The sequence below is a fragment of the Phaeodactylibacter luteus genome, from assembly GCF_007993045.1.
GTDB lineage: Bacteria > Bacteroidota > Bacteroidia > Chitinophagales > Saprospiraceae > Phaeodactylibacter > Phaeodactylibacter luteus.
Window position 1 is genome coordinate 1 of sequence record NZ_VOOR01000033.1, and the last position, 57671, is coordinate 57671.

Annotated in this window: 50 protein-coding genes (1 of these 50 running past the window's edge); 24 read left to right on the forward strand and 26 right to left on the reverse strand. The window is 54.4% G+C overall.

Translation table 11 applies throughout. The features are described 5' to 3' along the window. Positions 1 to 299: 299 nt before the first annotated feature. From FRY97_RS14880 to FRY97_RS14890, 3 genes are all read right to left on the reverse strand, one after another. Positions 300 to 1760, reverse strand: coding sequence for a Fic family protein (locus FRY97_RS14880; protein ID WP_147168349.1), 1461 nt, complete (start codon positions 1758 to 1760; stop codon positions 300 to 302). 811 nt (positions 1761 to 2571) lie between these two features. Further along, complete coding sequence (locus tag FRY97_RS14885; RefSeq protein ID WP_147168350.1) at positions 2572 to 3033, reverse strand: GreA/GreB family elongation factor; 462 nt, start codon at positions 3031 to 3033, stop codon at positions 2572 to 2574. Positions 3034 to 3087: 54 nt separating this feature from the next. Beyond that, positions 3088 to 3687 carry an acyltransferase gene (locus FRY97_RS14890; RefSeq protein WP_147168351.1) on the reverse strand — a complete coding sequence of 200 codons (600 nt, stop codon included), beginning with the start codon at positions 3685 to 3687 and terminating at the stop codon, positions 3088 to 3090. Positions 3688 to 3878: 191 nt separating this feature from the next. Between FRY97_RS14890 and FRY97_RS14895 the strand changes: the two genes are divergently transcribed. The 4 genes from FRY97_RS14895 (at position 3879) to FRY97_RS14910 (ending at position 7304) form a co-directional block, all read left to right on the forward strand. After that, the gene (locus tag FRY97_RS14895) at positions 3879 to 4778 is read left to right on the forward strand and encodes a hypothetical protein (RefSeq protein ID WP_147168352.1); all 900 of its coding nucleotides are present in this window, start codon (positions 3879 to 3881) and stop codon (positions 4776 to 4778) included. Between the two features lie 275 nt (positions 4779 to 5053). Next, positions 5054 to 5662 (forward strand): SMC-Scp complex subunit ScpB, encoded by a 609-nt coding sequence (gene scpB, locus FRY97_RS14900; protein ID WP_147168353.1) that lies wholly within the window; start codon positions 5054 to 5056, stop codon positions 5660 to 5662. A gap of 58 nt (positions 5663 to 5720) precedes the next feature. After that, complete coding sequence (locus FRY97_RS14905) at positions 5721 to 6257, forward strand: DUF2480 family protein (RefSeq protein ID WP_147168354.1); 537 nt, start codon at positions 5721 to 5723, stop codon at positions 6255 to 6257. Between the two features lie 141 nt (positions 6258 to 6398). Beyond that, entirely contained in the window at positions 6399 to 7304 is a 906-nt protein-coding gene (locus FRY97_RS14910; RefSeq protein ID WP_147168355.1) for a lytic transglycosylase domain-containing protein, read from the forward strand. 82 nt (positions 7305 to 7386) lie between these two features. On the opposite strand, the gene FRY97_RS14915 is transcribed toward FRY97_RS14910, so the two are convergent. The 6 genes from FRY97_RS14915 to trxA all read right to left on the reverse strand — a co-directional run bounded on the left by FRY97_RS14915 (position 7387) and on the right by trxA (position 16218). Next, on the reverse strand, positions 7387 to 8970 hold the full coding sequence (locus FRY97_RS14915) for a T9SS type A sorting domain-containing protein (RefSeq protein ID WP_147168356.1): 1584 nt from the start codon (positions 8968 to 8970) through the stop codon (positions 7387 to 7389). A 288-nt stretch (positions 8971 to 9258) separates the two neighbouring features. After that, on the reverse strand, positions 9259 to 12516 hold the full coding sequence (locus tag FRY97_RS14920) for a proprotein convertase P-domain-containing protein (protein WP_147168357.1): 3258 nt from the start codon (positions 12514 to 12516) through the stop codon (positions 9259 to 9261). Between the two features lie 341 nt (positions 12517 to 12857). Next, the gene (locus tag FRY97_RS14925; RefSeq protein ID WP_147168358.1) at positions 12858 to 14396 is read right to left on the reverse strand and encodes a bifunctional metallophosphatase/5'-nucleotidase; all 1539 of its coding nucleotides are present in this window, start codon (positions 14394 to 14396) and stop codon (positions 12858 to 12860) included. 374 nt (positions 14397 to 14770) lie between these two features. Continuing rightward, entirely contained in the window at positions 14771 to 15184 is a 414-nt protein-coding gene (locus tag FRY97_RS14930) for a DUF6691 family protein (RefSeq protein ID WP_147168359.1), read from the reverse strand. Between the two features lie 53 nt (positions 15185 to 15237). Beyond that, on the reverse strand, positions 15238 to 15837 hold the full coding sequence (locus tag FRY97_RS14935; protein ID WP_147168360.1) for a YeeE/YedE family protein: 600 nt from the start codon (positions 15835 to 15837) through the stop codon (positions 15238 to 15240). A 66-nt stretch (positions 15838 to 15903) separates the two neighbouring features. Beyond that, a complete protein-coding gene (gene trxA, locus FRY97_RS14940; RefSeq protein ID WP_147168361.1) occupies positions 15904 to 16218 on the reverse strand; it encodes a thioredoxin in 315 nt (104 codons plus the stop codon). Positions 16219 to 16495: 277 nt separating this feature from the next. On the opposite strand from trxA, the gene FRY97_RS22405 reads away from it, so the two are divergent. Next, positions 16496 to 18154: a methyltransferase domain-containing protein gene (locus FRY97_RS22405; protein WP_170254670.1), complete on the forward strand. Its 1659-nt coding sequence runs from the start codon at positions 16496 to 16498 to the stop codon at positions 18152 to 18154. Between the two features lie 120 nt (positions 18155 to 18274). Here FRY97_RS22405 and FRY97_RS14950 read toward each other — a convergent pair whose 3' ends face one another. From FRY97_RS14950 to FRY97_RS14975, 6 genes are all read right to left on the reverse strand, one after another. After that, positions 18275 to 19009, reverse strand: coding sequence for a head GIN domain-containing protein (locus FRY97_RS14950; protein WP_147168362.1), 735 nt, complete (start codon positions 19007 to 19009; stop codon positions 18275 to 18277). Between the two features lie 61 nt (positions 19010 to 19070). After that, complete coding sequence (locus FRY97_RS14955; RefSeq protein ID WP_147168363.1) at positions 19071 to 19667, reverse strand: hypothetical protein; 597 nt, start codon at positions 19665 to 19667, stop codon at positions 19071 to 19073. A gap of 133 nt (positions 19668 to 19800) precedes the next feature. Further along, positions 19801 to 21429 carry a hypothetical protein gene (locus tag FRY97_RS14960; RefSeq protein WP_147168364.1) on the reverse strand — a complete coding sequence of 543 codons (1629 nt, stop codon included), beginning with the start codon at positions 21427 to 21429 and terminating at the stop codon, positions 19801 to 19803. Between the two features lie 27 nt (positions 21430 to 21456). Then, positions 21457 to 22449 (reverse strand): FecR domain-containing protein, encoded by a 993-nt coding sequence (locus FRY97_RS14965; RefSeq protein ID WP_170254671.1) that lies wholly within the window; start codon positions 22447 to 22449, stop codon positions 21457 to 21459. 99 nt (positions 22450 to 22548) lie between these two features. After that, on the reverse strand, positions 22549 to 23103 hold the full coding sequence (locus tag FRY97_RS14970; protein ID WP_147168366.1) for an RNA polymerase sigma factor: 555 nt from the start codon (positions 23101 to 23103) through the stop codon (positions 22549 to 22551). Between the two features lie 504 nt (positions 23104 to 23607). Then, complete coding sequence (locus FRY97_RS14975) at positions 23608 to 25344, reverse strand: hypothetical protein (RefSeq protein WP_147168367.1); 1737 nt, start codon at positions 25342 to 25344, stop codon at positions 23608 to 23610. Between the two features lie 346 nt (positions 25345 to 25690). On the opposite strand from FRY97_RS14975, the gene FRY97_RS14980 reads away from it, so the two are divergent. From FRY97_RS14980 to FRY97_RS15000, 5 genes are all read left to right on the forward strand, one after another. After that, positions 25691 to 26215 carry a tetratricopeptide repeat protein gene (locus FRY97_RS14980; protein ID WP_147168368.1) on the forward strand — a complete coding sequence of 175 codons (525 nt, stop codon included), beginning with the start codon at positions 25691 to 25693 and terminating at the stop codon, positions 26213 to 26215. A gap of 76 nt (positions 26216 to 26291) precedes the next feature. Further along, positions 26292 to 26888, forward strand: a complete 597-nt coding sequence (locus tag FRY97_RS14985; protein WP_147168369.1) for a tetratricopeptide repeat protein — start codon at positions 26292 to 26294, stop codon at positions 26886 to 26888. A 167-nt stretch (positions 26889 to 27055) separates the two neighbouring features. Then, positions 27056 to 27745 carry a response regulator transcription factor gene (locus FRY97_RS14990; protein ID WP_147168370.1) on the forward strand — a complete coding sequence of 230 codons (690 nt, stop codon included), beginning with the start codon at positions 27056 to 27058 and terminating at the stop codon, positions 27743 to 27745. A gap of 50 nt (positions 27746 to 27795) precedes the next feature. After that, a complete protein-coding gene (locus tag FRY97_RS14995; protein WP_147168371.1) occupies positions 27796 to 29181 on the forward strand; it encodes a HAMP domain-containing sensor histidine kinase in 1386 nt (461 codons plus the stop codon). Positions 29182 to 29541: 360 nt separating this feature from the next. Further along, a complete protein-coding gene (locus tag FRY97_RS15000) occupies positions 29542 to 31116 on the forward strand; it encodes a SulP family inorganic anion transporter (protein WP_147168372.1) in 1575 nt (524 codons plus the stop codon). A gap of 326 nt (positions 31117 to 31442) precedes the next feature. Here the strand turns inward: FRY97_RS15000 and lnt are convergent, their stop codons facing one another. Beyond that, entirely contained in the window at positions 31443 to 33218 is a 1776-nt protein-coding gene (gene lnt / locus FRY97_RS15005) for an apolipoprotein N-acyltransferase (protein WP_147168373.1), read from the reverse strand. 25 nt (positions 33219 to 33243) lie between these two features. Then, positions 33244 to 34251: a GSCFA domain-containing protein gene (locus FRY97_RS15010; RefSeq protein WP_147168374.1), complete on the reverse strand. Its 1008-nt coding sequence runs from the start codon at positions 34249 to 34251 to the stop codon at positions 33244 to 33246. Positions 34252 to 34340: 89 nt separating this feature from the next. Here FRY97_RS15010 and FRY97_RS15015 point away from each other — a divergent pair, with 89 nt between their 5' ends. The 8 genes from FRY97_RS15015 (at position 34341) to FRY97_RS15050 (ending at position 43655) form a co-directional block, all read left to right on the forward strand. Further along, entirely contained in the window at positions 34341 to 35669 is a 1329-nt protein-coding gene (locus FRY97_RS15015) for a YbjN domain-containing protein (RefSeq protein WP_147168375.1), read from the forward strand. 364 nt (positions 35670 to 36033) lie between these two features. Next, entirely contained in the window at positions 36034 to 38394 is a 2361-nt protein-coding gene (locus FRY97_RS15020) for an outer membrane beta-barrel family protein (RefSeq protein ID WP_147168376.1), read from the forward strand. 74 nt (positions 38395 to 38468) lie between these two features. Further along, positions 38469 to 38963, forward strand: a complete 495-nt coding sequence (paaD, locus tag FRY97_RS15025; protein WP_147168377.1) for a 1,2-phenylacetyl-CoA epoxidase subunit PaaD — start codon at positions 38469 to 38471, stop codon at positions 38961 to 38963. Positions 38964 to 39039: 76 nt separating this feature from the next. Continuing rightward, the gene (locus tag FRY97_RS15030) at positions 39040 to 39816 is read left to right on the forward strand and encodes an enoyl-CoA hydratase-related protein (RefSeq protein ID WP_147168378.1); all 777 of its coding nucleotides are present in this window, start codon (positions 39040 to 39042) and stop codon (positions 39814 to 39816) included. A gap of 638 nt (positions 39817 to 40454) precedes the next feature. Beyond that, positions 40455 to 41537 (forward strand): methylmalonyl Co-A mutase-associated GTPase MeaB, encoded by a 1083-nt coding sequence (meaB, locus tag FRY97_RS15035; RefSeq protein ID WP_147168379.1) that lies wholly within the window; start codon positions 40455 to 40457, stop codon positions 41535 to 41537. A 165-nt stretch (positions 41538 to 41702) separates the two neighbouring features. Then, on the forward strand, positions 41703 to 42290 hold the full coding sequence (locus FRY97_RS15040) for a LemA family protein (protein WP_147168380.1): 588 nt from the start codon (positions 41703 to 41705) through the stop codon (positions 42288 to 42290). Between the two features lie 80 nt (positions 42291 to 42370). Continuing rightward, positions 42371 to 42799: a TPM domain-containing protein gene (locus FRY97_RS15045; RefSeq protein ID WP_147168381.1), complete on the forward strand. Its 429-nt coding sequence runs from the start codon at positions 42371 to 42373 to the stop codon at positions 42797 to 42799. After that, positions 42780 to 43655: a TPM domain-containing protein gene (locus FRY97_RS15050; RefSeq protein ID WP_170254672.1), complete on the forward strand. Its 876-nt coding sequence runs from the start codon at positions 42780 to 42782 to the stop codon at positions 43653 to 43655. Before FRY97_RS15045 ends, FRY97_RS15050 begins: the two co-directional genes overlap by 20 nt. 7 nt (positions 43656 to 43662) lie before the next feature. Here the strand turns inward: FRY97_RS15050 and FRY97_RS15055 are convergent, their stop codons facing one another. Further along, positions 43663 to 45507 carry a tetratricopeptide repeat protein gene (locus FRY97_RS15055; protein WP_147168383.1) on the reverse strand — a complete coding sequence of 615 codons (1845 nt, stop codon included), beginning with the start codon at positions 45505 to 45507 and terminating at the stop codon, positions 43663 to 43665. 392 nt (positions 45508 to 45899) lie between these two features. On the opposite strand from FRY97_RS15055, the gene FRY97_RS15060 reads away from it, so the two are divergent. The 3 genes from FRY97_RS15060 (at position 45900) to FRY97_RS15070 (ending at position 49485) form a co-directional block, all read left to right on the forward strand. Next, positions 45900 to 47201, forward strand: coding sequence for a hypothetical protein (locus tag FRY97_RS15060; RefSeq protein ID WP_147168384.1), 1302 nt, complete (start codon positions 45900 to 45902; stop codon positions 47199 to 47201). 25 nt (positions 47202 to 47226) lie between these two features. Then, positions 47227 to 47430 (forward strand): hypothetical protein, encoded by a 204-nt coding sequence (locus FRY97_RS15065; RefSeq protein ID WP_147168385.1) that lies wholly within the window; start codon positions 47227 to 47229, stop codon positions 47428 to 47430. Between the two features lie 447 nt (positions 47431 to 47877). Beyond that, complete coding sequence (locus FRY97_RS15070) at positions 47878 to 49485, forward strand: hypothetical protein (protein WP_147168386.1); 1608 nt, start codon at positions 47878 to 47880, stop codon at positions 49483 to 49485. On the opposite strand, the gene FRY97_RS15075 is transcribed toward FRY97_RS15070, so the two are convergent. From FRY97_RS15075 to FRY97_RS15085, 4 genes are all read right to left on the reverse strand, one after another. After that, on the reverse strand, positions 49388 to 49942 hold the full coding sequence (locus FRY97_RS15075) for a glycoside hydrolase family 15 protein (RefSeq protein ID WP_170254673.1): 555 nt from the start codon (positions 49940 to 49942) through the stop codon (positions 49388 to 49390). The genes FRY97_RS15070 and FRY97_RS15075 overlap by 98 nt on opposite strands. A gap of 81 nt (positions 49943 to 50023) precedes the next feature. Beyond that, entirely contained in the window at positions 50024 to 50332 is a 309-nt protein-coding gene (locus tag FRY97_RS15080; protein ID WP_170254674.1) for a hypothetical protein, read from the reverse strand. Next, positions 50293 to 50562 carry a trehalase-like domain-containing protein gene (locus tag FRY97_RS22410; RefSeq protein ID WP_170254675.1) on the reverse strand — a complete coding sequence of 90 codons (270 nt, stop codon included), beginning with the start codon at positions 50560 to 50562 and terminating at the stop codon, positions 50293 to 50295. Before FRY97_RS22410 ends, FRY97_RS15080 begins: the two co-directional genes overlap by 40 nt. A 42-nt stretch (positions 50563 to 50604) precedes the next feature. After that, complete coding sequence (locus FRY97_RS15085) at positions 50605 to 51879, reverse strand: cystathionine gamma-synthase family protein (RefSeq protein WP_147168389.1); 1275 nt, start codon at positions 51877 to 51879, stop codon at positions 50605 to 50607. A 206-nt stretch (positions 51880 to 52085) separates the two neighbouring features. On the opposite strand from FRY97_RS15085, the gene FRY97_RS15090 reads away from it, so the two are divergent. The 3 genes from FRY97_RS15090 to FRY97_RS15100 are packed head-to-tail and all read left to right on the forward strand — an operon-like array spanning position 52086 to position 53696. Continuing rightward, positions 52086 to 52550, forward strand: a complete 465-nt coding sequence (locus tag FRY97_RS15090; protein ID WP_147168390.1) for an Lrp/AsnC family transcriptional regulator — start codon at positions 52086 to 52088, stop codon at positions 52548 to 52550. Positions 52551 to 52592: 42 nt separating this feature from the next. Beyond that, positions 52593 to 53159, forward strand: a complete 567-nt coding sequence (locus tag FRY97_RS15095) for a PepSY-associated TM helix domain-containing protein (protein WP_147168391.1) — start codon at positions 52593 to 52595, stop codon at positions 53157 to 53159. A 15-nt stretch (positions 53160 to 53174) separates the two neighbouring features. Next, entirely contained in the window at positions 53175 to 53696 is a 522-nt protein-coding gene (locus FRY97_RS15100) for a hypothetical protein (protein WP_147168392.1), read from the forward strand. 41 nt (positions 53697 to 53737) lie between these two features. Here FRY97_RS15100 and FRY97_RS15105 read toward each other — a convergent pair whose 3' ends face one another. The 4 genes in view from FRY97_RS15105 to FRY97_RS15120 are tightly spaced (at most 35 nt apart) and all read right to left on the reverse strand, a layout consistent with a single transcriptional unit that may run on beyond the window. Continuing rightward, complete coding sequence (locus FRY97_RS15105) at positions 53738 to 54829, reverse strand: bifunctional 3-deoxy-7-phosphoheptulonate synthase/chorismate mutase type II (protein WP_147168393.1); 1092 nt, start codon at positions 54827 to 54829, stop codon at positions 53738 to 53740. 27 nt (positions 54830 to 54856) lie between these two features. Further along, positions 54857 to 55711 carry a prephenate dehydrogenase gene (locus FRY97_RS15110; RefSeq protein WP_246141747.1) on the reverse strand — a complete coding sequence of 285 codons (855 nt, stop codon included), beginning with the start codon at positions 55709 to 55711 and terminating at the stop codon, positions 54857 to 54859. Beyond that, positions 55708 to 56907 (reverse strand): pyridoxal phosphate-dependent aminotransferase, encoded by a 1200-nt coding sequence (locus FRY97_RS15115; RefSeq protein ID WP_211356879.1) that lies wholly within the window; start codon positions 56905 to 56907, stop codon positions 55708 to 55710. Before FRY97_RS15115 ends, FRY97_RS15110 begins: the two co-directional genes overlap by 4 nt. Positions 56908 to 56942: 35 nt before the next feature. Further along, positions 56943 to 57671, reverse strand: the 3' portion of a protein-coding gene (locus FRY97_RS15120) for a prephenate dehydratase (RefSeq protein WP_246141748.1). Its footprint extends 159 nt past the window's final position; only the last 729 of its 888 coding nucleotides appear in the window; its start codon lies beyond the right edge, outside the window — the gene reads right to left on this strand; the stop codon is at positions 56943 to 56945.

Here is a 57671-nt window from a genome sequence, read left to right on the forward strand (position 1 = left end):
CACTCTATTTCTTTTTCTTAATTGAGGGGAAGGTTTATCTAAATATAGAGCTTTTGCTTCACCCAATCGCTCAGATATTTGCGTTACTAATCTAAAAATTGTGGGTGTAAGATTATATGGAGGTTTCACTGATACTATCATTTGATACTATCAAATATACTGACTTTCTTATAGAATTGGAAAATTTAATCGATAATTAGCTCATTGGCCCCAACGGCCCGGCTAGCCGCAGTACGGAGCATCGCGGAGTATTGTCGGCTAGCCATTGTTGCATGACGTACCATTTAAAACAGATTCAACTAAATTTCACTAGCTATCTGAGCCATAGTAATTGTAAGAATATTTTCTAAATGCTTATTAATATTTCTTTCTTTTGAGTCAATATCGTCGGAAACTGAAATAATATGTGGCTTAAGGTTTAAAGGGATTGTCGAATTGGAATCATCTTCTATATTAACTCCTTTATATTCTAGGAATGCTCCTATCGCAATTGCAGAATCATCATATCCGTAGTGATGAATAGAAATACCTAATTCATATTTTTTGCCATCTTTCAAATCTATACCAAAGATGAAATACGACTTAGGTAACTGTCTGTTGAAAAAATAATTATGCTGAGAAGCATATGCTACAATCTGGTGATAATAATAATGCTGTTTAGATGTATCATCAGGTTTACCGCTACCGATATAAAAATCGACAGAATTATCAAATTCCTGTTCTAAACGTAATTTATAATCATTCAAAAAGTCAGAACAAATCGAGAAAATTTGCATTCTTTTTCCAGCCAACATTGATTGATATGCAAGGCGCTCTTTTTCTCTTTTGTCCTTAATCTTTCTCTTGAATATATTTGTAACTTCCTCTAATGAAGTAGAAGCAACTTCTCTTAGATTTAATGCTTCTTCTATATTCCTTCTTTGGATTTCTCCAAAATATGTTACTAAATCTTGAGGCTCACCTGTGTCTGCTTTTTCTAATGCTTTAATATATTTTTCTTTTGCCTCCTCCCGAAGAACTGTAATGGGGAAATAGTTATATTTAATAAGAATTAGGCTTGCTATGAGTCTTACAACTCTTCCATTACCATCTTGAAAAGGATGAATTGTTGTAAAAGCATGATGAAACCATGTTGCAATAATCAAAGGATGTACTCCTTTTTCTACTAATTCTTCATAAAGAATCATTAAGCGATCCATTTCGGCTTCAACATGCTCCGGTGGACAGTATAATATTTTAGTCCCGTCATTGCGTGTTGGATTGTTTTCTCGCTCTTTGAACTTACCTTTTAATAGCGGGATTTTGGTTTTGTTTCCGAATTGATCCCTTCCTTCAGCAAATTCTTGATTGCGAGTTGTCAATTGATGTAATTCAAGAATAAAACCTTTTGTCAAAGGTCTATTTTCTTTGACTACATCGAATACAAAGTCAACAGCTTCTAAATGATCAGTTAAGTGACCAAACAGTTTGCTTTTATCAATATTCGAATCTCCATGGCTTACTAATGAGGAGACGAAACCTTCCTTAATTAATGTTTCGGTCACTCCTTTATCTAAATCATACATCCTTTCTACAATACCCGTCTCAATAGCATGCCTTCTTTTTAGTCTGGACATAAACTCCTCATACTCTTTGGAGTTTTCAGCTAACACCTTTCTTCTTGAAAACCAAGATTGGGATATATCATCGACTATAGAAGTGTCAAGGTTTCCCCATTCTTGACCAAAAGAAATATAGTTCCAAATACGATTGACTTTCATTATTCTTCAGATTAGCTTCATTTAAAAACGGAAATTCAAGATAAGAGTTTCATGTTAGATATTTATATTTATGTCATGCAACTCGCTAATACACGCACTTTCCCCCCAATTTGTTACCCTTTCCCCACTTTTCCCTAGTGGTCTGTCAAGTGTTAATTTATGGGTTGAGTGGGAGCGGATTTTGAGGCTAAATCAAGGCGGATGTTCCCGCGCATAGCAGCGCTACGTAAGGGGTTGTCCAACGAAGAGTAGCCTCAAAATCCGCCGCAGGCAACCCCTAGTTTTAGCCTTGACAGACCACTATGCTGAGCCTAACCTACTTGCAGCGCCCGGCACGCCACGCTACAGCCCAGACAATGCTACCTACCTGCCAACAGGAAAACCTAGCCCGGCGGTGGGCTCATAAGGCTATCCGGCGGTAACATGCGGAAGCCCTGACGCCGGACTAGCGCTGCGCAGGGGTGGCAAGCCCGATAGGGCCGAGCGGACAGCGAGCCCCGGAGCATAGCGACCCCCTGCCTACCGGCAGGGGGAGGCCCCAACCTGACAGCCGGCGGCTACAATCCGAACCTTGCCCCTTCCTGGCTTATCCTTAGCCCGGCCTCTTCTACTGCCCGCTGCGCAGGGCTGCCCGGCGCTCCGGTAGGCACTGAGCGCTCACAACTGACAGACATCAGCAAGAAAAAGGGGCACAAAATGCACAGCAAACACAGTTTTTGTTTTTTGGCACAGTTGTTGTAATTGATTAATTGGTTAAAAAAGTCTGAATTACGATTTGTTTGAAAGTAGCCTGCACCTGTTGCAGGCTTTTTTATGCCACCTCAAGGATAGCCTCCTCCTGCCCATTGAAGGCCACTTTATCCCCTGCCGATTTCCCAAGCAATTGCTGCGCCAAGGGGGCCTGAGTAGAGATGCAATAAACGGGCTCCCCCTCCAGCAGCACTTTGCCGAGGCTGGCCGACAGAAAGTAACGCCTATGCTGAGTGCGCACGAGGCTGCCGGAACGGATGTTGGGCCCGCTGTAGTCCGGCAAGGCCTTGAGCTGCTGCAGCTGAAGCCTTGCCTGATCGAGCTGCGACATGATTTTGTCCTCTTCCATCTGCATCATGGCACGGCCGGTCTCGTACTTATCGCCTGCACTGCTCTTGGTCTCGTTATTGCGGGCCGATTGTATGGACTCCACCGCCCGCTGCAGCTCCTCCGCCCGTTTTTGCAAAGCTGCCAGGCATTGTGCCTTTAGCCGCCCCTTCATCGTATGCCCCCATTTTTCCATGGCTCTTGATCATTGATTTTACAAAACTGCCCGCCGCCTTTCGTGGCGCGCAGGTTACTTCGCCCGCCTGATAGCTTCCCAAGTTTCATACAACGCCTCCTGCCGTGGGCGGTCGGCAGGCACCGCCCTCAGGGGCTCGCAAGGCTTGAGGTGGCTGTGGCAATCTGCAGGCAAGGATTGGTACAACTGCGTGCCCTTGGTTTTCCAAGCGATCATCTCATCGCTGACCCGCTTGATGACCTTGGCAGGGTTGCCCAACACGAGGCTGCGGGGCGGTATGACTTCCCTCGCTTTTATGAAAGAAAGGGCGCCGACAATGGACTCCGCGCCTAAAATGACGTTGTCCATCACCACACTGTTCATCCCGACCATACAGTTGGGGCCTATGTGCGCCCCATGTATGATGGCCCCGTGCCCGATGTGCGCAGCGGCTTCTAAGCGTACCGTGACGCCCGGGAACATGTGAATAGTGCAGTTCTCCTGTACGTTGCAGCCATCTTCGATGACGATGCCGCCCCAGTCCCCGCGGATAGCAGCCCCAGGGCCGATGTAAACGTCTTTGCCAATAATCACATTCCCGGTAACGGCGGCTTGCGGATGTATGAAAGCCGACTCGTGCACGACTGGGATGAAGCCTTTAAATTCGTAAGTCATATTTTTTGGTTAGGTTATTCGCAAGCTTGCGTAACAAAAAGGCAAATTAGCCATTATAAAGTGGACGGACCAAAAGCAGGGCACATTCTTGCAGCGGTGCGCCCCGACCGTTGCCTCCGCTCCTTTGGGCAAGGCTAGCGCGGGCGGCACCTCCCCTGCCCTTTTGCTGAAAAGGCTTTACACTAAAAAGCATGCCACCACACCAAATGACTTGGACCTACGTGAGCGACAGCGGACAGCAGTACGTTGTCGGCCTTTTCCACAGTGTGCAGGAAGGCCATTTCATGGTCTATGTCAACCAAAAAGTCGTCCTGATCGATTTTCAGGTCTTCGCCACCAAAACCTATCCCCTATTCTTAGAAGACGAGCTCTTCGAGATAGAAGTGGAACGGCGCAACGGGCAGTACTACTATGGCTTCTCCATGGACCGGGAGGCCGATACCCCGCGCAACCGCGCCCGCAAAGTCATGGAACGGCTGCACTGGAAACAGACCTTGATCTTCATTGGGGCACTGGCCATCGGGGTAGCAGCCATACTGGCGCTGGGGAAACGCCTTGCACCAGAAAAAGGGCCAGACGAGGAAGAGCTCGCCCTGCTGTTGGACCTCGAAGGGCGGGCCGACTCCGGACGTATAGAAGCCGTGTACCAGCACGAAGGCTTTATGGCTATCCGCTATGCTTTTGGGCCCGATGGCCAAACCCGCCAAGGGCGGACCATGGTGGAAGGGGCAGATGCCCCCATTTTGCCCAACGGGCTGAGGCTCAGCCCAGGCGATAGGTTTGAAGTCCGTTACTTGCCCAACAACCCCGGGCTCAATCAATTGGACATTCATTCCCCTACGCCCGCACAATTGCAACAGTACAAGCTCCAGGCCTTAGCAAAACAAATGCTGGCCCACCCCGGACAAACCAAGGCCTATGCACAGTGCCTGGTGCAGCAAGCTTATGAAACCGAAGGGCTTCAGGGGCTGGCCGCTGTATTGGAACAAGAGACCGATGTGAGCGAAAACCCCTGGGCCAATTCACAGCGCTACCTCCGCCTACTGCGCAGCCCCGATTTCCGGAAACGGCTGGACGAACGGTGCTGGTAAGGGCGCCAAACAGATGGCCCTTTTGGTTTGGGGGCTTCCCCCTGCCGCCGGGCAGGGGGCCGCTATGCTGCGGGGCTCGCTATCCGCTCGGCCCTAACGGGCTTGACACCCCTCCGCAGCGCTAGCCCGGTGCCATCCTGGAGCTAGCAAGGCTGCCCAATTTGAGCTTCCGCCCGCAAACAGCCGCTAAAAACAACCTGCCCCTCCCTCTTCTTGCCCCCTTCCCTTATATTTGTGGGCTGGCAATTTTGCCAGCAGCCATAAGCTCTTTTGCATTGGACCCTATCACCACCCACATTGAAAGCCTGATTTTTGCTTCCGATCAGCCGGTTTCCCTAAAAGAGATCTGCGCCTGCTTAAGAGAAGCCCTTGAGGCCCATATACAAGAAGAGGAAGCACTGTCCCATATCGACACCCTACGGGAACGGTACGCCGGAGATCATTTCGCATTTGAGCTGGCAGAAATTGCCGGCGGCTTTCAGTTCCTGACCAAGCCGGCCTTCCACCCTACGGTAGGGGTATACCTCAAACAGACTACCCGCAAACGGCTGTCCCGCTCCGCTTTGGAGACCCTAGCCATCATTGCCTACCGGCAGCCCATCAGCAAATCAGAGATGGAGCGCATCCGGGGCGTCAGCTGTGATTATGCAGTGCAAAAACTATTGGAAAAGGAGCTTGTTGAAATTAAGGGCCGGGAAGAAGGGCCGGGCCGGCCACTGCTCTACGGCACAAGCCCCAAGTTTATGGACTACTTCGGGCTAAAGTCGCTGGAAGACCTGCCCACGCCCAAAGAGTTCAAAGAAGCCGACTTTGCGATCGGGGAGAAAGCCCCTATCGAAGAAGAAGTGGCGGAAGGGCGGGGCACAGCCGAAGAAGAGGAATAAGGGATCCTAGGTTTAGCATCTCTGAGCCGGCTTTTCCATTACCAAAAACAAACAGAAAATGTCACACCCAACCGAAAAACCATTGGTCAATAGGATTGCTAACAGCGGCCTGATCACCATCAAGATGGAGCAATTTTTCCCTGAGGCGCCAATAGCACACTTCGATATCAAAGATTATCTTTTCAAAGCGCTGCTGCTGAAGGAAAAAGATTTCAGAGCCGCTATGCAGGCTCATGACTGGGAGCAGTACAAAGGTAAGATACTGCTGGCCTACTGCTCTTCCGATGCCATCATACCCATGTGGGCCTACATGCTGATCGCGTCCTACGCCGCCCCCTTTGCCGAAGATGTGTTCGCAGGGCAGCCGGAAGACTACTACCGCGCTCATTTCACGAAAGTGTTCAGCAGCTTAGACCTTGCCCCCTACCAAGATGGCCGGATCATCCTGAAAGGCTGCACAGAGGGCAAGCCCATCCCCCCTCAAGCCTACCTGGAGCTGACCAAACGGCTGCGCCCAATCGCCAAGAGCATCATGTTCGGAGAGCCTTGCTCTACCGTGCCGATTTATAAAAAGCCCAAGAACAATACCCCCTAGCCGGGCGGGCACTGACCGCTCAACAGAATGTTAAGGAAGCCCGGTGCGTTGCTGATCGCCCGCAGAAATTGTAAATTCACTGTCCAGCGATTACAGGAATTGATTAACACGCGCTCCTCCGTTGAGCAGAAAACAGCGACCATGAACACAAAAATGCTAACCGTTGTCAACCTAGCCTTAGCCGGCTTCCTTGGCTTTGCAGTACTGACAGGCACCACCCCTGAGGCGTCCCCCGGATCAACTGCCGGGGCCGTCCCCCAGATCATCAAGCCCGTAGATTTAGACCGCTCTTTCCACTTTGCGGGCGAAGCCCTCCCCATGGACAATTTCGATGTAAGGGAGCGGCTAGACCGGGAGCTCCTCGTCAATACTTACTGGCACAGCAATACAATGCTCAATATCAAGAGCGCCTACAAGTTTTTCCCAATGATGGAACAGACGCTCAAGGAGTATGGCATACCTGAAGATTTTAAATACCTGGCTGTTGCAGAAAGCAGCTTGAGGAATGCCGTCTCCCCTGCCGGAGCCCGGGGCTTATGGCAATTGATGTCGCCCACCGCACGCGAGTATGGCCTGGAGATCAGCGACGATGTGGATGAAAGGTACCATTATGAGAAAGCCACCGTAGCGGCATGCAAAATGCTGAACAGCTATTACAAAAACTTCGGAAGCTGGACCACTGTTGCCGCAGCCTACAATGCCGGCTACGGGCGCATCAAGAGCGAAATGGAGGCACAACGCGCGGAGTCTTATTACGACCTCAACCTCAATGCAGAGACCTCCCGCTACGTTTTCCGCCTCGTTGCCATAAAGGAAATCCTCAGCCGGCCATCTGACTTCGGGTTCTACCTCGAGGAGGAAGATGGCTACCCGCCTCTGGACAACTTCAAGACCGTCGAGGTCTCATCGTCCATCCCCAACCTTGGAGATTTCGCCCTGGAGCAAGGCACAACTTACCGGATGCTCAAAGTATTCAACCCTTGGCTCATCAGCTCCAGCCTGACGGTCAGGCCCGGAAAAACATATGAGATAAAAATCCCGAAATAACCCACAAGGAACCCCAAACTAATAAGAGGCTGCCCCCAAACTGATGGGGCAGCCTCTTATTAGTTGGCAGGGTGGCAGGCCTCTAATCTGCTTTCACAAAACGTAAGGCCTCGCGGCTACCATCTGCCGTGCGCACTTCCATGAAGTACACCCCAGAGGACAGCCCGCTGACGTCCCATGCACTGTGCTGATGGCCAGCCTGCAGCACGCGGTGGCTCAGCGCCTGTCCCAGCTCGTTGCGCAGGGTGAGGGTTGCCCCAGCTTCGTATTCCGCCCCAAGTTCCACAAAAAGCTGAACGGCGGCAGGGTTGGGATATACTTTGGTGCTCATGGCCGCCTGGGCAGCAGGCAATACAATGTCTTCCCGGTCTGAACGGGCCGAGCGTGGGCGGTAAGCAGGCGCCACTGCATCCACTTCCTCTGCCAGTACCGGGGCCGGGCCGTTACCGCTAACCGCCACATCGGTGAAAACTGCGGAAGCAGTGCCCAATGTACGGCCATAGGCCAGCATCCCTGCTTCAATACAGCTGTTCATCGGCAGCAGCCGGCTTGCAGCCAATTGGAACGACACACCATTCATGCTCGTAAAAGTCCGGAACACATTGCCGGTGCGCTGTATGCGCAGCCAACGGTGCTGTGGGCGGGCCATAAGCTGAGCCTGCACCGGGCCGTTCATCGCTGTGCGCACCATATTCATGGCGTAAGGCAGAATATTGGATACCACCCCGATCTGCTTTGCCCCGGCATCTGTCGTCTCGCGTGCAGCAACACCGCCAAAGGCGCCCGGGCTGACGTTGTCCAAACGTACAGTGAGCGTAAAGTCGCCGCATAGCGTTTGGTGGATGAAGCCGTAGCTGTCGGCAGTAGCGCCAAACGGATTCGCGCCCCCACTGCTCACAGTAAAAGCGCCCTCATCAAAGCCATAGCTGTTGCCACCCCCAGCATTGCCTATATCAGCAGATGCCCAAGGTGCCGGGAGGCCGCCGCCTCCTTTGATCAGAAAAGGAAAGCCTTGCTGCCCTAAATGCCCACCATCGTTTGCTGTACCCCAAACACCATTCAAGGATTGAAGCCCATTACCCGTCACGGCCTGGCCATTTATGGTGATAGGAGGAGCCCAAGGCCCAGAAGGGAGCGTACCTACGGCTGTATAATCAAACCAATAAGTCCCCTCCGTTAAAGTAACATCTACATCCGCTTCAATCGTAAAGATTTCCCTTAAATTGTCCCCCGAGGTCGTTTCTGTGACCCGGTAAATATTGGCCGGCAAACTGCGCAGCAAGCGGTTGGTTACCAAATCTCCAAATATCACACTGCTCCCCGGTGCTCCGGGCACACCGTCCCATATCTGTACGTAAACCTCTGTGTAAGAAGATACCCCCGTGGTATTAAACGTTTGGTAGCCATAAAAAACGACCTCGTCTATATCCCAAGATGCGCCGCTGGGCACCGTGAAGTCATCCGCAATCCGGTTAGCATTGCTAACCTGAAACCCAAAACCAAGGGTGCTTGCGCTCAAAGATGAGGATTGCAGAACGGACTCATCGGCACCTCCGACACCCGTTCCTAGAGAGTTCACTAGAGGCCCGTTGTCGTAAATCACTTGGCTGTGCACGGTTGCCATAGACAGCAGTGCCATTACAATAGTCAGTAACTTGTGTTGCATAAGGTATGGTATTAGTTGAAATAAAACAGCCTGTACAGGCGCCTAGAGGAGGGCACCGCCTGCTTCCCCCTGATGAAGGATACCTCAATGGGGAATGTTGTGCGAAGAGAGAACCGAGAGTGAGTTACGGTAAAGAGTAGGAGGTTATTACTGTAAAGCTAACACTAATTATCAGAATACCAAATATTTAACCAACAGAAAAACAAAGCTTAGCAATTAAAGAGAGCGGGACCACTCTCCGACATGGGAAAGTGGGCCCGCTCATTTTTTTATATATGGCTAACTGGCTTAATCAGCTTTCACGAAACGCAGCGTCTCGCGTGAGCCATCTGCCGTGCGCACTTCCATGAAGTACACACCAGAAGACAGCCCGCTGACATCCCACTCGGCCAGGTAGTTGCCAGCTTCCACCACTCGGCGGCCCAGCTCTTGGCCCAGCTCGTTGCGCAGGGTAAGGGTTGCCCCTACTTCATACTCCGCGCCCAGCTCTACGAATAGGCCATCGGTAGCAGGGTTGGGGTAGAGCGCAGTGCGCAGCTCCTGAGCAGCCGGCACGACAATTGCGCCGTCCTGTGCAGCTGCGCGGGCATCTGCTGCCGCCGCTGCTGCGCCGTCCTCCTGAGCAAGTGCATTGCCACCGGCGTTGCCGCCCAGTACAGTCACATCGGTAAAGCCTGCAGAAGCAATGCCAGGTGTGCGCCCGTAGGCCAGCATGCCTACTTCAATACAGCTGCCCATTGGCAGTACACGGGCTGTAGCCTGCTGGAAGAACATGCCGTTGAAGCTGGTAAACGTGCGGAATACATTGCCAACGCGCTGTATGCGCAGCCAACGGTGCTGTGGGCGGACCATAAGCTGTGTCTGTACCGGGCCGTTCATCATGGTGCGCACCATGTTCATGGCGTAAGGCGAAATATTGGATACGATGCCAATCTGCTTCGCTCCGGCATCTGTCGTCTCACGTGCAGCAATACCGCCAAAAGCGCCCGGGCTGATGTTGTCCAAACGTACAGTGAGCGTAAAGTCGCCGCACAGCGTTTGGTGGATGAAGCCGTAGTTGTCGGATGTAGTGCCAAACTGATTGACGCCCCCGCTCGAAACATTGAATGTGCCAGATGGGTCGAGGTAGCCAAAGCCGTTGCCATCACCTGCGTTGCCCACGTCGTTGGATACCCAAGGTGCAGGCAGTGGCCCGCCCAGGTCAGCACAGTCGGCAGGGCCTTCATAGGCAATGCCCCAGCTGAAAGAACTGCTGCTCCAGCGGTTGTCCCACTCAATATAGTAGGTTGTGCCCGCAAAGAAACACGCTGTCACACTAGAAGCCAATGTACTCCCGCCAATAAGATCATCGTTGCTGGCATAGCACTCCAAGTTATTACAATTGCCAGTGTAAATGGAAAGGCGGGTGTCATTAAAGGTAAAACCTGCAGACTCGATGGTGTACTCGCCGGTCACAGCCGGTGTCCAACGGAACCACCGTGCATGGCTTGCATTTCCGGACAGAGGGAAAGCACAACCGTTCTCAGCGCCGTTCCCAAAACTGATGGAGCTGGTGCTGTGGGTGCCCAAGCCTACTACCTCTGCGTTGGAGCAAGCCGTATTGAAGATGCAAGAGCCGTCATCTGTAGTTGCCGTAGGATCGAAGTTTTGCGCATCGGGGTCCGTACAGCCGGGGATGATTGGCGTGCAGGATACGTCGAGCGTAAAGCTGCCTGAAGATGCATTAAAGCCGCTTACCAGTATATAGTAGGTAGTGCCGGGCGCACTTGCAAAGGTAACTTCTGAGCGGGTGCCGCAGAAATCGTCATTGCCCGTCACACAGGAGAAGCTGCCACAGCTTCCAGTGTACACATTGATTTTGGTATCGTAAGAAGACCCGCACAAGCTCAGGTTGATTTCGTCCCCGGTGCCCAAGAAAGTGTACCATACCCCCTTGCTTCCAGGAGAAGTAAAACAGGAAGGTGCACCATCGGATGTGGCATCACTGGTATTGCCGGTCACGGTATCATCGCATGCGATGCCGATGGCGCCGGAGCAGTCATCATTGGCGGGGGGGATGATGCAAGAGCCATCGTCCTGTGTCGCATTCGGGTCAAAATTGGTGGCCAGTGGGTCCGTACAGCCTACGAAAACACAAGAGCCGTCGTCTACGGTGGCGGATGGATCAAAGTTGTCTGCCAGTGGGTCTGTACAGCCTGGGACAGGGTCATAGGTACAGGATCCATCGTCTACAGTAGCCGATGGGTCAAAGTTGTTCGCGCTAGGGTCTGTACAGCCTGGGACCGGTACTACGCCAGTCAGACAGAAAGTAAGGCCGAAGCTTTGAAAGACCCCATCATCGCCGAAACCATCATCTTCGATTTCTAGTACCCAGTTGCCATTGATGGCTTCCCCATCGAAAGTAGCAGCGAAGCTGCCGCCTTCCGGAGCAAAAGTGCCCGTAAATGGCGCACTCGCTGACGTAATGTTGGCTCCGCCATCTTCGAAGACCGTATTGGTGTAATTATCGCCAGACGAACCATTATCGGTGGTCAGCTCTAGGGATGTGCCTGCGGGGGAGGTGAGCGTAATGTCTACATCACCCGTGTACGTATGTGTCAAATTGAGCGTAGCGCTGCTGATAGAAGCATTGGAGCCTATTGTGCCCATTGCCGGCACATTGATATTAGCAGTAACAGGTGAGCCCAAAGTGATGGTAGCTCCTGTATTGCCCGCATTGTAGGTGAACTCGCTGCCTTGGCAAGGCACAATGCAAGAGCCATCGTCTTGTGTAGCTGCAGGATCGAAGTTAGTGGCTAAGGGGTTCGTACAACCTAATATCGGGCATGAGCCAGACCCAACGGAAAAAGTAAGCCCTGTTTCCGGTGCATTGCCAGAGAGCACAAGGTTCCCTCCTGAACTGATTTCCCAGCTGACTTCGGCAGGGAATGTACCTCCGGTGACGTTGACAGTATAACACCCATCGGGCAAACACAATTCTGCATCATTAAAGTCTCCACTTGATATGGTGTAGCTGTCAATTGTACTTCCACCAAATTCAGAAATGGTCAGGCTTGCTCCATTCCATCCATCTCCAAAGCTATCAAACAACTCTAACAAAACTAAATTATCCGTACAAGGAGCAGCAGCACAAGCTACACTCCTTGTCCGGCTTGATTCCTGCTCTCCACAACTACTATTGGTGTGATTGTACATCCGCACCGTGCCTGTGAAAGTAGCTGTCCAGGTGACCGGGGTAGTGCCGAAAGCAAAAGCAGTAGAACCCGTATTATCTGCAATAGTCAGGTAATCTGAAGAGTTTGAGCTGCTGAAGGTATACTCCGTGCCGGAGGTCACCGCTACTACAGAGTATTCGCCAGCCCAGCCCAAAGTGGTAATGGATTCAGCACTGCCCGTACAGCTCGGAGAAAAAGTGCCCGAGGGATATTGCCCATCAGAAGCGGTCAAACACTGCCCCTGAGCAGTAAGGCTCATTGCCCCGAGCAGTAAAATCATCATGAATGGCCGGAGCAGAATGCTCAGGCGTAACGTAGAACTTCTTGTCATGTTGTCTTAAGTTTTTGTCAAATTATAGTTCAGCCTCGCTAGGTAAGGAGGGTAGCAGGCAAATCAAATACAGTCTGGAGTTGGTATATAGTAAAAAGAGGGGGGGAGCGTCTTACAAAGCTTTGAAATGTCGTCTCTAGTACATCCTATCTAGCCTGCAAGATAAACAAAAATCATAATTTAAAAAATATATAGCGCCAAATAGCGAGCGCCACGGAATACACATCGGCAGCACCAAAACACAAACCACTAAAAATCAACACACTACGTCACATAATAAATGAATAAATTCTTCCAAACTCATTCTTGGCAAAATAAAACGCTGCCCGGCGGGCGCCAGCCTATTTCCCAAGAAAGCGCATATAAGCAATAGTCAAGTCTCTTACATCGTTTCTCACGCTCGCCCCATCTACGACAAGCGGGCCAAGCTGCTCCTGCTTGTAGTCTTTGAGGAACTCCAGGTTGGCTTCGTTGCCAGCTGCGACAAAGGCAGGCAAGACCACAGCATAGCGCTGCCCGGCTTTCAGCGGCTGCCCATTGATCAGCCAGCCCTCCCCCTCTTTCTCTGCCCGGTAGCGCTGCAGGTACCCCCCTTCGCCCCTATTTTCCCCTTCGCCAATATCTAAAACCTTCTTCAGCACCTCTCCCGGCAGCGCCATACGGACAAGGCCTCCGCCAAAGGGCAAAGTCCGTAAGACATCGTACTGCGTTACGGCACCTGAGATGTTGTCATCCAACCGCATTGAACCGCTATTGATGAGGTATACATCGGCTCCGGGGGCAGCTGCCTCAAAAGCCCGGAGCACCAAGTTGCCATAATTGGTCTGCCGGCGGCGCACCACCACTTCCTGACACTCCAAAGGGGGATCAGCGTCCATCAGTATCTCCCCCGGGGAATAGCCCTGATCTCCCATGATCCGGCCCACATTTTCCTGCCACTTTTCCACTACAGCAGCAGTGGAGGGGTCATCAGGCAGTGCAGGGTTGATCGGTACAAGGGTGCTGTTCACCTTGCTCACGCCAGAAGAAGGGTACCAAGTAATGCGGTGGACATAAGCCGTCTTGGCGTTGGCATCAGCTTTGGCAATGACGGTCTCCCCCACGTAGTGGCTCATGTGGTGGTGGTCGTGCCCGCCCATAAAGAGGGCTACGCCGGGCACTTCCTCTGCCAGGGCCAGATCGTCCGCTTCATTCAGGTGGGTCATCGCTACAATGACATCCACTTTGGGGCGCAGCTCTTCGACCGTCTCCCGGAAGGATACTACAACAGGCTCATAATGAACATAATCAGCCTGATTAAAGGGAAGGACAACCCCCAATATGCCGACTTTCACCTCCTGCCCCTGAGCATTTCGGAATGTACGGATAAGGAAAGGCGGGACGAGCTCGCCCGCATCATTTTGCACAAAGGGCCGTACCCGGCTGCTATCGGCGCGGAAGGCATTGCAGACCGTATATTCAAAGTTGCTCTGCAAAATGCGCTTTTGCAGCAAATCCGCTGTCTTCAGATCAAACTCGTGGTTGCCAAAAGTGGCGTAGTCCAGCCCCATGGCATTGAGGGTTTCGACCATCTGCTGCCCGGCGATGCGCTCCCCGTCTTCCTTTTTGAGGTTGCCAATGAGGGAGGGGCTCAGAAAATCGCCGGAAAGGAGGGCAATGGTATTGGGGTCCTCCCTGAGGAGCTGTTGCTTGAGCGTAGCCACCCGTGCCAGCCCGCCGGCTTGCCCGCCTTCGAGGGGGGAAATCTCGTACACGTCGTTCAGGTGGAGGATGGTCAGCGTGACCGGCTCTACAGAAGGAGCCTGACGGGTGGTGGCGCAGCTGCTAAATACGAGCAGGAAGCTCAAGAAAAGCAGGAAGGAAAAACGGGGCTGAATCATGATGGCAAATAGGTTTTACAGTTTCATTGTCCAAAATCGCGTTTACCGGCGAGAATAAGAAATGGGGGCGGCAGAAATAAAAAGAGCGGAGACTAAGCTCCGCTCCTACCCAATAAATCACCCAACTGAAAATATTCTTTCGGCTGTAAAAGCCGGCTTGATCTTAGCGCAGGTTCAGAACAGGCGCAAACCAGATGGCCGTTTTTTTTGAGGGGGCCTGCCCCTGCCTGCGGGCAGGTGCCGCTATGCTCCGGGGCTCGCTATCCGCTCGGCCCTATCGGGCTTGACACCCCTGCGCAGCGCTAGGCCGATGCCAGGGCAAAGCCGATAAAACCTGAGCACCTCCGGCATTTGGTTTACGCTCTTCAGAGCGCTTAGTGAGGCAGGTAGCGCATGACCACACCATACGTAAAGGTGCCAAGGGTTGCGCCTCCCAATATCAGCAGCATAATGGAATACCCGCCACCGAGCAGGACGTACATTGGCCCGGGGCAGCAGCCCACCATTGCCCAGCCAAGCCCAAAGATGGTGCCGGCAATCAGGTGCCGCTTGATGTTCAGGTTCATGGGGTTATAGCCCACATGCGTGCCCCGGAGGGTCTTCATTTTCGTCTTTTTCATCAGCCACATAGAAAGGGCGCCCAGCACCACTGCCGTGCCGATAATGCCATACATGTGGAAGCTTTCAAAGCGGAACATTTCGTGTATGCGGAACCAGGATACGGCTTCCGACTTGGCCATCACAATGCCAAAGAATACACCTACTATAAGGAATGAAAGGTTTTTCATAGTCGTTTTTGCTTTTGGATTCAAATGCTCAGCGAGCAATGGTCAATTTGGATCTACAGCCCTGCTATAACCGGGAACAGGAAGTGCGTCATCAGCAGGCCGCCAATGAAGAAACCGATCACGGTAATGAGGGAAGGCAGCTGAAAATGGGCCAGCCCTGAGATGGCGTGGCCGGAAGTACAGCCATCGCCGTAGCGGGCGCCGAACCCAACCAAGAACCCACCGCCCACGGCCATGAGTATGCCTTTAAGGCTGCTGTAGTTCAACAGTTCTGTAGGGACAAAGCCAATCCCCCGTGCGTCTGCTTCCGGGTAGCTGATGCCTATGCTGCTCAGGTACTCCACAGTGGAGGCACTGATGGCCACAGGCTCAGGGCTCTGTAGGAAATTCATAGCGATGTAACCGCCAATCATGCCGCCCACAGCAAAAGCAATGCGCCACAGCTCGTCCTTGACGTTCATTTTGAAAAAATCAGATACCCGGTGTGCGCCGGCAGCGCTGCAAAACGCCTTGAAAGTCGTAGACACGCCGAAGCTCCTGCCCATCCACGTCATCACTGCCAGTACTAAGGCAATCGCCGCACCGGAAACCGCCCAGTGCCAAGGCTGACTGATGAAGTCAATAAAGGATGGTGAAATAGTTGCTAATTCCATTGTTCTGTTCGATTTTTTACTTTTACCACTGTGGCCGGGCCTACTGCCCGGCCTGCTTCTTGTTCTTTAGTTGGCCGCAAATTCATTGATGACATGCGTAAGCTGATGAGCGGACTGCATGCCCGACTGACGCCACATCACTTCCCCGTTCTTGAACAGGACAAAAGTGGGCACCCCCTGTATCTGCATTTTTGAAGCCAAAGCCCGGTTGCGGTCTACGTCTATCTTTACAATAGATGCTTTCTCGCCGACCTTGCCGGCTACCTCTTTCAGGATCGGGGCCATCGCTTTGCAAGGGCCGCACCACTCTGCTGAGAAGTCAATCAGTACCGGCTTATCGCCGTTTATCAGATCATTGAAGGACATTTTCTTTTTTTCCATAGCGTAAAGGTTATTTTCGGTTCGATCACAATGCAAAGATGCGGCAGGCTCGCCCTCTATTCAGTGACGGCCGTCACATTCTAAAAAAAACCAAGCCCCCCCTATTTCCTACTCATTAGATAGGGATACAAACGGGCACAAAAAAGGTTGCCCGCGCCTTACCGTGATCGCGGTCACCAATACTTTATTCTGGTTTTACGATATTTGAAGTGTATTTGCCAAATAAGAAAACGGCGCCCAATTTCAATGCCAACTGAACTTCATCAACTGTTTATACATGAACCATACCATATCCAAAGCAGCACAGCCTGCTCAGCGCATCGAAGACCTTCCAACATCCTTGCAGCATATCGCACGCCAATTGTCCGGCTCCCGCGAGCTGAAGCCCGCCGAGATGCGGCGGATTGTGCTCGACGCTAAAGTCTCAGAAGAAGATATCCGCCCTTGGGCAGATTTTGGGCACCCGCTGCAGGACAGCTACGGGCGCAAACTCATTTACCAAGGCGACCACTTCGAGATCATGGCCATGTCCTGGCTGCCAGGCGATTTCTCCGGCATACACGACCACGGCCACACAGAGTGGGGGGCCGTACAGGTTTTTGGGCCTGCAGAGCATGCCACCTTCCGCATAGACGAAGGCCGGATCACTACGCTTGCACGTTTTCAGTTCGCCCCCGGCGATGTAGTTGGCGTAAGCCACACCCTTGTGCACCAGATGGGCAACCCGGCCAACGAGCCGTTCATGACCCTACATGTATATGGCCAGCCCAAAGACATCGAGAGCGTAACCGGCGATGCCAGAGTCTATGACCTGGAGAACAACCTCATTCAGCGAGTGGACGGCGGCGTCTTTTTCGCCCTCCCCGAAGAGGAGGTCAAATGGACAGAAGCAGGGCCTGAGCCTGATTTCCCTACCCGGCTCAGGTACCAAGTGGAGCTGACCCGCAGATTGCAGCGTATGGTAGAAGCTGGCATTGACGGCGCGGCAGAAAAACTGAAGCCCCTCCTCGAAAGGCTCTTTTCAGATGCCGGGCAAAAAAGGCTGTTAGGTTGCCTCAAGGCCAATGTGGACGAAAAAGGCCATCAGCAAAACTCAGTGTACTGGCGCATACTCAATCAGGAGCTAAAAGCAGCTGCTGTTCTGCAGCGCGAGATCAAAGGGGAAGCGCAGGGGCCCGATCAGTTCCATCAGTACGCTGAGATGTACGATGCCCTGATCTGCCAGCCCAGCATGGAGCAGTTCATCGCCAAAGGGCTGCAGTTTTTCAAAAAGGAGTATGCACCAGACCTCTCTGACAAGCGCATCCTTTCCATAGGCGCAGGCACCGGCTTAGTGGAAAAATTCATGATCGACAACCTGGGGGCTTCCTACGAACAGATGCTCGGCATGGACATTTCCGAGGCTATGGTTGAGGTAGCCCGAAAGCGCATCCGGGCCGAACAAGGGGATATACTGGCCTTTGACCAGAATGGGAAATCTTGGGACATCGCTTTCACAGGGCTCAATGTATTCCACTATCTGCCTAGCGGGCGGATGCAGGAAGCGATTGAAAAAACCGCTGGCCTCCTGCCCGTTGGCGGCTTGTTCTTCGGCGATTTCATTACCCCTGACCACATCCGGTGGTACCCCAATACCATGTACTCTGCAGACCGCAACATCATCTCCCTGCGCACGCCCCGGCTGATTGAGGACGAGGGCAGGATGTACCAGGAGAGTGAAATCTTGAATATTGCCTTCCGCGACGGGAAAATGGAGCTCAACTATGCCGGCCGGCACAAGCGCTTCCTGCCGCCACTGAACCGCGTGCGGGCATATTTTGAAAAAGCATTCGGCGGGGAGGTAGCCCTCTATGACGCCCACAGCCTCGAGCTTATCCCTGAAGAGGCCGATAGCTGCCCCAGCACCCGCTACTTCGTAGCTGCGCGAAAAGGGTAAACGGAATACATAAGGGGCTGCCACCCTCCTGCATCTCATAAAAAATGCTGCCAGTGCTTTGCACTGACAGCATTTTTTATTGGCAAAGCAGCCTATGGGCCCGCAACAGCAGGGCTAGCCTCAGTTCTCATCGATGAGGTCGCCACTCCCGGTGATATCGACATCCAGCTCCGGGTTGCCCATATAGCGGACGTCACCGCTGCCACTGATGCGCACGCGCAGCCACTCTTCCACGCGTACCTCTGTGCCGCCGCTGCCACTGATATTAACCTCTGCAGTACGACACTCCAGCCCGTAAGCGCGGACATCACCGCTGCCGCTCAATCGGTAGTAAGCCTCATCCGCCACACCTTCTATCAGCAGATCGCCGCTGCCGCTGATGCGCACGTCCAGGTCATCCATGAGCGCAGTCAGCCGTACATCGCCGCTGCCGCTCTGATGAATATCAAGGTCGCCCGTTTCGAAAGTGTTCTCCCCGACTATATCGCCAGAACCGGAGCTACGGATAGAACGGAGCTCGGGCAGGGTAATGTAAATCTGCATCGTGCCCAAGTCGCGCACACAGCGGTCAAACTCAATATCCCATACGCCATTGTCAACGTCGAGCTCCAACTGATCAATCGCATCTTCTTTGCCTTCTACGATGACCTCCTGCTCTTCGCCCTGCCGGATAAAGACTTCCACAGAAGTTTCTTGGCTGATGCCAGAAAAAGGCGGCAGGCTGAGGCTCCGGCTCACATAGCTGCCGTTGGCATTGATGCAGCCGATAGAGAAGCTGTCGTCGTCGTCAAAATCAAAAACACACCCTGTGCTCAACAGGGCCAGCGCCAGTGCGCCAAATAGCCATTTGCTCATAATACTTTAAGTTTTTTGGTGTCAAAATCTAAGCGCCTATTTGGAATGCTTATCCACCCCGTTATCCCCTGTGCCAGCCAAACCAGCCGAAGCGGAAGGTCAGATTTGCCAAAGTGCCGCTGAAGTCATCTGCCCGGTAGCCCCGGCCTGTTTCCACTCCGTCTATAAAGCGGTAGCCGACGGTGCCTGCCACGCGGAACCATTTAGTGACATTGAGCTCTACCCCAACCTCAGGCGTCACAACAAACACATTGTCAGTGTCATCGGGGAAGGGGGAGTTGTCTGTAACATCAATGCCGATACCGCCCCAGCCTAGACGGGCACTAGTGTATAAGTGGAGCACCCGGTGCGGGGCCAAGGTGTAGCCCAGCCAAATCCCTCCGTGCCCGAGCTCGATTTCTTCGATGTCCTCCTCTTCAATGAGCCGGTCGTAATCTATGCTGCCCACACCATAAGCGCCCAAGAAAAAATTGCGGAACACTAAGCCTCCGCCTCCGCCAACGGCAGTGGTCATATCCCGGGCATCTCCAATGCCCATTTCCACGATTGGCCCTCCAAATGCGCCAGATAAGCGGGCATTGCTAAACAAGGTTTCATGCTGTGCCTGTACAGCCAGGGCCAAGAAGAGCCCCATCAATCCAAAAATCAACTTTTTCATAGTCATCATTTGTCTGGCAAGGGGTACACCTGTGGCTTCCGCCTGCCGTTTGGTTTGAGAATTACAATCGTCCCCTAGAGCTGTTGCAGTGCATCAGCCTAAGCGGTTAGTGAAAAATATGATGTTGTGCCCCTTAAAAAGCGAGGCCTGCCTGAAACCCGACCCAAGCATTGAGGGCAACCCTGTCTCCAGTGCGGGACCATACCGAGTACGGGGCCCTGAGCCCTTCATCAGCAGCATCCCCTCCCCGCTGCCCGGCAACTGTTACATTGAGCACAGGGCCTGCATAGACCACCGTGCGGCGGCCCGCGCCGTGGAAGCCGCCAAGCGCCCGGAATTGATTGAGCATATTCAAGCGGTTGCCCCAGCCTGACGCGCCTTCGCTTACCTGCATAGCCACCAGTTCGTAATTGACCTGGAAATGCGGGCCGTAGTCCTTGATACTGCCCAGCCCATACCCTAGTGCCCAGCTGTATTGGCCGGAGCCAAGCTGCCAGGGGCAGTCAGACAAGCGGAGCCCAGCTTGGAAAATATTGTAAAACTTGCGCGCGCCCAGCTTCAGCGCTAAATTGGCATGCAGGGCTTCGCCTGTAGAAAAATCAACCCGGTTGTAGCCATGACGGACGATGTTGATGAGCCCTACAGGCACGCCCGTTATCGTATCACTGATGTTGATCAGGCCGACCTGAAACCCGGCAACCGTATCTGCTTTGTTGAACAAAGGGGCGGCCTGCCCTCCAGCCACATTGCCTGCTGTATTGAAAAGGCCTGCAACCTGAGACTGTATCTGTTGGTCTGCCCTATTGAACAGCCCAGCCACTTGAACCCCTGCGCCCTGACCTTCGATGATGTTGAAAGCCCCGGCTACCTGCACCCCGGTGAACGCCCCGGCACTGTGGTTGAACAAGCCTGCTGCCTGAACAGCATCTGCTTGCCCTGCCTGATTGAACAAGCCCGCTGCCTGTACACCCTGTACATTCCCGTAGCCAACGTTGAACAAACCTGCGACCTGAGTACCAGATACCCTGCCATTGACTTTGCTTCCTAAGCCTGCAACCTGAAGGCCGTTGACGTCATTGATGACCTCATTGTACAAGCCCCCAACTTCAAGCCCGTCTACCCCTCCGTTGGTCCCCCAGAGCACATTTACCGAAAGGTGGTTCGTGATTTCGCCACTGCGCTCCATGTTGGTCCCCAAGTTGGGCAAGATCGACACCTGCGCCAGCCGCCTGTCCCCCTTATAGACCTGCTCCCCGTTTGCAGGTGAAGCCGGAGGTGGCGGCAGATAAATTTCAAAGTCTATTTCCTGATAAGCCTCCCCTCCAGGGCGGTTAAGCGGGCGGGGGGCTGTTTTGCCGATAGGCTTCATTATGCTTGCTAAACGCTGACGCTCTGCTTCCTCGGCCGGGCTCAAAGGATAAATGGGGCTTTTTTGCCGAGGCTGAGGCACCTTGGGCGCCAATTGGCCCAGCTCGCCTGCACCGGGGCGCAGCCATACCTGCTTGCCCGAAATCATATACCGCAACGGCAGCTGCCGGCAAAGCTCGTCCATAGCAGCCTCCAAGCTCTCTCCAACCGCAGGAGGCTGGACTTCCCGCTCCAGCGGAATGAGATCCGGGCTATAAGAAAAGTGGACCTGATGCGCTTGCTCCAAAGACCGCAATACCGTGCGGAGCGGCTCAGGCCCCCCGGCAGTGCCCGCCTCAACAGTCAGCGAAACCGCTATAAGATGGGCCAACAACAAGCAACTTTTCTTAATCATGATGATCTGAATTAACCAAGGTTCAACCTATTCGCACCCCAAACCGCTCAGGGTGATGGAATCTTTATCCTGCTCTACAGTCACGCCCATCGTGAAAGCGATGGCGTCCAGCACTTCTTCCAGGGTGGGGTCTTCAAAGGCCCCTACAAACCGGCAGCTGGCCAGGGATTCATCCGCCAAGCGAACAGACACGCCATAATAGCGCCCAAGAACCTGGGCCACCGTCTCCATTTTCACCTGCTCGAATGCTAGGGACCGGCTTTTCCAGGCCAAGGGGTTCGACACCTCACTGCGGCCCAAGCGCTGAGTTGGCAGCTCGTAAATAGCAGATTCGCCAGCGGTAAGCGTTACCGGTGCACCAGCCGTCTGCTCCCCAGCTACGACAACACGGCCTGAAGCGACCGCTACCGTTACGGTTTCTTCCTCTGGGTAAGCCCGTATATTGAAAGAGGTGCCCAGCACCGTTGTGGTAGCCCCCTTAGCTTGGATGACAAAAGGCCGGCGCTCGTCCCGGGCTACATCAAAGTAAGCTTCGCCCTCTAGGATAATAGCCCGTTCCTGAAAACGCTCCGGGTACTGCAAGCGGGAATTTTCATTCAACGTGATGACTGACCCGTCAGGCAAAAGGTGCGCTGAGCGCTCGCCCGGCCCTGTAGCAAATTCTGCGTATGCAGCCGGCTGCCCCCATTCGGAAACCACCAGCCAAGTGCCGGCAATAAGCGCCAGCACTGCAGCAGCGTAGCGCAGCCAGTTGCGGCGCCCTTGCATTGGGACAATCCGGCCGCCAGGAGAGCCACTGTCTATGCGCGACTGCAGCTTAGCCCAAGCAGCCTGCCGGCCCTCCGAAAAGGGCTCATCCTCGTAAGCAGCAGTGATCTGCCACAACTGCCGGGCTTCCTCAAAAAAAGCCTGATTCGACGGCTGGGCTTCCACCCACTTCCTCAGCACAACACGCTCCTCCGCGCTAATCTCGTCAGCCAGGTAGCGCCCGATAAGGTCATGGTAGTTGTCCAAATTCATATTTTCCCTGTTTCCAGTCTGTAGATGCATGCTAACCTAATGCCCCCCTATGGACTTCAGCATTTTTTTTCGCACCGCCTACAGGGGGCGCCCAAATGGCTAAAAAAAGAAATGCAAATAAGCGCGCAAGCGCTCTTTTAAAACCCGGAGCGCCTTGCCCATCTGATGCTCCACAGTCTTCACAGAAATCCCAAGCTGATCCGCTATCTCCTTATATGTCAGCTCTTCATAACGGCTGAGCTGAAATACAGCCCTACACCTTGGAGGGAGCTGCTGTATGGCCAGGCGGACACGCTGCCCAAGCTCGTCCTGCAACAAAACATCCTCTCCGCTAACTTCAGCGCCCGCTTCCCTGCCCGCTTCCAGCTCATCGGTCCCCCAACGCTTTTGCCGCCGTAAATACATCAGCCCTTCATTGATGGCCATGCGCCTCAGATAGGCTGAAAGGGAAGTCTTGATTTGGATTTGAGCGCGCTTTTCCCAAAAACGGATAAAGACCTCCTGAGCGAGGTCTTCTGAAGTGCTCCGGTCTTGCACCAAGCGCATGATGGCCTGGCATACCATTTCGTAATGCGCATCGAAGATGTGCCTCAAAGCCGGACGGTCCCCTGCCTGCAGGGCTTCCAGTACCTGTTCTTCGTTTGTATAGGGCATGCCAGTGCGGTATATATGGTTTGCAGCTGCCGCCAGCCGGTAATAGGTTGTACTTTTATTTTAGAGCGTGCTGGGGCTTTAGCAATCGGTCTGTCCCGCTAGACAGCGGGACACTTTTTCGCTTATACTTCGCCCCGAAAATCCTTCCCGCTTTTGTGCATCAAAAGGGGGACTTGGCTAAACTCCGGTTTTCGGGCCTCGGCTAATCAAAAAATTGCTAGTGCCTTAAGTCATAAATCTCTGCTACTTAAGTTGAAGTTATTTTCCGGCTAATCAAGGCGAAGGTTCGCGACTTTAGCCCGAGCTAAAGGAGCGGTTCTTTAACGAAGAGTAGGCAGAAAAGAACGAAACTTGGGGGGTCAAGGATTTATGGCTTGAGGCACTAGTTTTCGACTAGAAGGCCCAAACCCCAACACGCTCTCTTAGCAGTGCATAGGTAAAGAGAACGAACGGAACTGCCGAAAGGCTTCGACATACCACCGCTTTTTCTCGAAAGAAGCCCAGTTACCGCACCAGCGACAGCGGTTGCAGATAGGCCCCTGACTGGCCCTGACCTTTAAGGAAATACAGCCCCGGAACCTGTGGGCCAAACTCCAGGCGCTGATGCCCTGCAAGGGCCTGCCCTGCCCAAACTAACTGGCCATCAAGCCTGTACAACCGGAGTGCCATGCCCTCTGGAAGGTCTGCCCATACCGCCCCGCGAGCGGGGTTCGGGTAAACGCTGAGCGGCTGAACGGTGGCCAGAGGCAGGGCATTGAGGTTGCTGTCATCGATGCGGACTACGTAAAACGCGTCAAAATCGGGCGACTCGTACCCATTGTCAAGAATGATATTGCCCCCAAAATCCAAGGTAGTATTGAAATTGGCAGCTGCGTAAAGCTGCTTGTCCAGGCTGGCCAGCACAAAATGATTGGTGCTGAAAGGCGCTGCTGCCAAAAGGCCGGGGCGGTGGGCCCATAGCGCTTCCCCTCCCTTACTGAACCGGGCCCAAAGGCTCACCGCCCCGTCGCCAGGAAAATCCAGCGCTATGCCATTGCCCAATTGGACACCAGTGCGGAATGCCGCTGCCCCTAAAAAAATATCCCCGTCCGGGTGTACGCTGATGCTCGCGTCAGAGGCAAATATAGATTTTGCCCAAAGCAGCTGACCGCTGCCATTGAATGCAGCCAGCCCGGTTTTCAGGAGGCCGTCCTCTTGTTGAAGGTACTCCAGCTCTTCCGCCTCGTCAATGAGCACCTGCCGCTCGTGGGCGAAAGCCACCACAATTTGCCCATCCGAAGCAGTGCCCAAGCCCAGCGGCACCATAAGGCCCAGTTCGGGCTCCAAGTTCCGGTGCCAAAGCAAGCTGCCTGCTGTACTATAATGTGCAAGCAGAGCGCCGCGGTCGCCGCCACCGTTGTCGTTCAGCAAGATCTCGCCATTGATCAGCAGCCCGCCTGGGCTGTAAGCTATGGCGACTGCTGCTCCTTGGGCTGTTGCAGCAAGATGCAGCCCCTCGGCATTGCCGCCATCGGTAGGAAGTGGCGACTTGATATCACGTGCCCAAACGAGGGCGCCTGCCCCATCGAGGGCTGCCAGGAAAAAGGTCTTGCCACGGTCTGATGTTTCTTCAAAAACCAGCTCGCCCGCTACCCGGAACTGCTTGAAGTAGCTCCCCGTAATGTAGACCTGCCCAGAAGAAGAAACAGCTAAATCCTCTATCCTGTCGCCTTTCTCAAAGACGTCGTCATCATCAGCTCCGCCAAAAGTGCGAGCCCAAGAGAGCTCCCCAGCCAAACTGTACCGGGCGACAAAACCATCATAATAACCATTGGCAAAAATGGTGGTGACGGTGCCCGTACCGTCTGCCTCTAGCTGTAGAGGCCCATATTCTGCAGAAGCGACATCGCCCGCTACGTATAGGGCGCCTCCTTCCACGTCAAGGGCTTTCATGACGCCCATCGTGAGCCTGCGGTGCCAGAGGATTTCCCCGTCAGTATCCATTTTTAGGACAAAGCCGGTCTGAGCCCCACTGTAAGGCCCGTGTACGGGCGAGCCCCCGTCCAATAAAGTGGCCCGGTTGAAGCCCACGGCGTACAGAAAGCCATCGGCGTCGTAGTCCATGTCTACAATAGCCAGGTTCTTGCCAAAAGAAAAAATAGGGTTGGAAACAGACAGCCGCTTGCCCCAAATGGCTTCAGGGGATTGTGCAGGCAGAAAGGCAGGGATGAAACAGAGCAGAAGATAAACGAATCGGTCCATGGGATATCGGGATAGGTAAATCGCAAAAGTACAACCCCGACGGCGCAAAAAAAAGAAGGCAACCTGTTGGCTGCCCTCCGTCTACTTAGCTTAACCTATTTACCTATTCTTAATCCTGGAAACCAGGCTTTTTTCATACTAAGGAAGCGCTTCAACCGCTTCGTTCAATATCTCGTCATCCAAGTCCATGCCAAAATTCATCAACTTGTTTTGCTGAATTTTACACATACAAAAACAATACATACATTCCCATTACTGGAAAATACGGCTCATTTTAGGAAAAAAAGAAGGCGCCGGCGACCCGCTTGAAAATCCTTAGGGCTTGACTACCTTTGCAAAAAAAACGATGACAATCATCTGGCTGAAATACAGCGTCATGGGCCTTTGTTTTGTCCTTGGAGCGCTCCTACATGCCCGGCTAGGGCTGTCGCAGGCTTGGTACCTTTACGCGGGTGCAGGCCTGCTGGCAATGACACAACTGCTGATGGGCAATGTGTGGTCTGCATACAGTGCCCTGAAGCGCGGGCAGCTGCAGCAGGCAAGCCGCATTCTGAAGCAAGTCTGGGCGCCTGGGATGCTCCTGAAGCGAAACCGCGCGTATTTCTATTTCACTAAAGGGATGCTCGCCCTGCAAGCCAAACAGTTGGACGGTGCTGCGACAGGGCTGGAAGAGGCGATAAACACCGGGCTGGAACACCCTAATGATGGTGCACTGGCAGCTTTGAACCTTGCACACATCAGCTACGTTAAGCAAAACTGGGGGAGCGCAGCGGAGTGGCTTGAAAAAGCGAGATCCTTTGCAGTGAACGACCTCATGATCAAAGAAAAAATGAGCGAATTGGAACAGGCGCTCGCAAGCCGGCAAAATTAAATTCCCGTCAGCTGGAACGCTTTTTTTGCTACCTTTGCCCCCCAATTCAGAATCTTTAGCCAACAAGTTCAAGACTATGTTTACGATAAATATCTATCTGAAATTTGCACTGATCGCCGTAGGCCTGATCGGCGGCACCGCGCTTTGGGCAACACTTGGCGTATGGTACGGCATTTGGTTTGTGCTGCTGGGCCTGGCCATGCTGGCCACTTACCTCCTCTTGGGCACGGTGCAGTCAGCAGCCCTGCTGATGCAGGCCGCTGATTTTGAAGGTGCAGACCAACGCCTAAACCTCACGCTCAAGCCCGAATGGCTCTATGCGACCAACCGAGCTTACTTCTATATGATCAAAGGCTCTGTTGCCCTGGCCCAAAAGGACATGGAAGCTGGAGAGCGCTGGCTTAAGAAAGCGGAAGAGGTTGATGTGCCTACAGATAACGAGAAAGCAATGCTACAGCTGCAGCTGGCTAATATCGCTGCCTCTAAGGGGCGCTGGAAGCAAGCCGAACACCACTTCCGTGTGGCCAAGCAGTGCAAAATAACCGAACCCAATATCAAAGAACAGTTCAAGCAGTTTGAAAAGGCGTTCCAAAACAGGGGCGCAGCACAACAGGCTTCCCGCATGGGCGGCATGCGGCCAGGCGGCAAGCGCAGGCGGCCGAAAATGCGCTAGGCCTTTTGGATACAACAGCTCTTCAGGGGGATAGTGCATGGCCGGTCTGGCCATGCACTATTTTTTTTGCCCGGCAAGGCCAATAAGCGCACAACAGCCCGGCCATACGGCTCAACCCAGCTGCCCTTCCAGGCGTTCTCCTTTTCATCACTGCATGCAAGCCGCCTATGAAAGTATTAATCATCGAGGATGAAAAAAACATCAGCAGCGTCATCAGCAAAGGGCTGGCGCAGCACCACATCCACTCGCAGGCTGCATTTGATGGTGAAGTAGGGCTAGACCTGCTCCGCGTGGCGCCCTTCGATTTGATCATACTCGATATCATCCTGCCTAAAGTCAATGGCTGGGAAGTATGCCGGCAAATCCGCCAGGAGCTCAAGCTTTCTACCCCTATCCTTATGCTTTCCGCTCTAGGCCACACCGAACATGTCGTCAAAGGCTTAGACGCTGGCGCAGATGATTTCCTGGCCAAACCCTTTAAAATTGATGAGCTTGCCGCCCGGGTCAGGGCCCTATACCGGCGCAACAGCCAATATAGCCCGGTGAGCGCTGCCCAAATCAGGGCCGTCAACCTTGAATTGGACCTCAACCGCATGCAGGTCAGGCGGGGACAGGAGAACATACCACTTACGGCACGTGAATTTGAACTCTTGAAATGCTTTATGCAAAACCCCGAACGGGTACTGACCCGCGAAGAGCTCTTAGATGCCGCATGGGGCATCAGCTTCGATACAGGGACCAACGTAGTGGATGTGTACATCAATTACCTGAGGCGGAAACTGGAATCCGGTGGGCAGCCTAGGGTCATACATACCAAAATTGGCGCAGGGTACTACCTCGGGCCAGCTGCTCAATAGGCAAGCGCCCGGAAAACACAAACCTGCCTCCTCAACCGCCCAAGCCTTATATGAAACTAAGAGACCGCATTGCCCTTAATTTTGCGCTACTGACTAGCAGCATCCTCTTCCTGATGGGCTTGCTCCTCTTTGTGCTCTACCGCAATTACATACAGCACGAGTTCACTACGCGCCTGCACGAACGCTGCCTGATTGCCGCGCAGCTCTATTTCGACCGCGAAAAGCTGAGCGAGGTTGCTATAGAAAGCATTTATCAAAAACACCTGCGCACCTTGCCCAACGAGCAGGAGTACATCTTCGATCTCGAGCAAAAGGACAGCATGCTCGCCTACCTGCCTTCCTTCCTTGCCCAACAGCTAGAGGGGCCCCTCTCAAAGCAGCAAGAGTACTTCAAGGCACAAAGCCAGGACACCGTAGGGGTCGGTATTCTATACCGGGACATGGCCGGGCCCCACTTCGTAGTCGTCACAGCCATCAACCGCCAAGGGCAACAAGAAGTGCGGGAGCTCGGGAACATACTAGCTGGGCTGGCCGGCGTATACTTGGTGGGCATCTTTTTTATAGCCCGTTGGTATGCCAGGCAAGTCCTTTCCCCCCTCACAGCCATGACAGAAAAAATGAGGCTCGTCAATACCGCCAACCTGCATGTCCGCCTAGACCCCCTGCCCGGTGCGCACCCAGATGACGAGCTCGGGAGTATTGTGGAAGCCTTCAACAAAATGCTGGGGCGCCTTGAGGCTTCCGTGGAGGTGCAGCGCAACTTCATCACCCACGCCTCCCATCAGCTCAAAACCCCGCTTACGACCATCCTAGGGGAAATTGAGCTGGCCCGGCAGCAGGCCCGCGCCCTTCCTCCAGCAGTCATAGAATCTTTATCGCATATCTCTGAAGAATCCGAACGGCTCAACCGGCTTATCCTAAGGCTGTTGCACCTGGCCGAAGTGGGGACGGAGATCAATAGCCTCCCCTCAAACCCTGTACGCGTGGATGAACTGCTGTTCAAAATACAGGAAGAGCTCTTGCTCGACTACCCCGGCCGCCCCCTTCAGATCGATACCGGCACCTTCCCCTCTGCCCCAGAAAGCCTTGAAGTCAGCGGGGATGCCAACTTGTTGCAGATTGCCTTGTTCAACCTGGCCGAAAATGGGCTCAAGTACTCCAACAGCACAGTTACGGTCCGCTTATCGGTAAAGCCGGGCTTGTTGGAAGTTCTGATCCAAGACCGTGGCCCCGGGATCCCGCCCCATGAGCGGGAAGCGGTATTCACCCCTTTTGTCAGAGGGCAGGGGGCCCAAGCTATACCAGGATACGGCGTAGGGCTGCCGCTTGCGCAAAAAATCATTGCGCTACATGGCGGGGAAGTTGTGCTCGCCTCTGAAGGCAATAAAGGAGCGCTAGCCATAGTCCGCCTGCCCAATGGGCAAGGCCTGCTCTAATCTCTTTTTAATGTACTTCTAATGCCTGCCTAATGCACAGCACCCGAGATTATTGCATCTTTGCATGGCAATAGCGAAACTGCCTGCTCAAAGCACAACACTTCTCAGCGCTTCAGCTCCTTAACACACCTGATGGCGCTAGCACAATGGTTTCCTACCTGCATAAAACTGTAAACAATCAGGCCCCAAAAGGGCAAACTGGCTATAAAATGTAGTGACCAATGAGAATCCTGCCCCGCAACGCAGTACTGCTGTGGAGGGGGCAGGTTTGGTCGTTTATTGTTCACCTTACCGCAACCACGGCATGCACAGCTACAAAGGCTGCCGTAGCTGCACAAAAGCACAAACCATACCCTCGCTATGAAAGAAAGCTATGCTGAGTACGTGAAGCACTACTCGAAAGACCTCCCCGCTTCCCTTGTTGTATTCCTCGTGGCCCTCCCCCTATGCCTTGGCATTGCGCTGGCTTCCGGAGCCCCGCTCTTCTCAGGGCTCATCTCCGGGATCATTGGGGGGATCGTCGTTGGCGCACTTAGCGGTTCGCACACTAGCGTGAGCGGCCCAGCGGCAGGCCTCACCGTTATTGTGTTTAGCGCTATCGCAGAACTGGGCAGCTTCGAGCTCTTTCTCGCTGCAGTAGTCCTTGGCGGGGCATTGCAGCTCCTGCTCGGTTTCGCCAAAGCCGGCATTATCGGGCTTTACTTCCCCTCTTCCGTCATCAAAGGCATGCTAGCGGCCATTGGCCTCATCCTGATTTTGAAACAGCTCCCCCACTTCTTGGGCGTAGACATGGAAGCTTTCGGAGAGATGGCCTTCGCCGATGGTGAAGGAGGCAATACTTTCACCCATTTCTTCTATGCCCTTCAGCACATTCAGCCCGGGGCGGCCATCATCGGCTTCCTCTCCTTGGGCATCCTGATCTTATGGGAACAGCCTGTCATCAAGCAGCAAAAGGCTTTAGGGATATTGCCCGGGGCGCTTTTGGCCGTCCTTGCGGGTGTAGGGCTGCACCTCCTCTTCAGGAGCATCAAACCAGAATGGGCCCCCAACTCAGAAATGCTGGTCAACCTGCCTGTGCTACATGATATGGAGGCCATCAAGACCGCCTTATCCTTTCCAGACTGGTCTGGGTTGGCCAACCCTCTGGTGTGGAAAACGGCCGTAGTCATCGCTATCGTAGCCAGCTTGGAAACCCTGCTCAGCATTGAGGCGGTAGACAAGCTCGACCCCCTAAAGCGGCATACGCCCAAAAACCGGGAACTGCGTGCACAGGGAGTCGGCAATATGTTAGCCGGCTTGATCGGAGGGCTGCCGATGACCGGGGTCATCGTCCGCTCGTCTGCCAACCTCGCCTCAGGGGCAAAAACTAAAATGTCTGCGGTCTACCACGGCGTACTGCTCCTCACTTCCGTAATGCTGATCCCCGGGCTGATGGGCTATATCCCGCTGGCATCACTGGCTGCTGTACTGCTCATTGTAGGGTACAAGCTCTCCAAACCCAGCCTTTACCGGCAACAGTTCCGAGTGGGGTACAATCAATTCCTCCCCTTCATCGTAACCATTGCGGCCATACTCCTGACCGACTTGCTGACCGGTATCCTCATCGGCATGGCGGTAGGTATTTTCTTTATCCTCCGGGCCAATTACCAAACCCCCTACCACTACCACGGGGAAGAAGAAGACGAAGCTCAGCCTGGCAAGCGGATCAAAATACTGCTCAGCGAGCACGTGTCTTTTATCAATAAAGCAAGCTTGCAGACCACGCTCGACCACCTGCCGGATGGCGCTTTTGTCACCATCGATGGCTCTAGGAGCACAGAGATCGACCCCGATGCCTTAGAGCTCATCTACGACTTCCAGACCAACGCAAAAGAAAGGGGGATTACCCTTGAGCTCATTCAGATACCTGCCCCTACCGGAGCGGGCGGGCACTAGGAGGAGTGCTTAGCCCATAACAAGACAGGCAGGGGGCGTAAGCCAAAATGCCACAGGCGTCTATGTTTCTTTTGGGGCTTTAGCCTGGCATCGGCCTAGCGCTGCGGAGGGGTGGCAAGCCCGATAGGGCCGAGCGGATAGCGAGCCCCGGAGCATAGCGGCACCTGCCATCGGGCCTGCCCTAGCCTTGCGGCAGGGGCAGGCCCCCTCCAGCTAAGGAGGCTGGGCAGGCAAAAAACGACAATCGATACTCCCCTCGGGCATATTAAGGAAAAACCTTAGCGAGGTTTGCCGGAGGAGGCCGGGCTGCGTTATTGTAGCTGATATCAAGCCCGCCCCTCCTTCGGTATCAAACTCCGCACCAGCGTGTTCAATAGCAACAGGGCCGAGCCAAACAAAGCGATCCGTGCGATCAGGTCGCCCCAAACTACATAAAAAGTAACCCGGTCACTGAAATATATCCTCTGCCGGATGGCTGTGGCCTCCCCATATCGTGTGGGCTGAAGGATATCCCCCCGCTGATTGATGAAAGCAGACACCCCCGTATTGGCAGAGCGCGCCACCGACCGCCGCGTCTCTATTGCCCGCAGGGAAGCCATATACAGGTGCTGACGATGGCCTGCCGTATTGTCCCACCAGCCATCGTTGGTCATGATGAAGACCGCTTGGGCGCCCTTTCGGACATACCCGGTTACATACTCCCCAAAAATGGATTCGTAGCAAATGACCGGCGCTACCCGCCCTGCAGGGCTTTCCAATACGCTGCGCTCCGCTTGGGTGCCTACGCCAGCTGTGGTGCCCTCTAGCCGGTCTACCAAAGGCTCTAAAAAGAATAACAGCTCCTTGAACGGGAAAATCTCCGGGCCCGGCACCAGCTTTGATTTGCGGTAAACCGGTACCTCCTGCTGCCCTGCATTGAGCTGTATGGCCGCATTGAGCACCTCGTACCTAAGGGTATCTCCGCCCCGCCTGACCACCATCCTTGCCGCACGGGTCAGCGGCTCCCCTTCCCTGAATTCGTGGTAGCCGTCAATCCCAGTGACTAAATTGAGCTCCGGGTACTTTTCCAGCAAAGGGGATAAAGCCTTAACAGCAGGATAGCTGAGAATAGCCGCCGTGTTGACCAATCCAAAGCTGGTTTCGGGAAAGACCAGATAATCTGTCTGCTCGCTTATTACCGGCTCGGACAAAGCCAAGAACCGCTCTATCTGCTCTTTCTCCGGCATTTTGAACTTCACATAGTGCGGCTCAAAATTGGGCTGCACCACGGCCACCTCGCGTTCTTCCCCATTGGGCTCAAAACGGAGATATAGCGCCAAGGAAATCGACATAGGCAAAACTACCCACAGGGCCGGGCGGAGCCAGCCCGCCGCTTTCCAGCCCTTAGCACGGGCAGCCTGCCACACCTTGAAGAACAGTACATTAGACAGCAAAACCCACAGGCTCCCGCCAAACACGCCGGTATACTCATACCACTGCACCAGTGAAGGGTACTCTGCGAAGCCATTGCCCAGCGTCAGCCAGGGCCAGGTCAGCTCCCAGTTGAGGTGGACATACTCGAACGCCAGCCAATAGCAGATCAGGGCTGCGTAGCGCAGCTTGGGCATGGCCCAGCGCGTTGTATGGAACAAGAGCACCGGCACAGTCATGAGCAGGGCATTGACCCATATCGCAAAGATGCCCGCCACGAATGCGGTATTGGCGACCCAATAAGTGGCTATAATGTTCCATAGGACAAAAGCGTGGTAGCTGTACCGGAACACCGCCCCCAAGCTACGCCCCCCTTTTTCGCGGCTTATCCAGTCCTCTATGATGAGCAGCGGCACAAACCCAACCATCAGCAGCCAAGGAAGGGGGAGGATGTCCGGAAAACCGACAGCGAGCAAAACACCGCCAGCCGTGGCCAGCCCCAGCTTGTCCCAGCTCCCGGGCCGGAAAACCTTGACCGCCAGCACCGTGGCCGCCCAAAAGGACAACAGGCACCATAACGGCCGGTACCCCCATAACTGGCCAAGCCCGCCAAGCCGAGCCATATCATACCCGGTATACACGGCCAGCAATGTAAAAAGTACAATGCCCGCATAGTGGATCGTCTTATTCATCTGTGATGGTTGATCTTTTGGTCGGTTAAAAAAATTGGCGGAGGGCCTGCTCTACCTCTGCGGCCTCTGCCGAAAAATCCAGCCTAGGGAAGGCTTGCCTTAGCTCAGCGATTTTCTCTAGGCACAGCTCAAGATATTCGCGGTGAGCCGGGCTGCCGGGAAATAAAGGGCGGTGGCGCAGCCGCTTCAACAACTTGCCCACCGCTGCCATCTGTAAACGGGCCGGGCGGTCCATGGCAGCCTCTACCAAAGCCGCCCAAATATAATCAGCAGCTTCCGGTGTAGGGTGCACCCGGTCTGAATCATAAAAGCGGTAGTCCCTCAGCTCGTCTATCAGCAGCTCGTACGAGGGGAAATAGAATACGCCGGGCCAGGCCGCTGCGGCCTCTGCCCCAAGGAGCAAAGCCGCTTTCGAACGTTGGTTCTCAATAAGGCCGTCCCGGGCATGCCGTACCGGGCTCACCGTCAGCAGCAGCTCCCGGCCAGCACAGGCTTCATAAACCTCCCGCAGGGCCCTGGCCACATCATCTGGGCCCAGCCTAAATTTCCGGAAACTGCCGGAGGGGCGCTTATGGCAATTGGCCACAACAGCCTGGCTGGCAAGGTCTTCGTACACAAATGCTGTGCCCAGCGTGAGCAAGACCACTTCCGAAGCTTCCAGCCCCCTTCGCCCCTGCTCGATGGCGCCCTGCATCTGTTGCAAAGCAACCGTGCGGTCGAAATGGCCCAGGCTGCCATGAAAATCGTTGTGCTGCCAAATGCCCTGGCTCTCGAACAAAGAGCCCGCCTCCAGCTCCTCTACGCTTGAAAAGTAACGGAAAGCCTTTGCTATCGCCAATGGATGGTACATGATCCCCATAGGATTGAGGCAGACTTCGAACTTATACCGTTGCAGCCGCTCCCCCATTTCACTGGCAAAGCAGGAGCCCATAGCCAGCACAGGCCGCCCGTAGCGGATTGCCGGCATTTCTTCCGGCAGCTCCACCGGCAGGAAATAAGCATCAAGCCCCGGGCGGAAAGTCCTGTTTTTCATTACGCCCTAAATGTAGTATTTTTCGCGCTATTGGCAGGCAGGTTGTCGACATTGCAGAACAGCATGCCCACAGGCCTAAATCTCATCACATGGCTTTATTCAAGTGGTTATTCGGAGCGGACAATTCGCATCAGCAACAGCCTTCCATCCGGTTCGGCAGGTACACGGACGCTTACAAAGCCCCTGCCTGCTATGCAGCCTGGGATGAAGCCCAGGCCCTATTCGAAAATGATGACTTCCTGCAAGCCTATGAGCAATTCCTAATCTACCTCAGAGATGAAGACGAAGACAACGTGAAGTGGGAGCGGGCCAAAGGGGGGCTGAAATTCGAAATCTACCAAGGGTCCAAAAAACTCTCGGGCTTCGCTACGCCACAGAAAGTAAGGGTAGAAGCCCCGGTGGTGCAAGCAGAATCATTCAATATCGGGCTGCTGCGCCAGCTCCTCGAACACAACTTCCACCTCAAATACGGCCGGTTCACCCTCGACACCTCCGGCAATATTGTCCTCGTTTTCGATACCTACACCCTCGACGGCTCGCCCTACAAGCTCTACTACGCCCTCCGGGAAGTCGCCCTTAAAGCTGATAAACAGGACGACCTGCTCCTCGAAGAGTTCCAAAGCCTGCAGCCTGTAGAGACCACCCACCTCGAAGCCCTGCCGGAAGCAGAAAAACTGGCGAAGTACGAGTTCATCAAACAAAAACTGCAAGCCACGCTCAACGAAGCGGAAAACGGCAGCCTCGACCGCAACCGTTACGCCAGCAGCTACGGCTATCTACTGCTCGACCTCATCTTCCGGCTCGACTACCTCATCAAGCCGGAGGGCTTTATGATGGAGACCCTGGAAAAATTGCAGCGGAAGTACTACGCCAATAACGGAAAGACCACTGCTGCCAAAAACGAAGCGCTCTGCAAAGGGCTGCACGGCCTGCTCGAGCGCCCCCCTTCTGATTATTTCCGCGAGATGTACCGCGGCAAAAGCACTTTCGGCATCACCCATACCGTCAACCACGACCGGGTAGCGGCAATCATTGAAGGCGAGCTCTACCACATGGACTGGTACCTCGAGCATGGGCACCAGCAAATGGCGCTTGCTATCCCCGGCTATATCGTCGGTTTCTGCCTTTTCAACTATGCCGTGCCCAAGCCCGACCGCGACCTATTCCACCTTTACTACCAAATCGCTGAGGAGCCCTATTTTCAAAGCCTGGGCTTTCAAAACGAGTTCACCGGCCACAATGGGCAACTCCAAAAACGCAATATACGCCGCGCTATACTCCGCATAGTGGAGGGGAACAAACCGTTCTTCCCCCAGCTCTCCTTCCCCACCCAAACCCTAGACTATACCAACATGCCTGCATTTGCCCGCAGCTTCCTGAATGCCATAAAAACGCTCAATCTGACCAAAACCCTATAGCACACACCGGCGCTCTGGCACGCACAAGCAGCTCTCCTGTTTGGGGCCTGCACCTGCCGTCAAGCTTGGGGCCACCCTCGCCTGAGGCTTCGGGCCGCTACGCTACGGGGCTCGCTGTCCGCTCGGCCCTAACGGGCTTCCCACCCCTTCGCATCGCTTGTCCAGTGCCCCCGCAAAAGCCGGCAATCTCAAAAAAGCCTATGCCATTTAGGCCAGTGCCCCCTGCTTTCGCCCATGCCCTGCCACAAACCGCCTACCCGTTAACGATCCACAACGGGCCAGGCAGAATCTTCAGAAAACCACCGGTTTAAGTAATCGTTTCTGGCAAATCACTGTTACACCACTGAAAACCAGTGATGAAACTATGAATAACGACTACTGCCACACCTTGCTTTTCGCATTTGCCCTGCTTTGGGGCACCTCCTCAATTGTTGCTCAAAGCCATCCGGTATCAGGCCTATTAGCAGACCAAGAAACGCAAACCCCTCTGCCGTACGCTACAGCCGTATTCTTCCAACTCCCTGACAGCACAACAGCAGGCAGCAGCCTCACACAAGACGACGGCCGCTTTGAGCTCTCTTTGCCCAAAGGCCAGTACTACGCTGTTTTCCAGTACGTTGGCTACGCAGACAAAACCTTGGAAGGGATAACCATCGATGGGCCGGCAGCGCTTGGGGTTATAGGCATGCGGCCCGATGCCATTGCCCTTCAGGAAATAGAAGTAGCTGCCGAGCGCAGTCAGATGGAGCTCAAACTAGACCGGCGGGTCTTTAACGTTGGCAAAGATCTGACCAATGCGGGCAACAGCGCCGCTGATATCCTGGACAAAGTGCCCGCTGTCAATGTCGACCCTGAAGGGAATATCAGCCTTAGAGGCAGCCAAAGCGTCCGCATCCTCGTCAATGGCAAACCCTCAGGGCTGATGAGCGCCGGCGAGACGGAAGCCCTGATGCGGATGCAGGGGGATATCATCGAGCGGGTGGAAGTCATCACCAACCCTTCTGCCCGTTACGAAGCAGAAGGGGAGGCCGGCATCATCAACATCATCCTGAAAAAAAATAAAGAGAAAGGCGTAAATGGCTCTTTCGGGCTCACCGCAGGCTACCCCCAAAACTTTGGCGGCTCCTACAGCCTCAACTACCGGCAGGAAGACCTCAACTTTTTTTCCAACTTTGGCATAGACTACCGCAAATCGCCCGGCGGCGGCACCTCAGAGCAGCGCTTCTTTGACGGCGGCCTGCTCAGCAGTGCGTTCAACAGTGAGACAGAACGCCTGCGGGGCGGGCTTGGCGGCTACCTGCAGCTTGGATCTGACTGGTACCTTTCCCCCGGAGCCACGTTGACCGGCTCGGTGCTCTACCGCACTGGCGAAGACGTCACCGATGCCAGTATCGTATACCAAGACCTCGATGCCAGCCTAAACCCTATCCTCACCACCCGGCGGGAGACCGAAGAGGAGGAGCGCGACCATAACTTCGAGACTGCCCTCAACTTCAATAAGGTGTTCGGGGGGGATGAAGGGCACTCTTGGACCATAGACTTCAAGTACATCCTCGATGATGATACCGAGCTGGCCGGCTACCGGCAAAGCAGCAGTGATCAGAGCGCCCCGCTGATTCAGCGCTCCAGGAATACCGAAGATGAGGCCAACATCCTTCTGCAGACCGACTATATACGCCCTTTAGGCGAAAGCTCAAAAGTAGAGGCCGGCCTAAGAGCTGCCTTGCGCACCGTCAACAACGACTTCCTTGTGGAAGAAGAGGCCGCAGGCGCTTTTGAACCCCTGCCGGAGTTCAATGACGCCTTGGAGTATACCGAGAACATCTACGCAGCTTATCTCATCGGCGGGCACGAGTTTGGCGCTTTTGGGCTGCAGGCCGGGCTGCGCGCCGAGCTCTCCGATATTACCGCCGCACTGCTCCGATCCGGCGTTTCCAACGACCAAGACTACCTCAGCCTGTTCCCCAGTGCCTCCCTTTCCTATAAAATCTCTGGCAAAGACCAAGTGCAGCTCAGCTACAGCCGCCGCCTGAGCCGCCCCTACTTCCGCAGGCTATTGCCCTTTTCCAACTACAACGACCCCAGGAACAACAACATCGGCAACCCTAACCTAAGGCCAGAGTTCACCCATGCATTTGAGGCCGGCTTCCTGAAATATATGGACAAAGGGTCTTTTCTCTCTGGTATCTACTACCGAAGGACTACAGGCGTCATCGAGCGCCTTACCCTCCCCGCAGAAGACGGTACCACTATCATCTACCCCGTCAACCTGGCTGAAAGGGATGCCTATGGCGTGGAGCTCAACTTCTCCTACAACTTCACAGAACAATGGGACATCACTTCCGATCTCAATTTCTACCGGGCCCTCGTGAACGGCAGCTTCGAGGGACAGGACTACAGCGCTGACATTTTCAGCTGGGACGGCCAGATTGCTTCAAAAGTCAAAATTGGAGAGGCTTGGAAAGCTCAGGCCTCCTTCGATTACCGGGCGCCCAGGAATACGCCCCAAGGCCGGCGCCTGTCTATCTATATGCTCGACCTCGCCCTTTCCTTTGATACTTTCGAAGGCCGGGGCACCTTCACCCTCACTGGGCGCGACCTCTTCAACACCCGCAAACGGCGCGTTATCGTTGACCTCCCTGACTACCAGGCCGAGTCGGTATTCCAATGGCGGCAGACCCGCAGTGTGGTGCTGACCTTCAACTACAGGCTGAAAGAAAAGTAAACCCCATGGGCAGCCGCTAAAACAGCAGCACCGCCAACCATACGAACAAATGTTTGTTTGATAAAGAAAAAGGTATGCCAACCCTAACTACTGCTGCTATTTGGGCCGTGCTCGAAGCGGTAAGCGACCCCGAAATACCTGTGCTCACGGTAACTGACCTTGGCATTGTGCGCGACGTGAAGCTGCACGACGATGGGCTGACCGAAATCGTCATCACTCCTACTTATTCTGGCTGCCCAGCTATGAACACGATCGAAGTGAACATCAGGGCGGTCTTGGAGGAGCACGGGGTGGCCCCCGTAAAAGTGACGACTGTGCTGCAACCTGCCTGGACCACCGACTGGATGACCGAGCGCGGCCGGCAGAAGCTTTTGGCGTACGGCATCGCCCCTCCTGTGAACGGAACAGCAGATAAGGGCGCGCTCTTCGCGGAGCAGCCGGAAGTGGCCTGCCCGCAGTGCGGGTCCGTACATACCGAGCTGGTCAGCCAATTTGGGTCTACTGCCTGCAAAGCCATGTACCGCTGCCTCGACTGCCGCGAGCCTTTCGATTATTTCAAGTGCCATTAGGGCCCGGCAAAAGTACGAACCGCCTGAGCTCAGCCATTTGCCAGCAACTTATTATTTTGGGGGCAAAATAAAACCAATGAGCACCCTACTTTTTGAAAAGCAGGCCGGTATCGCCCGCATCACCCTGAACCGGCCGGAAAAATACAACAGCTTCAACCGAGAGATGGCACTGGCTTTGCAAGCTGCCCTCGATGACTGCAAAGCAGATGACGAAGTCCGGGCCATTTACCTGACCGGGGCAGGCAAAGCTTTTTCAGCAGGGCAAGACTTGGGGGAAATTGTCGCAGAAGATGGCCCTGCGCTGACCACTATCCTCACTGAGCATTACAACCCCATCGTTACGCGGCTCCGGGCCATAGAAAAGCCCATCGTAGCCGCTGTGAACGGGGTAGCAGCAGGGGCAGGGGCCAATATCGCCTTAGCTTGTGATGTAGTAGTCGCCACCGAATCTGCTTCTTTCATCCAGGCTTTCAGCAAAATAGGCCTCATCCCCGACAGTGGGGGCACCTTCACCCTTCCCCGCCTGATCGGTTTCCAAAAAGCGTCTGCCCTTATGATGCTGGGCGATAAAGTGCCGGCCGTAGAGGCTGAGCGGCTCGGGATGATCTACAACTTTTTTCCAGATGACGAGTTTGAGCAGGCCAGCTATGCACTTGCTGAACAACTGGCGCAAATGCCCACTACTGGCCTGGGGCTGACCAAGCGCGCCCTGAACTACGCTCTGTCCAACGATCTTGACCGGCAGCTGGATATAGAGGACCAACTGCAGTCCGCAGCCGGGCAAACGGAAGATTATGCAGAGGGGGTCAATGCATTCCTCGAAAAACGCAAGCCCTCTTTTAAAGGGAAGTAAAAAGGTATGGCCCAAGATGCCGCAGGGTCTAGCTTCATGATGGCAGCGGACTAGCGCTGCGAAGGGGTGGGAAGCCCGTTAGGGCCGAGCGGACAGCGAGCCCCGCAGCATAGCGGCACCTGCCTTTGGGCAGGGGCAGGCCCCATACCGTTAAGGCGGGGGCAAGCCTCAGTAAGAACAGTAGTCGGGCTGGCGCCCGAGCAAAAGAACCTGCCGCCCCGGCTGTAAAGAGAGTCAGCGGCAACTACCCGGTGAAGGAATAATCACGTAGCTGGCCGGGGCAGGCAAGCCTTGAAAAAAGCTTGAAAACAGGAAATTTTGGGTTTTAGGTGCTCCTCGGGAAAGGCGGCAACGGTGTTGGTTTGCCGTTTCTATGAGCAGGCCCAGTGCATTTTCTTCCATTGGGCTGATGTAAAAAAGCACATTCTTTAGGGCCTGCACAAGCCCTTATGTTTCGTATACCTAGGTTTAACACCGTACCAGCAGCAACTGCCAGCCTTAACGTTTTATTTTTTCACAAAAACCTAACAAACAATGAAAAACACATTTGAAAATACCCTTAAAAATAAATTTAACACTTCTTGTACCGTTTAAAAAAGGTGTTAAAACCTTCTTACCAGTCGTAAATCCACTTCCTCATGCCCACTCCTGACCGCCCTACCCAGCCCAAGACGACCAAAGGCGTCGCCCAGCCCGGCAGCCTCAACCCCAACCTAAAAAAACGGCATCGGGCCGCCTGGGCTTTGGAAGACTACGTTACAGGGATCCGCTCCGGAAGCCGGGTCGCCCTATCCCGGGCCATCACCTTGCTGGAAAGCACCCGGCCAGCACACCAGGAATTAGGCCAGCAGATCCTCGATGCCTGCCTGCCGCATAGCGGCCAGAGCGTACGCATTGGCATTACCGGCACCCCCGGGGTGGGCAAAAGCACTTTCATCGAAGCCCTTGGGCAATACCTCATTGGGCAAGGCAAACGGCTAGCTGTGCTGGCTGTAGACCCTAGCAGCCAGGTCAGCCATGGCAGCATTTTAGGGGATAAAACCCGCATGGAGGAATTGTCCCGTAAGGAGGAAGCCTTTATACGCCCTTCGCCGGCAGGCCAGTCCCTGGGCGGCGTAGCCCGCAAAACACGGGAAGCCATCCTGCTGTGCGAAGCAGCCGGCTACGATACCATACTGGTAGAGACTGTAGGGGTGGGGCAATCAGAGATCGCCGTCCACTCCATGACCGACTTTTTCTTACTGCTACTGCTGCCGGGCGCAGGAGACGAGCTGCAGGGCATCAAGCGGGGCATCGTTGAGATGGCAGACCTCGTCGTCGTCAACAAAGCAGATGGCGAAAGGCTTCCGCTGGCCAAACGCGCTAAGCAAGAATACCGCAACGCCCTCCACCTCTTCCCGCCCAAGGAAAATGGATGGGTACCAAGGGTAGAAATCTGTTCTGCCATTGATGGCACGGGGGTTAGGGAAGCTTGGCAGGCCATCTCCCGCTTTGTAGAACATACCCGGCAGAGTGGGGCCTTTGAGCGCAACCGCCAACAACAAGCCCAATACTGGCTGCGCGAGGCCATCAACCACGCACTGCAAGCGCTTTTCTACGCCCACCCGGAAGTAAAAAAACTGCTCAGCCCTCTAGAGGAAGCCGTCAAGGAAGGAAAGCAATCTTCCTTTCAAGCAGCGGAGGCCCTGCTGGCCGCTTTCCAAAAGCCTTCTGCCTCCTGAGGCGCGTTATATGTGCTCGATTGCGGCCTTAACCCGTCCTAAGTTGTTCAAGATTACATCGGGCAGTAGACGGAGCTTCGTCTAGGATTTTGTCCATTCAACCGATTACCTTTGTATTGAAGCGGCAAAATGCCGATCCTTTCACCAAAATAACCATTACTGAAAATGAGATCATTTGTTCTCCCTATTGTGCTTATCGGCTTAGGCCTGATGCTATTCGTTGGCGGCTGCAACAGCTACAACAGCTTTGTGGATATGGATGAGAATACTGAAAACGCCTGGAGCAAGGTGCAGAGCGCCTACCAACGCCGGGCCGACCTCATCCCCAACCTGGTGGCGACCGTCAAAGGCGTAGCCGATTTTGAAAAAGAAACGCTGACCGCCGTTACTGAAGCGCGGTCTAAAGCCACGAGCATCAATATCGACCCCTCCAACCTGACCCCTGAAAAAATGAAGGAGTTCCAAGCGGCACAGGGGCAGTTGTCCCAGAGCCTTGGGCGCCTCCTCATGGTTTCAGAACAGTATCCGCAGCTGCAGGCCAGCCAAAATTTCCGGGAGCTCCAGGTGCAGCTCGAAGGGACCGAAAACCGCATCAAGGTGGAGCGGGACCGCTACAACGATGTTGTGACCCAGTACAACAAAAAAGTACGCCGTTTCCCGGGCAGCCTCTTCGCTGGCCTGTTCGGCTTCGATCAGCGCGCACAGTTTGAGGCAGAAGCCGGCGCACAGAACGCCCCGAAAGTCGAGTTTTAACCCTTGCCCTGCCCAGGGCATTCCTGCCCGGGCAGCCCTACGCTCGCTGCCCGGGCACCCATCTAAATTAAGGTTTGGACATGGTCCAGTTTTTCAGCCCGGAAGAAGAAGGGCGCATCATTGCCAGCATACGAGAAGCGGAGCGCAATACCTCAGGTGAGATACGCGTGCACCTAGAAGACGAGCTCAAGGGCGATGTACTTGAGGTAGCAGCCCGCACCTTCCAAAGGCTGCGCATGCACGAGACAGAAGCCCGCAATGGGGTGTTGATTTTCATTGCCCCCCAACAGCGCAAATTCGCCATCATTGGCGATAAGGGCATCAACGAAAAAGTGCCTGAGGGCTTCTGGGACGAGGAGCGCGACCTGATGCTGCAGCATTTCAAAACCGGCGATTTTGCCGGAGGGGTATGTGCCGCAATCCTCAAAGCAGGCGAGAAGCTGCAAGCCTATTTCCCCTACCAATCTGATGATGAAAACGAACTGCCCGATGACATTTCCTACAGCTAAACGCGCTGTCTATTTTTTATTCTCGGCCCTCTTGCTTGCTACAGCCCCCGCTCTGGCACAAGAAGCAGTGCCTGAGCCCACGGGCTTCTTAGTCAATGACTATGCCGGCCTGCTCAGCCGGCAGGAAGTGGAGCAGCTCGGGGGCAAACTGAGCCAGTACGCCCGCCGGACATCCACTCAGATCGTAGTCGTTACCGAAACGGCACTGAACGGAGCGGACCCCTTTAGCCGGGGGCTGGCCTATTTCGAAAAATGGGGTATAGGCGGCAGCCGGGAAAACAGCAATGGCGTACTGCTCTACGTTGCCAAAGCGGACCGGAAAGTGCGTATCGTCACGGGCTATGGGGCAGAAGGCTTCCTCCCTGATGCCCTGTCCAAAAGGATCATCGATCAGATCATCACCCCCAATTTCCGGGAAGGCCGTTATTTCCGTGGGCTAGACCGGGCCACTAGCGCCATCATGGAGCTGGGCGAAGGGGAGTACATCAACGATACCCCACAGCGCGGGCAGCAAAAAAAAGCCAAAGGGGGGATACCTACCCTGCTCATCATCATCCTGGTAGTGCTCATCATCATCTTCCTAAGCAGGCGGGGCGGCGGTGGAGACGACGACGATGACGACGGCGGCTACTACCGTGGCGGCCGCTATGATATGGACCGCAGGCGGCGCAGAGGCCGGCGCGGTGGCGGCTGGTTCTTCTTCCCCTTCCCCATGGGCGGTGGCTACCGTGGCGGCGGTGGCGGCTGGCCGGGCGGCGGCGGCAGCAGCGATGGCTGGGGCGGTTTCGGCGGCGGCGGTTTCGGCGGTTTCGGTGGCGGGCTGACCGGAGGTGGCGGTGCCGGCGGGGAGTGGTAATCTGGCACTAAGGTGCCTTGTAAAGCCATTTTGTCAAAAAGCTGGAGAGCTGTCGGGTATTGTCTAGTTGGAGCGTTTCTGCAATCCGGGCTTTCGCTTTTTCCACAGCTCCTTGCGTCACGTAAAGGACCTCACCAATCTCCTGATTGGTAAAGCCTAATGCAATCAGAACAAGATATTGAAACTGCCTTTGAGATATATTGGGGTAGGCACTTTGAAGTTGTGCGATAAAGCCTGGAAAGTTGTCATTAAATTCGAGTAAAAAGTTTTCCCATCGAGGAGTAGCATTAAAAGCCATTTCTACGCGCCGCTTGAGCATATCCGGATTGCGCCGGTACTTCTCGCACGCTTCGAGCACCCTTGCCTTTAGCCGGTTGGCTTGGACCGACTGTGCCAGTAGCCGTTTTTTTTGTAGGCTTAGCTCTGCGCTTTTGGCTTGGTTTTGGTCTTCAAGTTGCTGCTGCCGGTCCTCGAGCATCTGTTTTCTCAGCTGCATCCTCTGCCGGAAGAAATAAAATAGCACAGAGAGCAATATCAGTATCACGGCAAGGCACGAAGTCAAAAAACGCATATAAGCTTGTTGCTTTTTCAGCCACCTTTGTTCTGCCTCTTTTTTCAGCAGCTGATCCTGGTATTCCTTAACACGTTGACTAGTTGTCATGTCAGCAAGTATACGGAGGTTGCTGCGCCGGGTGAGGCTGTCGCGAATGGCTGCAGCCTGGGTAAAATCCTCCAGCGCCTGCCTAAATTCCCCTGCCAATTGATATACTTCACTGCGTACTTCGTACAATTCACTCCCCTCATCAGAGTAGCGTTCATTGCAGGCTATAGCATTGTTTAGCAGCTCCAAAGCCTTCTGATACTTATTTTCGGTATGGCTCAAAATGCGGCTTTTCCAAATTGCCCAACCCGGGTCGCAAGCTCGTTCTTCTAAAGTATACTGGGCTCCATATTTTTCCAATAAGGCGTTAAGCCGCTCCCATTCTTTGGCTTCATAGGCCAAAAAAAGGCTCTCGATCAGCGTAGGCCCCGGAGCAAGCCCTTTCTGTCCTACCCAAAAGAGTGCGGTGTCCAAATGACTTTGAGCAAGCTCTGTGCGCTCTATTGAACGGTAAACCTTGGCAATATTCAAATGAGCAAGGTAGCTCAAATAAGGGTACTCGTATTGGCGGGCTGTATCGATAAGCGAAGAAAATACTTCAATAGCAGCCTTGAGCTCCCCTTGATGCTTATTAACAATCCCTACGTTCAGACGGGTGACAGTCCTGCTCCTACGGGCATAAGGAGTATTTACTTTTTCTCCATATTGCATCGCCTTTTGGAAATATTGTAACGCTGTTTCGTAAAACGCTGTCCTAGAGTATGCAATGCCAAGGTTAGCAAACATGGACAAGGCATTAGCAGGATGCTTTTCCTTGTCTAACACCCGCAGCGATCGCTGATAATAATCGATGGCCGTTTCAAATTCTCCCTGCGAGAGATGTATGTTGGCCAACAGGCCAAGGTCTGCTGACAGATAAAAGGAGTCTGCCAGTAGTGAATCGCAGCGGAGTGCCAACTGAGCGTAGTGCATAGCCGTATCATATGCCCCGCTCCGCGTGGATCGGTTAGCAATATGGTTATAGTAGTACTGCGCCTCCAAAGAAAGAGGGGCAGGCTTCACAAACAATTGATGGTAGTAGCTCAGTAAGCAATCGACATCCTCTTCCCCCTTGGCATCCACCTCAACAATATGTGAAATCAACCGGCCTGCTTCCCAACCTACGGGTATCTTTTTGATTGCTGCCTGGCAATTTGCGTGGGCGGAATATGGGGCTATGCAGATTAAAAAAAATGCAACAACAGTCCTCATCGGCTCGTCCGTTAATTTAAGCTCTTTACAAAAAGAACTGGGAACAGCATAAGATGTGTGTTGTACCGCTGTGCATATTTATCCTCAGCAATATACCCTAAAACCCAGAAACAAGAAAACCTTTGCCCCCTATAAACACAACTCATTTATTATCAAATATTTACAACAAGCATTATGGTTTAATTCTCATCGGAAGATGCAGTAAAATAATAGTGATTTTAAAGTCAATCTCCATTTTGCACCTGCCCCTCAAGATTGGAGGTGATCGCCTTCAACTGAGCCTCACACCGTCTCTTATGATATGGGGGCGCTTCCCTTCAGAAAACTAAAACAGCTTATTGAACAGCAGCTGGCTGTTTGCACCTTACTAACTTTTTTGAACGCTTTTAGCTATGATCTTTTTCATTCTTTGCTGTCTATCCGCTCTGTCCTCACCCGCCCAAGCCTCTACAGTAACCTATGACTTTGAAAGCCTGGCCTTGGGCAGCCTGAATGGGCAAGACAACTGGCAGGTACTAGCCACTGGAGGGGCAAGCATCAACGGGGCTGTAGTTGCAGACGTCTCCTCTGAGGGGCTTTATACCGGCTCGCGCGTATTACAAGCGGATGCAGGCGGTGGTAGTCGACTCCTATACCTCAGCCGCATTAATGATGGCAACTGGAGCCTACCTTTTTTTTCTGAGGGGAGCGTCATCACCATTGAATATGACCTCGAAATCAATTACTGGGACGCTTCCTTTACCTTAGGGTATGATGTTAATGATGACGGGCACATCCAAGACAGTGAGGTTACTATAGGGCTGCTGTACAGGCGGTCTGATGGCAAAATGGCCATCAAAGGGCCAGGGCATTCAGATAGGGCTACCTATACCTTCGCTACTGATAACAACCAAAAGTGGTTACATGTATCACTGAGCATAGACCTGGGTGCCAATGATGGGGCGGGGGCGGTCTCCGTTACCATCCAAAACCTGACAGATAGCGGTACGGCCTTTTCCCCAGGCAGCCTGCAAGATGTCAACCTTGGTTTAGACACTAACGCGGCCGGTTCGGCCAACCCTACTTTAATCAATGGCATGCGGTACTTTCACGATGCGGATGACCCATCTCGGCTCGACAACCTGTCCTTTACAACGGCAAGCGCCCCCTTGCCGGTCCTCTGGCACCATTTCACCCTGAGGGAAAACAACCATCAAGCGCTGCTGTCCTGGTCCACTGCCCAAGAGCTTAACAACTGCCACTTCGTAATTGAACGCAGCCCAGAAGGGCGCTATTGGGAAGCCTTGGGGCAGGTTACAGGCAAAGGTACTACCCAGGAAATGCAGTACTACGAATGGACAGATCTGCCCGGGCCTGGGCGTTGGCACTACCGCCTGAAGCAAGTCGACTATGATGGCCAATACACTTACAGTCAATCTTTAACCCTATTCATGCCTTATCCCAATGGAATACCTCTATTTAGGGTTGCCAACCCTGCCCAAAAACAATTGGACCTGTTTTGCATCGATCCAACAGCGGAACCTTTGACAATAATGCTGGCCAACTCACAGGGGGGCATCGTACTAGAGGAACTATTCACCCCTGCCCACACGCTACACTTTGCACTCCCCAACCTTTCAAGCGGGTATTACTTCTTATCCATAAGCACCCTGAGCGGCAGGCTATACTACTCTGCACCTGTTTTCTTTTACTGAACGGCTGCCCATAACTCTCAGCCTGTTGCCAGAGCCGGATGTATGGCTCGTTTCCCGAGGCGACCGCATCTGCTGCTCCAGTGCCACGACCTGTACCTCGCTCACCGACCCCGGCATACTGCACGATACAGCCCACCGTAAGCCCCCCACTCCCACTTCAAAACAGCTCCCCGCCGGCTGTGGCATCTATACCGCCCATAGGTTCAGCCACCCTGCGCCCAATATCTGATAACGCCCAGGCCATGTTCCGTTAAAATATTCCAGGCGGATATTTGGCGCATCCAGCGGCACCACCTCACATAGGGCACCGTGCCGCCAGACAGCATCATCTCCGTTTTTTACAATGACCCGCCAGTTCTCTGGGCACTATGCTTGTAGGCAACAACGCCGTCGTCCTCGTCATAGACCTGTCCGTTACTTTGGCATAGCGTAGAAGGCTTCCGCATAAACCGTGGGCGTGCGTTTGTCCATATCTGCTATAAGCAGGCTAGAGGGCTTGGTACTATTGCGAAAGCCGTATCGACAATGTCAAAAAGTGTCTCAAAAAGCGGAAAAAGATGAGATTCTCATTTGTTTTCGCTTTTTGAGACACCTTCCTGGTGAAAGACCTTCCTCTGAGCCTACAAGGTTATTCGCCACCCAAAATTTGGTATTTTGCCCCTCCAATCCGCCAACTATGAAAAACCTGCGCCCCGGAACCCTGTACCTCATTGCCTTCGCCCTCGTGCAGGCCTTCTACCTGCCCACACGCACCGCCGGCTTTGTCACCGACTTCACCGGGCTCTTGGGGCGCTTTGATGGGCAAGGCCCGGCAGGTATATGGGACTGCTTCGGCTTCCCCGCCCTACAACAAGTGCTCAATGCCATCCTTTACGGCATGTACAGTTTGTTCGGCACAGCCCACATTCCCTGGTACCTCCTCCAAACCAGCCTGCACGCCCTCAATGGCGTGCTGCTCTTCCTGCTCGCCCAACGGTGGCTGCTGCGCCTCGGCCACGCCCGCCCGCAAGCCATTGCCCCTCTTGCCAGCCTTTTGTTCCTCCTCTCCCCTTACGCCTCCGAGCCTGTTACCTGGCGGGTCGCCCAAAACTTCCTCCTCGTCACTGCCGCTGCCCTCGGCTCCGGCCTGCTCGCCCTGAAATGGGCTGAGCGCCCAAACCCCAAAACCTGGCTGGCCATAATGGCCTGTTTCCTCCCCGCCCTCTTCACCTTCGAACTGGCCCTCATCATACCTGCCCTCAATGCCGTCCTCCTGCTCAGCTTGCCCGGGCAACGGGCCGCACACGCCCTTAAAGTCATCGCCCCTCAGCTCGCCCTCATCGTAGGCTACTTCTTCATCAACCGTGCCCTGCTCGGCAGCTGGGTCGGGCATTACGGGGCAGAAGTACACCTGAGGTTCCAGCCACTAGAAGTAGCCGCCAACTTCCTGCGCTACGCTGCCAAACATCTCCTTTTCGCGCGCTACTGGCCCCACACCTGGAAAGCCGCACTCTTCAATGGCCTCCTCAACCCCTGGGCAGTTTGGGGGCTCCTGGCACTGCTCTCCTCTGCCCTCCTGTATATTGCCGGTACCTACCGACAGCAAAAACCCGCCCTGAAACTCTTCCTCCTGGCTGCCCTCTGCTACGGTGCCAGCCTTCTGCCCATATCCAACCTCTACTTCAACTTTACCCTCCTCGTCGAAAACGACCGCTACGGCTACCTACCCAGCGCATTCCTCAGCTTGGGCCTCATTAGCCTGCTCAGCTTGCTGGCCCGGCGCGCCGTGCTCATCGCAGCAGCGATCTGCCTCCTGCCTTCTGCCGCACTGCTATGGTCTACCAACCAAAAATGGCAGGTCGCCAACCAAATGTACCACGCCCTGCTGCAAGGGTTCAACTCCTACCATGCCGAAGAGGTCTACCTCCTCAACCTCCCCGACAACTACCAGGGCATAGGGCTGTTCCGCGACTACAGCGGCCAGGACCATGCCTTTGCAGACGCCCTGCGCTATATCCGGCAACAACCCTACACCGGCAAAATCCACGAAGTGGCACAGTACAACCTCACTCGCCTTACCGATGGGGCCACAGCAGCCAGAGACAGCAGTGGGCAAATCCGCGTTGAGTTCGAACAATGGGGGAATTGGTGGTGGCACCGGGGCATAGGTATGGGCAGTGGCTATCGATCAGAAGGGTACGAAGTCATCAGCCATGGGCATCATTATTTTCTCCTTGGCGCACCTCCTGCCGATGGGAAAGCCTTCTTGGTGCAAAGCGGGCTAGGCTGGAAAGAGGTAGAATAATCGTAGGGGCGTGCCCCTGCGCCCTGAAAAAGCACTGTAGCAGGGGCGCTACGCTCCGGGGCTCGCTATCCGCTCGGCCCTGCCGGGCTTGCCACCCCTCCGCATCGCTCACGCAGCCAGGCGATTGCACCCCGCCGTCCATCATGTGGCCCAACTGCAATGCCGCACTGATCAGCGCCAAATGAATAAACGCCCGGGCCTCCTCACGGAAGCCTAACTGCAGGAAAGCATACATCGTAAACGCCGTATCCCTCACCCAGGCATAGCGGCAATCCCAATTGCGCTCCCCGCCTACCTCCTCCGGAAGGCCAAAGGTAGCAGCTGCAATAGTGGCCCCGTGCCGCTGCAAAGTCAACAACTTCAAGGTGATTGCAGAGCGGCGCCCCGTTTCCCTCCACCGCCCCCGGTAGGAAGTCTGATTGGTCCAGCCTTCCCAAAAGCGGATGGTCTTGTCCAAGACCAAGCCGCGGAATGCTGCCGGCGGGCGCCGGCTTGCCCTTTCCTGCTCCGCTCCGGGCACATAAGCTATGCAATCGCCCTATTTTATTTCCAAAACCGCTTCAACACCCTGCCCGTCTACTGCCTGTATGGGCACCTCTGCCAGCAGCCAAAGCCCATAGGCTTCCCCAGGCGGGCAAAGCCGGGCCTCGCGCTCGCTTTCCTGCTCCACTACCGGCCGGGGACGGGCATAATCAAAACGCGGCTCGCATGCCATCCGGAATTTGAGGCCACCCCGGATGCAGCGCAAGGTCCGCACCAGTGCACAGCCCGCTTCGGTAGCAGGCACCGGCATATAGCCGGTCAGCTCTACCATGCCCGTCTCTGAGAGGAAGCGGGTGAGCAGCACAACCCTATCCGGCAGGTAGAACTGCTTAATGCGCACTTCGCCATCGAGCGGGCGGAGCTCAAAAAACCGGCTTTATCACGGTCTAACAGGCGGGCAAAAACAGTAGGGGAATCATAACGCGGGAAAGGCAGGTAGTCAACCGCTCCCGTTTTGGAGGCCAGAGCAGTAGTATGGAGGTTGCCGATGAGGCTATAATCGGCAATAGGCAGGAAAGCGTCCAATTCGGGCATAGCTTTTTACATTGGAACGCTCCCCTTCCTAATTTGCTCACTTCACGAAACAGACTGTAAGCGGGATACTGCATTGAGCGCTTGCTCCAAGTCCCAAATCAAATCATTCACATGCTCTACGCCCACCGACAGCCGCACCAGGTTATCGGTTATCCCAATTCTCAGGCGCTCCTCCTGCGGCACACCGATGTGGGTCATGCTCGCCGGGTGTTGTGCCAAGGACTCTGTACTGCCCAGGCTCACAGCCAGCTTGACCAGCTTCAGGGCGTTCAGGAAAGCGAAAGCCTCTTGCTCTCCCCCTCTTACCCTGAGCGAAAGCATAGCGCCAGGTGCGGCACACTGTGCCTTGTATATCCGGTACTGCAGCCCATCCTCAGGGGTGAGCAGCCCCAGATAGCTCACCTCCTCCACTGCAGGGTGCCCCGTTAGGAAGGTAGCCACCTCCTGAGCATTTCGGCACTGCTGCTCCATGCGGACTTTCAGCGTCTCCAAGCTGCGCATCAACAGCCATCCGGTCCAAGGGCCAGCCATATTGCCCAAGAAGGTGCGCAGCGCCTTGATAGGCTGCATAGCCTCCCGGCTGCCCAGGCAGGCCCCGGCTATCACATCGCTGTGCCCACCGATATATTTGGTAGCTGAGTACAGGACCAAATCCGCACCGTGCTTGAGCGGGTGCTGCCAGAGCGGCCCCATATAGGTGTTGTCTACACTGATTCGGACCCGGCGGCCGGGCTCCCCCAGCTGATCAGCCAGGCGCCGCATAGCCGCTATATCGACCAGCGCGTTGGTCGGGTTGGCAGGCGTCTCCAGGTGGACCATCGCTAGGTTATCCCCCCAGCCTTCCGTGCGCGCCCGCTCCAGGATATCCGCGGTGCTCTCCCCCGGGCGGAAAGCCTGAATCCGGATGCCAAAGCGGGTGAGCACCTCGGTGATAAAGTGTGCTGTGCCCCCATATACCGGGCTGCTATATAGGAGCACATCGCCCGGCTGAAGGTAAGCCAGCATAGCAGTAGAAATGGCAGACATGCCGCTTTCGAAGACGGCACACTCCTCTGCCCCATCCCAAAGGCAAAGGCGGTTTTCCAAAATTTCAAGGTCCGGGTTGTTCAGGCGGCTGTAAATCAGCCCGGGGGCTTCCCCTTCGTTGGGCTCCCGCAGGCCATAGGCCAGTTCGAAGTAAGCCTTGCCCTCTTCCGCACTGCGGAAAACGAAGGTAGAGGTTTGGAAAATAGGGCACTTGATCGCCCCTTCAGACCATTCCGGCTTGTAGCCATAAGACATCATCAGGCTTTCCGGCTTAAATGGAGGCTGCTGCATAAGGTTGCTGTTTATTTGGATTCTGAATGGTTGGGCAGGGGCTTGGCTATATGCCCACTCCCCTTCATACAAATTTACCCGAATCCAGAAATAAAACCCAGCTAGCTATTTAGACTAAGAAAACAACACTTTGCACTGCATTTGATAAAGAAAAAAGCATATTTTTAGCTCCTATAAACCCTGATTCCACAGAAAATTTTTCTCAAATGAAAGCCCTAGACGCAATAGACCGCCGTATTCTGACCATGCTTCAGGCCAACGGCAAGGCAACCAACAAAGAAATTGCCGGAGTCCTGGGCATGAGCATCACGCCTATCTACGAGCGGATCAAGAAAATGGAAGAGGCGGGCTATATCAAAGCCTATGCCGCTGTAGTAGACCGCGATTTGCTGGGGTTTAAGCTCGTTGCCTATTGCAACGTACAGCTCAAGGAGCACTCCAAAGAATACCTGGAGCAATTTGAGAGTCAGATTGCCTCGCTTGAGGAGGTCTCAGAATGCTACCATATCGCCGGCATGTTCGACTATCTGCTCAAGGTGCACGTACAGGACGTAGAAGCCTACCGGGCTTTTCTTGCGGACAAGCTCGCCGCACTAGACAATATCGGCAACGTACAGAGCTCTTTCGTCATGAAGCCCGTCAAGTGGCAGCTGAGCCTGCCTGTAGAATAAAGCAGCTGCCCGAGCCTATTTACCACGTATCAAACCGACTGCATGGATACAAAGCAGCAAACTCAACTGCTCAGGACCTTCAGGACGGCCCACCGGCTTACCGGGGCGGCCCTGTTCGCCTTTTTTTTCCTCATCGCCGCTACCGGGCTGTTCCTGGGGTGGAAAAAACACAGCAACGGGCTTATCCTGCCCAACACTCAAAAAGGAACTGATACTGAGCTGGCCAATTGGCTGCCGATGCACGAGCTCAGCCGCCGAGCCTTGGCTGCTATGGACGCACACGAGCCACAACAGGCTCCGCATACCCTCGACAGGATTGACGTCCGCCCGGGAAAGGGTATCGTCAAAGTCAAATTTGAAGAAAACCACTACGGCGTGCAGGTAGACGGAGCGACCGGGGAGGTCCTGCAGATTGCCGTCAGGCATTCCGACTGGCTGGAAGCCTTGCATGATGGCTCTATCATTGAAGGCCCCTTGGGCATAGGGGGCGGCTATTTCAAGCTTTTCTACACCACTGTCCTTGGCGGAGCGCTACTCCTGTTCACGATCACCGGCTTTTGGCTCTGGTACGGCCCCAAGGTACTGCGCAAAGCTAAACGCAGGCGCTGACCAAAAACTTAGGAGATGGACTTGACCGGACTGCTGCTGGCAGAGCACAGCAAAGCACAGGCACAACGCATAGCCGCGCTCATTAGCGAAGGCAGTATCCCCTTTGACCGCCTATGGGCCTGCATCTGCCAAGGGGAGCCGCCCCTGCCGCAGCGCGCAGCTTGGGCCCTAGACCACTTTACAGAAGCCCACCCCGGGGCGTTCCGCCCTTACCTGCGGCAGGCCCTTCAGGAATGGCAGAAGGCCAGTCATCACAACGCCGTGCACCGGGCTATCGCGAAGGCTATCTTACGGGAAGTAGGCGCAGTGGACGAAGAGACAGCCGGGCCATTGTACGATTGGTGCCTACGGGTAATCGGCAACCTAGAGGACAAAACCGCCATACAGGCTACAGCGATGTCCATTGCAGCCCACATTGCCCGGCCCTACCCAGAACTACAGGAGGAGCTGTGCGCCATTATCCGGGAATACCTCCCGCACCGAACAGCTGGCTATGCCTCAAGGGGTAAAAGAATATTGAGCCAATTGGGGAAGTAGCCCGCCCGGGGGCGGGCTATCCAACCTCTTCAATTCGGCGTTTATGCCTCCGCACCGGGAGCGTTCATCACCTTTTCCTGGTGGTTGATAGACTCTTGGTGCACCGCCTTGAGGAGGACGGTCACAAATTCTTCGCTCAGCCCTTTCATCTTGCCTTTGATGACGGCACGCTCCAGGATCTCGTTCCAGCGGGAAGCCTGCAGGATGGAAATGTTGTTCCGCTGCTTGTACTCGCCAATGCGCTCAGCCAGCTTCATCCTTGCGCCAAGGAGGTTGAGCAGCTCCTCGTCCAGCTCGTCAATCTCATGGCGCAGGTGCTCCAGGTTTTCCAAAAACTCCATATCATCGGTTGTCGGCAGGCGGAAGACCAGCTTCTCCTTCAGCTCCAAGTATTGCGAAGGTGTGATCTGCTGCGCAGCATCGCTCCAGGCATTGTCTGGGTCGGGGTGGACTTCAGTCATGATGCCATCGAAGTTCAGGTCCAGTGCCTTTTGGGCAACGGGGAGCAAGATATCCCGGCGCCCACAGATATGGCTATTGTCACAAATGATAGGCAGGTCGGGGAATTCCCGCTTGAGGTCGATAGCGAGCTGCCAGCGCGGCACATTCCGGTATTTAGTCTCCCCGTGGTAAGAGAACCCCCGGTGGATGACGCCGATTTTGGTGATGCCAGCTTTGTAAATCCGCTCGATCGCCCCAACCCAGAGCTTGTAGTCCGGGTTGATAGGGTTTTTGATGAGGACGGGGATGTCCACGCCTTTCAGCGCGTCTGCCACTTCCTGCACAGAAAAAGGATTGACAGTAGTGCGTGCGCCCAGCCAAAGCACATCGATCTGATGCTTGAGGGCTTCGAAGACGTGCTGTGTGTTGGCTACTTCCGTAGTCACTTTCATGCCCGTCTCCTCCTTGACCCGCCGCAGCCACTTAAGCCCTTCTGTACCTACCCCTTCAAACGCGCCGGGGCGGGTGCGGGGTTTCCAGATTCCGGCCCGGTAAAGGTCTACGCCTTTGCCTGCCAGGCCATGGGCAGTCTGCAAAACTTGCTGTTCGGTCTCAGCGCTGCAAGGCCCGGCAATGATGATGGGCTTGTTCTCCGGTTTTTCCTGGAGCAGAGGTTGGAACTTCATATCCATGATGATCAATTTTATGCGTTTGTAGAGTTATTTCAAAATGCGTTTGATGTCGTTGGCCTGTTCTATCAGCTGATAGAAAGCTTCAAAATCTTTTTTGATGAGCAACGAACGGAACCGTGCCAGTTGGTTGATGTGCTCATCGAGGACGTCTAGGACATAATCCCGGTTTTGCCTAAAAATGGGCACCCACATGTCCGGGGAGCTCTTGGCCAATCGGACGGTGGAGCTAAAACCTCCGCTGGCCAGCTCGAATATCCGGGCTTCGTCCCGCTCTTTTTCCAGTACCGTGAGGGCAAGGGCAAAGGAGCTGATGTGGGAGATGTGGGAAACATAAGCCGAATGCAGATCGTGGGCATCCCGCTCCAGCTCTACCAGCTGCATAGGGATGCCGGCGTACATCCGCTTGACCAGCTCGAGGGCGTCCGCATCGCTATCCTTTACATCCACTAAGACCGCACATTTGTGGTCAAACAAGTTGGGCACAGCCGCTTCTGGCCCCGAAAACTCTGTACCAGCCATAGGGTGGGTGGCTACATACCGCCCCCGGTTGGGGTGGGCTTTTACCGCTTCCAGCAGCTGCCCTTTGGTAGAGCCCACATCTATGACGACCTGCTCGGGGGTGATTAAGCCCAGGGTTTCCGGCAAAAGCCGGGCCATGGCATCCACAGGAGTAGCCAGCACTACCAGGCCGGCTTGGCGCAAAGCATCTGCCAAAGGCAGCCCCTCGTCGATCAGGCGGCGGCGTATGGCTTTGTCAATATTGGCAGCGCTTTGGTCTACGCCAATGACCCTGCCCGCAAAGCCATTTTCCTTGAGGGTAATGGCCAAAGAGCCACCGATCAGGCCAACCCCAACAACTGCTATGGTCAATGGCTGTTTCATAGTGTGCCCTGTAGTTTTTGTACCCTTCTAATGGCCTCTTCGTACAATGCGCCATCGCTGCACAAAGAGATCCTGAGGTAGCGGCCGCCTTGTGAGCCGAAAATGCCGCCCGGGGTAATGAAAACATGGGCCTTGTAGAGCGTTTCGTCTGCCAGCTCGTAAGCAGAGCCGTAGCGGTCTGGAATTTTGGCCCAGACGAACATACCGACCTGTTCTGTCTGGTAATCGCACTGCAGCAGATCGAAAAGCTGAAAGACCGTTTTCCGGCGCTCGGCGTATACCGCATTCAGGTTTTCATACCAGGAAGGAGGGCTGTTGAGCGCTTCCACAGCAGCCAGCTGTACCGGTTTGAACATGCCAGAGTCCATATTGCTTTTGAAACGGAGCACCACTTTGAGGTAGTCCTCCCGGCCCGCCAGCATGCCTATGCGCCAGCCAGCCATGTTGTGCCCTTTGCTGAGGCTGTTGAGCTCCAGGGCAACGTCCTTTGCGCCAGGGATGCTGAAAATGCTAAACTGCTCCCCATTGAGTATGAAGGAGTAAGGGTTGTCATTGACCAGCAGGATTTCGTTCCTACGGGCAAAAGCGACTGCCTCCTCCATAAAACGGCGGTCGGCAGGGCGGCCGGTAGGCATATTCGGATAGTTGATCCACATGATCTTCACCCGGCCGAGGCCCCGCTGTTCCAGCGCAGCTAAGTCGGGCAGCCAATTGCGCTCCTCTTCCAGCTGATACTCAACGATGCGGGCACCGGTCAGGTTGGACACTGCCCGGTAGGCCGGGTAGCCGGGGTTGGGCACAAGCACTTCGTCCCCTGCCTCGAGGAAAGCCATGGCAATGTGCATGAGCCCCTCCTTAGAGCCCATAAGCGGAAGGACCTCCCCTTCTGGGTCGAGCTCGGCCCCAAACCAAGTTTTATACCAATGGGCGAATGCCTGCCGCAGCTCCGGAACACCATTGTAGCTCTGGTATCCGTGCACGTCATTGTGGGTGACCGCATCGACCAGCCGATCCACTACTTCACGGGCGGGGGGCAGGTCAGGGCTCCCAATACCCAGGTTGAGGACAGGCAGGCCCTGCGCGCGCATTTGGGCGATCTCCCGCAGCTTGGTGGAAAAATAATACTCCTTCACCTCTCCTAAGCGGCTGGCCGGCGAAATAATCATAGCGGGTTGTTCAGTCAGGGTCGTTGACATGATCGTCGTTTCAGTTCTGGTTCTGAAAATTGGTTTCAGTAGTCAAAGTGGTCGCCGCAATTGTAAGCCCCAAGGATATTGAGGCTCCTCGTTAGGGGCCGGATAGCCTCGATGGCCTGCTCGTGGCCAAATTTCCCTTCGGCAACAAAGTCCACAAAAAACTGGTACTCCCAGGGGTGGCCAATGATTGGGGCCGACTGTATCTTGGTCAGGTTGACGTTGTAGGCTGCCAAGACCGCCAAGACTTTGTGCAGGCTGCCGACTTCGTGGTCCGTTGCAAAACAGAGGGAAACTTTTGCCTTGGGCTCGTTCAGCACAGCTTCCCCTTTTTCCAGCACGAGGAAGCGGGTATGGTTCTTTTTGTTGGTCTCAATGCCTGCAGCTATGATCTCAAGCCCATAAATTTCCGCAGCAAGCGTACTGGCAATCGCCCCGACATGAGGCCAGCCGTTGGCCTGAATCTCCTTAGCGCTAAGGGCGGTATCGGCTGTTTCCACCAAACGGATATGAGGGTGGGCTGCAAAAAACTCCCGGCACTGGGCGATGGCGATGGGGTGAGAATGCACCTCCCGCAGCTGCCCGATGCCCACCCCGGGCAGGGCCATAAGGTTCTGCTTGATGCGGAGGAACACCTCCCCGGTCACCTTCAGGCCCGATTGGTTGAGCAAGGTATAGTTGTGCATCAAGCTGCCGGCCAGGGTATTCTCGATGGCCATAAGCCCCACATCTGCCTCCTCCTGCCCTTCTACCTGCCGGACCACATC

Coding starts and splice junctions, on each gene's coding strand:
- FRY97_RS14955 (WP_147168363.1), bottom strand. CDS start 19,667: ATGAAAAAGTTGATTTTTGGATTGATGGGGCTCTTCTTGGCCCTGGCT.
- FRY97_RS14910 (WP_147168355.1), top strand. CDS start 6,399: ATGAACACAAAAATGCTAACCGTTGTCAACCTAGCCTTAGCCGGCTTC.
- FRY97_RS15010 (WP_147168374.1), bottom strand. CDS start 34,251: ATGAAAAACAGGACTTTCCGCCCGGGGCTTGATGCTTATTTCCTGCCG.
- FRY97_RS15030 (WP_147168378.1), top strand. CDS start 39,040: ATGAGCACCCTACTTTTTGAAAAGCAGGCCGGTATCGCCCGCATCACC.
- FRY97_RS14890 (WP_147168351.1), bottom strand. CDS start 3,687: ATGACTTACGAATTTAAAGGCTTCATCCCAGTCGTGCACGAGTCGGCT.
- FRY97_RS15060 (WP_147168384.1), top strand. CDS start 45,900: ATGATCTTTTTCATTCTTTGCTGTCTATCCGCTCTGTCCTCACCCGCC.
- FRY97_RS15050 (WP_170254672.1), top strand. CDS start 42,780: ATGACATTTCCTACAGCTAAACGCGCTGTCTATTTTTTATTCTCGGCC.
- FRY97_RS14990 (WP_147168370.1), top strand. CDS start 27,056: ATGAAAGTATTAATCATCGAGGATGAAAAAAACATCAGCAGCGTCATC.
- FRY97_RS14925 (WP_147168358.1), bottom strand. CDS start 14,396: ATGATTCAGCCCCGTTTTTCCTTCCTGCTTTTCTTGAGCTTCCTGCTC.
- FRY97_RS15015 (WP_147168375.1), top strand. CDS start 34,341: ATGGCTTTATTCAAGTGGTTATTCGGAGCGGACAATTCGCATCAGCAA.
- FRY97_RS15040 (WP_147168380.1), top strand. CDS start 41,703: ATGAGATCATTTGTTCTCCCTATTGTGCTTATCGGCTTAGGCCTGATG.
- FRY97_RS15095 (WP_147168391.1), top strand. CDS start 52,593: ATGGATACAAAGCAGCAAACTCAACTGCTCAGGACCTTCAGGACGGCC.
- FRY97_RS15045 (WP_147168381.1), top strand. CDS start 42,371: ATGGTCCAGTTTTTCAGCCCGGAAGAAGAAGGGCGCATCATTGCCAGC.
- FRY97_RS22410 (WP_170254675.1), bottom strand. CDS start 50,562: ATGCCCGAATTGGACGCTTTCCTGCCTATTGCCGATTATAGCCTCATC.
- trxA (WP_147168361.1), bottom strand. CDS start 16,218: ATGGAAAAAAAGAAAATGTCCTTCAATGATCTGATAAACGGCGATAAG.
- FRY97_RS14920 (WP_147168357.1), bottom strand. CDS start 12,516: ATGACAAGAAGTTCTACGTTACGCCTGAGCATTCTGCTCCGGCCATTC.
- FRY97_RS14930 (WP_147168359.1), bottom strand. CDS start 15,184: ATGAAAAACCTTTCATTCCTTATAGTAGGTGTATTCTTTGGCATTGTG.
- FRY97_RS15000 (WP_147168372.1), top strand. CDS start 29,542: ATGAAAGAAAGCTATGCTGAGTACGTGAAGCACTACTCGAAAGACCTC.
- FRY97_RS15070 (WP_147168386.1), top strand. CDS start 47,878: ATGAAAAACCTGCGCCCCGGAACCCTGTACCTCATTGCCTTCGCCCTC.
- meaB (WP_147168379.1), top strand. CDS start 40,455: ATGCCCACTCCTGACCGCCCTACCCAGCCCAAGACGACCAAAGGCGTC.
- FRY97_RS14985 (WP_147168369.1), top strand. CDS start 26,292: ATGTTTACGATAAATATCTATCTGAAATTTGCACTGATCGCCGTAGGC.
- FRY97_RS15100 (WP_147168392.1), top strand. CDS start 53,175: ATGGACTTGACCGGACTGCTGCTGGCAGAGCACAGCAAAGCACAGGCA.
- FRY97_RS14885 (WP_147168350.1), bottom strand. CDS start 3,033: ATGGAAAAATGGGGGCATACGATGAAGGGGCGGCTAAAGGCACAATGC.
- FRY97_RS14880 (WP_147168349.1), bottom strand. CDS start 1,760: ATGAAAGTCAATCGTATTTGGAACTATATTTCTTTTGGTCAAGAATGG.
- FRY97_RS14915 (WP_147168356.1), bottom strand. CDS start 8,970: ATGCAACACAAGTTACTGACTATTGTAATGGCACTGCTGTCTATGGCA.
- FRY97_RS14965 (WP_170254671.1), bottom strand. CDS start 22,449: ATGAATTTGGACAACTACCATGACCTTATCGGGCGCTACCTGGCTGAC.
- FRY97_RS14895 (WP_147168352.1), top strand. CDS start 3,879: ATGCCACCACACCAAATGACTTGGACCTACGTGAGCGACAGCGGACAG.
- FRY97_RS15115 (WP_211356879.1), bottom strand. CDS start 56,907: ATGTCAACGACCCTGACTGAACAACCCGCTATGATTATTTCGCCGGCC.
- FRY97_RS14970 (WP_147168366.1), bottom strand. CDS start 23,103: ATGCCCTATACAAACGAAGAACAGGTACTGGAAGCCCTGCAGGCAGGG.
- FRY97_RS15055 (WP_147168383.1), bottom strand. CDS start 45,507: ATGAGGACTGTTGTTGCATTTTTTTTAATCTGCATAGCCCCATATTCC.
- FRY97_RS14950 (WP_147168362.1), bottom strand. CDS start 19,009: ATGAGCAAATGGCTATTTGGCGCACTGGCGCTGGCCCTGTTGAGCACA.
- lnt (WP_147168373.1), bottom strand. CDS start 33,218: ATGAATAAGACGATCCACTATGCGGGCATTGTACTTTTTACATTGCTG.
- FRY97_RS14975 (WP_147168367.1), bottom strand. CDS start 25,344: ATGGACCGATTCGTTTATCTTCTGCTCTGTTTCATCCCTGCCTTTCTG.
- FRY97_RS15020 (WP_147168376.1), top strand. CDS start 36,034: ATGAATAACGACTACTGCCACACCTTGCTTTTCGCATTTGCCCTGCTT.
- FRY97_RS15110 (WP_246141747.1), bottom strand. CDS start 55,711: ATGAAACAGCCATTGACCATAGCAGTTGTTGGGGTTGGCCTGATCGGT.
- FRY97_RS14905 (WP_147168354.1), top strand. CDS start 5,721: ATGTCACACCCAACCGAAAAACCATTGGTCAATAGGATTGCTAACAGC.
- FRY97_RS15085 (WP_147168389.1), bottom strand. CDS start 51,879: ATGCAGCAGCCTCCATTTAAGCCGGAAAGCCTGATGATGTCTTATGGC.
- FRY97_RS14960 (WP_147168364.1), bottom strand. CDS start 21,429: ATGATTAAGAAAAGTTGCTTGTTGTTGGCCCATCTTATAGCGGTTTCG.
- FRY97_RS14980 (WP_147168368.1), top strand. CDS start 25,691: ATGACAATCATCTGGCTGAAATACAGCGTCATGGGCCTTTGTTTTGTC.
- FRY97_RS22405 (WP_170254670.1), top strand. CDS start 16,496: ATGAACCATACCATATCCAAAGCAGCACAGCCTGCTCAGCGCATCGAA.
- FRY97_RS14935 (WP_147168360.1), bottom strand. CDS start 15,837: ATGGAATTAGCAACTATTTCACCATCCTTTATTGACTTCATCAGTCAG.
- FRY97_RS14995 (WP_147168371.1), top strand. CDS start 27,796: ATGAAACTAAGAGACCGCATTGCCCTTAATTTTGCGCTACTGACTAGC.
- FRY97_RS15090 (WP_147168390.1), top strand. CDS start 52,086: ATGAAAGCCCTAGACGCAATAGACCGCCGTATTCTGACCATGCTTCAG.
- FRY97_RS15105 (WP_147168393.1), bottom strand. CDS start 54,829: ATGGATATGAAGTTCCAACCTCTGCTCCAGGAAAAACCGGAGAACAAG.
- paaD (WP_147168377.1), top strand. CDS start 38,469: ATGCCAACCCTAACTACTGCTGCTATTTGGGCCGTGCTCGAAGCGGTA.